43 protein-coding genes, 1 pseudogene, 1 CRISPR repeat array and 1 riboswitch (1 of these 46 only partly in view) are annotated in these 52187 nt (G+C 44.1%); of the genes and pseudogenes, 25 read left to right on the top strand and 19 right to left on the bottom strand.

Features of this window, described 5'->3' with window-relative positions:
- From cas1c to bioB, 7 genes are all read left to right on the top strand, one after another.
- Positions 1-407, top strand: the end of a protein-coding gene (gene cas1c, locus DK415_RS01745; RefSeq protein ID WP_109432174.1) for a type I-C CRISPR-associated endonuclease Cas1c. It extends 607 nt beyond the left edge of the window; the window shows 407 of its 1014 coding nt (coding positions 608-1014); its start codon lies off the left edge, out of view; it ends in the stop codon at positions 405-407.
- Positions 408-410: 3 nt separating this feature from the next.
- Positions 411-704 (top strand): CRISPR-associated endonuclease Cas2, encoded by a 294-nt coding sequence (gene cas2, locus DK415_RS01750; protein WP_109432175.1) that lies wholly within the window; start codon positions 411-413, stop codon positions 702-704.
- A 191-nt stretch (positions 705-895) separates the two neighbouring features.
- A CRISPR array of direct repeats spans positions 896-1854; the repeat unit is 32 nt; unit sequence GCAGCCGCCTTCGGGCGGCTGTGTGTTGAAAC.
- A 47-nt stretch (positions 1855-1901) separates the two neighbouring features.
- Positions 1902-1989, top strand: a riboswitch (TPP riboswitch).
- 125 nt (positions 1990-2114) lie between these two features.
- A complete protein-coding gene (gene thiD / locus DK415_RS01755; protein WP_109432176.1) occupies positions 2115-2924 on the top strand; it encodes a bifunctional hydroxymethylpyrimidine kinase/phosphomethylpyrimidine kinase in 810 nt (269 codons plus the stop codon).
- A gap of 21 nt (positions 2925-2945) precedes the next feature.
- Positions 2946-3950 (top strand): thiamine ABC transporter substrate binding subunit, encoded by a 1005-nt coding sequence (thiB, locus tag DK415_RS01760; protein ID WP_109432177.1) that lies wholly within the window; start codon positions 2946-2948, stop codon positions 3948-3950.
- Between the two features lie 8 nt (positions 3951-3958).
- Positions 3959-5602 carry a thiamine/thiamine pyrophosphate ABC transporter permease ThiP gene (gene thiP, locus DK415_RS01765; RefSeq protein WP_420884502.1) on the top strand — a complete coding sequence of 548 codons (1644 nt, stop codon included), beginning with the start codon at positions 3959-3961 and terminating at the stop codon, positions 5600-5602.
- Entirely contained in the window at positions 5586-6233 is a 648-nt protein-coding gene (thiQ, locus tag DK415_RS01770; protein WP_109432178.1) for a thiamine ABC transporter ATP-binding protein, read from the top strand. The genes thiP and thiQ overlap by 17 nt, the downstream gene beginning before the upstream one ends.
- A 45-nt stretch (positions 6234-6278) precedes the next feature.
- Positions 6279-7283, top strand: coding sequence for a biotin synthase BioB (bioB, locus tag DK415_RS01775; protein WP_109432179.1), 1005 nt, complete (start codon positions 6279-6281; stop codon positions 7281-7283).
- Between the two features lie 80 nt (positions 7284-7363).
- Here the strand turns inward: bioB and nagE are convergent, their stop codons facing one another.
- From nagE to DK415_RS01795, 4 genes are all read right to left on the bottom strand, one after another.
- The gene (gene nagE, locus DK415_RS01780; protein ID WP_109432180.1) at positions 7364-8830 is read right to left on the bottom strand and encodes an N-acetylglucosamine-specific PTS transporter subunit IIBC; all 1467 of its coding nucleotides are present in this window, start codon (positions 8828-8830) and stop codon (positions 7364-7366) included.
- A gap of 198 nt (positions 8831-9028) precedes the next feature.
- On the bottom strand, positions 9029-10162 hold the full coding sequence (locus tag DK415_RS01785) for an N-acetylneuraminate epimerase (protein WP_109432181.1): 1134 nt from the start codon (positions 10160-10162) through the stop codon (positions 9029-9031).
- A gap of 163 nt (positions 10163-10325) precedes the next feature.
- The gene (locus DK415_RS01790; RefSeq protein ID WP_109432182.1) at positions 10326-12176 is read right to left on the bottom strand and encodes a TRAP transporter large permease subunit; all 1851 of its coding nucleotides are present in this window, start codon (positions 12174-12176) and stop codon (positions 10326-10328) included.
- Positions 12177-12245: 69 nt separating this feature from the next.
- A complete protein-coding gene (locus DK415_RS01795) occupies positions 12246-13232 on the bottom strand; it encodes a sialic acid TRAP transporter substrate-binding protein SiaP (RefSeq protein ID WP_109432183.1) in 987 nt (328 codons plus the stop codon).
- Between the two features lie 249 nt (positions 13233-13481).
- Between DK415_RS01795 and DK415_RS01800 the strand changes: the two genes are divergently transcribed.
- The 6 genes from DK415_RS01800 to nagA all read left to right on the top strand — a co-directional run bounded on the left by DK415_RS01800 (position 13482) and on the right by nagA (position 18999).
- Complete coding sequence (locus DK415_RS01800) at positions 13482-14183, top strand: N-acetylmannosamine-6-phosphate 2-epimerase (protein ID WP_109432184.1); 702 nt, start codon at positions 13482-13484, stop codon at positions 14181-14183.
- Positions 14184-14200: 17 nt separating this feature from the next.
- Positions 14201-15079: an N-acetylmannosamine kinase gene (locus tag DK415_RS01805; protein ID WP_109432185.1), complete on the top strand. Its 879-nt coding sequence runs from the start codon at positions 14201-14203 to the stop codon at positions 15077-15079.
- 8 nt (positions 15080-15087) lie between these two features.
- Complete coding sequence (locus tag DK415_RS01810; protein ID WP_109127988.1) at positions 15088-15960, top strand: MurR/RpiR family transcriptional regulator; 873 nt, start codon at positions 15088-15090, stop codon at positions 15958-15960.
- 13 nt (positions 15961-15973) lie between these two features.
- A complete protein-coding gene (gene nanA, locus DK415_RS01815) occupies positions 15974-16852 on the top strand; it encodes an N-acetylneuraminate lyase (protein ID WP_021615789.1) in 879 nt (292 codons plus the stop codon).
- A 147-nt stretch (positions 16853-16999) separates the two neighbouring features.
- Positions 17000-17803, top strand: a complete 804-nt coding sequence (gene nagB, locus DK415_RS01820) for a glucosamine-6-phosphate deaminase (protein WP_109432186.1) — start codon at positions 17000-17002, stop codon at positions 17801-17803.
- Between the two features lie 50 nt (positions 17804-17853).
- Positions 17854-18999: an N-acetylglucosamine-6-phosphate deacetylase gene (nagA, locus tag DK415_RS01825; protein WP_109432187.1), complete on the top strand. Its 1146-nt coding sequence runs from the start codon at positions 17854-17856 to the stop codon at positions 18997-18999.
- 104 nt (positions 19000-19103) lie between these two features.
- Here nagA and hemH read toward each other — a convergent pair whose 3' ends face one another.
- The 3 genes from hemH to ydiJ are packed head-to-tail and all read right to left on the bottom strand — an operon-like array spanning position 19104 to position 23677.
- On the bottom strand, positions 19104-20165 hold the full coding sequence (gene hemH, locus DK415_RS01830) for a ferrochelatase (RefSeq protein ID WP_109432188.1): 1062 nt from the start codon (positions 20163-20165) through the stop codon (positions 19104-19106).
- Positions 20158-20580, bottom strand: a complete 423-nt coding sequence (locus DK415_RS01835; protein WP_109432189.1) for a hotdog fold thioesterase — start codon at positions 20578-20580, stop codon at positions 20158-20160. The genes hemH and DK415_RS01835 overlap by 8 nt, the downstream gene beginning before the upstream one ends.
- 7 nt (positions 20581-20587) lie before the next feature.
- Positions 20588-23677 carry a D-2-hydroxyglutarate dehydrogenase YdiJ gene (gene ydiJ / locus DK415_RS01840; protein WP_109432190.1) on the bottom strand — a complete coding sequence of 1030 codons (3090 nt, stop codon included), beginning with the start codon at positions 23675-23677 and terminating at the stop codon, positions 20588-20590.
- Positions 23678-24110: 433 nt separating this feature from the next.
- Between ydiJ and ompA the strand changes: the two genes are divergently transcribed.
- From ompA to DK415_RS01885, 9 genes are all read left to right on the top strand, one after another.
- Positions 24111-25151 (top strand): porin OmpA, encoded by a 1041-nt coding sequence (gene ompA / locus DK415_RS01845; RefSeq protein WP_109432191.1) that lies wholly within the window; start codon positions 24111-24113, stop codon positions 25149-25151.
- Positions 25152-25254: 103 nt separating this feature from the next.
- Complete coding sequence (locus DK415_RS01850; protein WP_109432192.1) at positions 25255-25836, top strand: LemA family protein; 582 nt, start codon at positions 25255-25257, stop codon at positions 25834-25836.
- A gap of 20 nt (positions 25837-25856) precedes the next feature.
- The gene (locus tag DK415_RS01855; RefSeq protein WP_109432193.1) at positions 25857-26306 is read left to right on the top strand and encodes a TPM domain-containing protein; all 450 of its coding nucleotides are present in this window, start codon (positions 25857-25859) and stop codon (positions 26304-26306) included.
- A complete protein-coding gene (locus DK415_RS01860; protein ID WP_109432194.1) occupies positions 26299-27105 on the top strand; it encodes a TPM domain-containing protein in 807 nt (268 codons plus the stop codon). Before DK415_RS01855 ends, DK415_RS01860 begins: the two co-directional genes overlap by 8 nt.
- A gap of 93 nt (positions 27106-27198) precedes the next feature.
- Complete coding sequence (grxD, locus tag DK415_RS01865) at positions 27199-27528, top strand: Grx4 family monothiol glutaredoxin (RefSeq protein WP_032997916.1); 330 nt, start codon at positions 27199-27201, stop codon at positions 27526-27528.
- Between the two features lie 124 nt (positions 27529-27652).
- Positions 27653-28105 (top strand): DUF441 domain-containing protein, encoded by a 453-nt coding sequence (locus DK415_RS01870; RefSeq protein WP_109432195.1) that lies wholly within the window; start codon positions 27653-27655, stop codon positions 28103-28105.
- Complete coding sequence (locus DK415_RS01875) at positions 28106-28486, top strand: DUF423 domain-containing protein (RefSeq protein WP_109432196.1); 381 nt, start codon at positions 28106-28108, stop codon at positions 28484-28486.
- 6 nt (positions 28487-28492) lie between these two features.
- Positions 28493-32500 carry an ATP-dependent RNA helicase HrpA gene (gene hrpA / locus DK415_RS01880; protein ID WP_109432197.1) on the top strand — a complete coding sequence of 1336 codons (4008 nt, stop codon included), beginning with the start codon at positions 28493-28495 and terminating at the stop codon, positions 32498-32500.
- Between the two features lie 8 nt (positions 32501-32508).
- A complete protein-coding gene (locus tag DK415_RS01885; protein ID WP_109432198.1) occupies positions 32509-33372 on the top strand; it encodes an abortive infection family protein in 864 nt (287 codons plus the stop codon).
- A 958-nt stretch (positions 33373-34330) separates the two neighbouring features.
- Here DK415_RS01885 and adk read toward each other — a convergent pair.
- From adk to galE, 4 genes are all read right to left on the bottom strand, one after another.
- Positions 34331-34975: an adenylate kinase gene (gene adk / locus DK415_RS01890; protein WP_109432199.1), complete on the bottom strand. Its 645-nt coding sequence runs from the start codon at positions 34973-34975 to the stop codon at positions 34331-34333.
- Positions 34976-35106: 131 nt separating this feature from the next.
- Positions 35107-36405 carry an MFS transporter gene (locus DK415_RS01895; protein ID WP_420884503.1) on the bottom strand — a complete coding sequence of 433 codons (1299 nt, stop codon included), beginning with the start codon at positions 36403-36405 and terminating at the stop codon, positions 35107-35109.
- A 15-nt stretch (positions 36406-36420) separates the two neighbouring features.
- Positions 36421-36762: a hydrogenase maturation nickel metallochaperone HypA gene (gene hypA / locus DK415_RS01900; RefSeq protein ID WP_109432201.1), complete on the bottom strand. Its 342-nt coding sequence runs from the start codon at positions 36760-36762 to the stop codon at positions 36421-36423.
- Between the two features lie 5 nt (positions 36763-36767).
- On the bottom strand, positions 36768-37784 hold the full coding sequence (gene galE, locus DK415_RS01905) for a UDP-glucose 4-epimerase GalE (protein WP_109432202.1): 1017 nt from the start codon (positions 37782-37784) through the stop codon (positions 36768-36770).
- Between the two features lie 272 nt (positions 37785-38056).
- On the opposite strand from galE, the gene DK415_RS01910 reads away from it, so the two are divergent.
- The gene (locus DK415_RS01910) at positions 38057-39388 is read left to right on the top strand and encodes an NCS2 family permease (RefSeq protein ID WP_109432203.1); all 1332 of its coding nucleotides are present in this window, start codon (positions 38057-38059) and stop codon (positions 39386-39388) included.
- Positions 39389-39440: 52 nt separating this feature from the next.
- Here DK415_RS01910 and tilS read toward each other — a convergent pair whose 3' ends face one another.
- From tilS to guaB, 8 genes are all read right to left on the bottom strand, one after another.
- Positions 39441-40751: a tRNA lysidine(34) synthetase TilS gene (gene tilS / locus DK415_RS01915; protein WP_109432204.1), complete on the bottom strand. Its 1311-nt coding sequence runs from the start codon at positions 40749-40751 to the stop codon at positions 39441-39443.
- Positions 40752-40795: 44 nt separating this feature from the next.
- Positions 40796-41653, bottom strand: coding sequence for a pyridoxal kinase PdxY (pdxY, locus tag DK415_RS01920; protein ID WP_109432205.1), 858 nt, complete (start codon positions 41651-41653; stop codon positions 40796-40798).
- Between the two features lie 80 nt (positions 41654-41733).
- Positions 41734-42687: an acetyl-CoA carboxylase carboxyl transferase subunit alpha gene (accA, locus tag DK415_RS01925; RefSeq protein ID WP_109432206.1), complete on the bottom strand. Its 954-nt coding sequence runs from the start codon at positions 42685-42687 to the stop codon at positions 41734-41736.
- A 581-nt stretch (positions 42688-43268) separates the two neighbouring features.
- Complete coding sequence (gene guaA, locus DK415_RS01930) at positions 43269-44828, bottom strand: glutamine-hydrolyzing GMP synthase (RefSeq protein ID WP_109432207.1); 1560 nt, start codon at positions 44826-44828, stop codon at positions 43269-43271.
- Between the two features lie 166 nt (positions 44829-44994).
- The gene (locus DK415_RS01935) at positions 44995-45864 is read right to left on the bottom strand and encodes a DMT family transporter (RefSeq protein ID WP_109432208.1); all 870 of its coding nucleotides are present in this window, start codon (positions 45862-45864) and stop codon (positions 44995-44997) included.
- A gap of 106 nt (positions 45865-45970) precedes the next feature.
- Positions 45971-47326, bottom strand: a complete 1356-nt coding sequence (gene dcuC, locus DK415_RS01940) for an anaerobic C4-dicarboxylate transporter DcuC (RefSeq protein WP_109432209.1) — start codon at positions 47324-47326, stop codon at positions 45971-45973.
- Positions 47327-47480: 154 nt separating this feature from the next.
- Complete coding sequence (locus DK415_RS01945) at positions 47481-48857, bottom strand: nucleobase:cation symporter-2 family protein (RefSeq protein ID WP_006718572.1); 1377 nt, start codon at positions 48855-48857, stop codon at positions 47481-47483.
- Between the two features lie 204 nt (positions 48858-49061).
- Positions 49062-50528, bottom strand: coding sequence for an IMP dehydrogenase (gene guaB, locus DK415_RS01950; RefSeq protein ID WP_109432210.1), 1467 nt, complete (start codon positions 50526-50528; stop codon positions 49062-49064).
- Positions 50529-50634: 106 nt separating this feature from the next.
- Between guaB and birA the strand changes: the two are divergent.
- A pseudogene (birA, locus tag DK415_RS01955) lies at positions 50635-51612 on the top strand (bifunctional biotin--[acetyl-CoA-carboxylase] ligase/biotin operon repressor BirA); the annotation flags it as partial.
- An 83-nt stretch (positions 51613-51695) separates the two neighbouring features.
- The gene (locus tag DK415_RS01960) at positions 51696-51899 is read left to right on the top strand and encodes a glycine zipper 2TM domain-containing protein (RefSeq protein WP_109127964.1); all 204 of its coding nucleotides are present in this window, start codon (positions 51696-51698) and stop codon (positions 51897-51899) included.
- Positions 51900-52187: the final 288 nt, after the last annotated feature.

Raw genomic sequence — 52187 nt, forward strand, 5'->3', positions numbered from 1 at the left:
TGTACAGCATTTTGGGCAAGGACATCAGCGGCGCGCTGCAAGGCGTGGGACTGGACCCTCAGGTGGGCTTTCTGCACGCCGACCGTCCGGGACGCGACAGTTTGGCGCAGGATATTTTGGAAGAATTCCGCGCGTGGTGGGCGGACAGGTTGGTGCTTTCCTTGATTAACCGAGGGCAAATCAAACCGCAGGATTTTGTTGCCGAGGCAAGCGGCGCGGTAAGCTTAAAAGCCGATGCGCGTAAGTTGTTGCTCCAAGCCTTGCAGGCGAAAAAGCAGGAGAAAATTGTTCATCCGTTTTTAGGCGAGGAAGTGGAAATCGGGCTGCTGCCGTATATTCAGGCAATGCTGTTGGCGCGCCATTTGCGCGGAGATTTGGCGGAATATCCGCCGTTTTTGATGAGATAAGCTATGTTAATGCTGATTACTTATGATATTTCTTTTGACGATCCAAACGGGCAAGCACGATTGCGCCGCATAGCAAAACATTGCTTAGATTACGGCGTGCGGGCGCAATATTCGGTATTTGAATGCGATGTCACGCCTGACCAATTGGTTATGTTGAAAAACAAACTGTTGGAAACCTACGACCCTACATGTGACAGCCTACGCTTTTATCATTTAGGCAGTAAATGGCGTAATAAAGTGGAACATCATGGGGCAAAACCGGCAGTGGATGTATTTAAAGACGTGCTTGTCATTTAGCTCGCTAACCTGTTGTTCTCATTAAAACCCTGATGGGATAGCGATCTTTATTTTCTTTAACAATCTGGATAAGTTAATCTATTTGTATAACGGTGATGCGATCGTTATACTGACTAAACTCCTTATCATAAAATCAGTTAGCGAAATGCAGTGTTTAATCCGCTGATTTTTCTTGCTTTTTTATGTAGGGAGCAGCCGCCTTCGGGCGGCTGTGTGTTGAAACTCAACTCGCTGGAGTAGTTAATGCCCTATCAAACGCAGCCGCCTTCGGGCGGCTGTGTGTTGAAACGTTTGAAATCCTTACATATTTTGCTTGCTCCGGCAGCAGCCGCCTTCGGGCGGCTGTGTGTTGAAACTACTGATCTGTCATTAGTTTGATTCTGGGCGATCGGCAGCCGCCTTCGGGCGGCTGTGTGTTGAAACAGTTAAAATCACATCATCATCAATCTGTGATGAAGCAGCCGCCTTCGGGCGGCTGTGTGTTGAAACAGCAATCGAGTCTTTTGAAATAACACTAATAGGAGCAGCCGCCTTCGGGCGGCTGTGTGTTGAAACGTCGATAAAAAAATCGAAGAAATCAAAAAAGCGGTGCAGCCGCCTTCGGGCGGCTGTGTGTTGAAACTACTGTTGCAAAATAAGCCACAAGCGCATTTTTAGCAGCCGCCTTCGGGCGGCTGTGTGTTGAAACTAAATAAGGCGGATTCTCTCCGCCTGTTCGCTTGTGCAGCCGCCTTCGGGCGGCTGTGTGTTGAAACTGCTCACCCGAAGAGATTGCTGCTCTCTTCTCCAGCAGCCGCCTTCGGGCGGCTGTGTGTTGAAACAACAAAGCACAACTCACTGACTAACAGTACATTGGCAGCCGCCTTCGGGCGGCTGTGTGTTGAAACTAGTCAAAACGTATTGCAATGTACCATTTCTATAGCAGCCGCCTTCGGGCGGCTGTGTGTTGAAACCTGATTTTTAGTATTACAAACACAGAGAAATCGAGCAGCCGCCTTCGGGCGGCTGTGTGTTGAAACTAGATACTCTAATGATTAGAATAAATACTGTAAGCAGCCACCTTCGGGTGGCTGTGTGTTGAAACAGAAAGTGAACATACAAAAAACAATATTAAAAACGCAGCCGCCTTCGGGCGACTGTGTGTCGATATATTACAATCCCCTTGCCCTTCCCCTACAAAATAGATAGACTGAACTCCGTTATTAGTCGGGGTGCTTTGTGCTGAGATCATACCCGTGAACCTGATACAGTTAATACTGACGTAGGAAACTAACGAGAAAATCATACTTCCTTTCTTTTTCTCCACTTCTCTTCATTCGTCATTATTGCTGATTATCTTTTTTCATTAAAAAGGAACAATGATGCAATATGGTTTTTGTCGTTCTGTGCCGGTAAATGGCGGAGGGCGTTATGAGTAAAGTCGCGCAAGCGTTGACCATTGCCGGTTCGGATAGCGGTGGTGGCGCCGGAATTCAGGCAGATTTAAAAACATTTCAAATGCGTGGTGTGTTTGGTACCTCGGTGATTACGGCTGTCACGGCGCAAAACACCTTAGGCGTCTTTGATATTCACACCATCCCCCTTCAAACCATTCAAAGCCAGCTGAAAGCGATTGCTGATGATTTCACGATTAGCGCCTTTAAAATCGGTATGTTAGGCACAGCAGAGATTATTGAATGTGTTGCTGAGGCATTAAATCAGTATCATTTTGGCACGTTGGTGTTAGATCCTGTCATGATCGCCAAAGGCGGTGCACCCTTGTTACAACAAAGAGCGGTCGATTCTTTGAATAAATTTTTATTGCCGTTGGCGGATGTGATTACGCCGAACTTGCCGGAAGCCAAGGCGCTGACAGGCGTGGAGGTCATTGACGATCAAACAGCGCAACAAGCGGCGCAAATTTTGCAGACGCGTGGTGTGAAAACCGTGGTAATTAAAGGCGGACACAGTGCTCATTCACAAAGTGCGGTATGCCGCGATTGGGTGTTTACCCCTGAAGGGCACTTTACATTAGAAAGCCTACGTTATGCGACAGCGCAAACGCATGGCACGGGTTGTACGTTCTCCGCCTGTATGACGGCAGAACTCGCCAAAGGCGCTTCTGTGGAACAGGCGATTAAAACCGCAAAAGACTACATTACGGCGGCAATCAGCCATCCGTTAAATATCGGCCATGGATATGGGCCGACCAATCATTGGGCTTATCAAGACAAAGCATAATTCATACTGAGGAACAGACACATGAAAAAAACAACGTTAATTTTGACCGCACTTTCTTTATGCGCCGGCACCGCATTGGCGAATCATCATGAAGAAACCGTGAATATTTATACTTACGATTCTTTTACGTCCGATTGGGGTGCCGGCCCGAAAGTGAAGCAGGCATTTGAACAGCAATTTCCGTTTTGCAAGGTGAATTATATGCCGTTTGAAAGCGGTGGTACGTTGTTTAATCGTGTGCGTTTAGAAGGCCATAAAACCAAAGCAGATGTCCTGTTGGGCTTGGATAATTTTGTGTTGGATGAAGCGAAAAAAAGCCATCTATTTGATGCGAATAACGTGGATTTAAGCAAACTTTCTTTGCCAAGCCAATGGACGGATAACACGTTCTTACCTTACGATTTCGGCACTTACGCCTTTGTCTACGACAAAAATAAAGTGAAAAATCCGCCGAAAAGCCTGAAAGAATTGGTAGAGCGGGAAGATTTACGTGTGATCTATCAAGATCCTCGCACCAGCAGCGTAGGACGTGGTTTATTAGTGTGGATGAATACGGTTTATCCTGAAGACCAAGTGGCACAAGCTTGGCAACAACTTGCCAAACACACGGTTACTGTGGGCAAAGGCTGGTCGGACACTTACGGCGCATTCCTGAAAGGGGAAGCCGATGTGGTATTGAGTTACACCACTTCGCCGTTATATCACCAATTATTTGAAAATAAAGAGAATTATGCGGCAACCGCTTTTACTGAAGGGAATGTGGTGCAAGTGGAATTGGCGGCGCGAATCGCTGAACACAAAAATCAATGTGCTGATCATTTCATGAATTTTTTAGTGACGCCGGAAGCGCAAAAACACATTGTTACGGCAAACGTGATGTTCCCCGTAATCCAAGCGCCAGTAGAACCGCACTTTGATGCTTTAAAAGAAAAGGTGTTGCAACAACCTTTCTTAAATACATCCAATATTACTCCGGAAACGTTGCGTCGTTGGATTCATCAATGGCAAACCACATTAACTCAATAATCTGAACGGTGTTTTTGTTGTCTCGTTCCTTGTTTACTCGTTTAGTGTTTTCCAATCCGCAATTCCGCCCACGTCATTATATGGGCGGAATTTGCGTCATTTTGCTCATTTCCCTGCTTTATGGCTTCGCCATGCGTGCCGTGTTGGCGCAGGGCACTGAATTTCAGTGGCAACAGTTCTTTGCCGATAGCTATTTGCATCACGTTATTGCTTTTAGTTTCGGGCAGGCGTTGCTTTCCGCATTGTTATCCCTGTTCTTCGGGGTGTTGTTAGCTCGCGCTTTTTATTATGTGGAATTTGTCGGCAAAGCCTTTTTGCTGAAAATCATGTCGCTGACTTTTGTGTTGCCGGTGTTGGTGGCGATTTTCGGCTTAATCGGCATTTATGGCGCCTCCGGTTGGATCGCGCAGTTCTTCCATTTTTTAGACCGCACTTGGACGGGCAGCATTTACGGCTTGTCGGGGATTTTAATCGCCCATCTTTTCTTTAATATTCCGCTGGCAACCAAATTGTTTTTACAAAGTTTGGAAAGCATTCCTTACGAACAGCACCAACTGGCAGCACAGCTGAATATTCGTGGTTGGCGTTTTGTGCGATTGGTGGAATGGTATGCACTGCGTCGGCAGATATTGCCGACTTTCAGCTTGATTTTTATGCTTTGTTTTACCAGTTTTACGGTGGTGCTTACCTTAGGCGGAGGGCCACAATATACCACGCTGGAAACGGCAATTTATCAAGCGATTTTATTTGAATTTGATTTACCGAAAGCGGCGATATTTGCCTTGTTGCAGTTTGTGTTTTGCTTGCTGCTATTTATGTTTAGCAGCCTGTTCAATACCACTTCACAAACCACCTTAAGCAGCCCGTATCGCTGGCTGGAGGCTCCGAAAAGTGCGGTCAAAATTTTCCATGTTTTTTTGCTCGGTGTTTTTGTGTGTTTTATGTTATCGCCGTTGTTAAATATTTTGTTTAGCGCGCTGACATCCGGAAAATGGCTGACAGCGTGGCAAAATCCACAGCTGTGGAAAGCCTTAACCTATTCTTTAACCATCGCGCCCGCGTCCGCCTTGCTGGCGTTGCTCATGGCGGTGGCGTTATTGTTATTATCCCGCCGTTTGCAATGGCTTTATTATGTGAAAACAGCACAGTTTATTCTCAATGCCGGCATGGTGATTTTGGCGATTCCCATTTTGGTGTTGGCGATGGGGTTATTTTTGTTGTTGCGTGACGTGGATTTTACCAATGCCTATTTATTTGCCATTGTCGTTGCGTGTAACGCCTTGAGTGCTATGCCTTTCGTACTGCGCATTTTGACTGAACCATTCAATAACAATATGTTGTATTACGAACGTTTGTGTAACTCCCTTGGGATTGTCGGCTGGCAACGTTTTCGTCTGATTGAATGGCATGCACTTCGTACACCGATAAACTATGCGCTTGCCTTGGCATTTGCGCTTTCCTTAGGAGATTTCACGGCGATTGCGTTGTTCGGCAACCAAGAATTCACCTCGTTGCCCCATTTGTTATATCAACAATTAGGCAGTTATCGTCACCAAGATGCCGCTGTCACTGCCGGTATTTTGCTGTTATTATGCGGCGCTATTTTCGCCTTAATTGAAAATCAAAAGGAACAACATGATTCGCTTAGATAACGTATTTTTAGCTGATGATGCACTGCCGATGACATTTGATTTACAGGTGGCGGCAGGGGAGCGTATTGCCATTGTCGGGCCAAGCGGTGCGGGTAAAAGTACGTTGTTAAATTTAATTGCCGGTTTCGTGTTACCGACGCAAGGCAATATTTGGTTAAACGGTGAAAATCATACCTGTAGTGCGCCTTATGAGCGCCCTGTGTCCATGTTGTTTCAAGAGAACAATTTATTTCCCCATTTAACCGTGCAACAAAATTTGGCATTGGGCTTAAAAACAAGCTTAAAATTGACCGCACTTGAGCAAGATCAGATCGAACAGGTGGCCGATGCGGTAGGATTAACATCCTTTTTATCCCGTCTGCCAAACAGTTTGTCGGGCGGACAAAAACAACGGGTCGCATTGGCGCGTTGTTTATTGCGTGATAAACCGATTTTATTGTTAGACGAACCGTTTTCTGCGCTCGATCCGGAGTTGAGACTGGAAATGCTCAATTTGATTGATGAACTTTGCCACAGTAAAAACTTAACATTGTTGCTTGTGACCCATCAACCGTCAGAGCTGACGGGCAAAGTGGATCGTATGCTTCGTATTGAAAATGGTCGGATAAGCCAGCAAGAAAAATGCGCTTAAAATGCACTGCACTTTTTATTTACTTTGTTTTACTTAAGGAGACCTATGTCAACTAGTACCTTACAAATTTACTCCATCACACCGCATCCAACCGCAGAATATTGGTCGGTGTGCAAAGTAGAAGCTTTATTTGAAACCCCATTTTTAGATTTAGTTTATCGGGCGGCACAAGTTCATCGCAAAAACTTCAACCCGCGCGCCATTCAGCTTTCTACCTTAATGTCGATTAAAACCGGCGGTTGTCCGGAAGATTGTGGGTATTGTCCGCAATCAGCGCGTTATCATACAGGCGTCCAAAATCAAGAGTTATTAAACGTGGAAGACATCGTTGCGAAAGCCAAAATCGCGAAGGCGCGTGGTGCAGGTCGCTTCTGCATGGGCGCCGCATGGCGTGGACCGAAACCGAAAGATATTGCAAAAGTGACGGAAATTATCAAAGCGGTAAAAGCACTGGGGATGGAAACTTGCGGTACTTTTGGCTTATTGCAAGATGGCATGGCGGAAGAATTAAAAGACGCAGGCTTGGATTACTACAACCACAACCTAGACACCGCACCGGAACATTACAGCGAAGTGATTGGCACGCGCCGTTTTGACGACCGTATCAGTACCTTAGGAAAAGTGCGCAAAGCCGGCTTGAAAGTATGTTGTGGCGGTATTGTGGGCATGAACGAAACCCGCAAAGAACGCGCGGGACTTATTGCCAGCCTAGCAAATTTGGATCCGCAACCGGAATCCGTGCCAATCAATCAATTAGTGAAAATTGAAGGTACGCCGCTTGCTGACGCAGAAGAACTAGATTGGACAGAATTTGTGCGCACCATTGCCGTAGCACGCATTACCATGCCAAACAGTTACGTTCGCTTATCCGCCGGCCGCCAAGGCATGAGCGAAGAAATGCAAGCAATGTGTTTCATGGCGGGGGCTAACTCCATTTTCTACGGCGACAAACTGCTTGTGACGGGGAACCCGGAAGAAGACGGCGACCGTTTATTGATGGAAAAACTTGATTTAGAACCGGAAACGGAAGAGAACAAGCATTTGCGTTGATGGTTAATTGAAACATATAAAAAAGCCACTTTGAATTCAAAGTGGCTTTTTTTGTTTACGGATTTTTTGGGTATTTGAAATTACTTCAATTGTCCTTTAATTGCCTCAGCAACGAATTCTGCTTCAGGGCCGAGAATCACTTGTAGTCCATCGTTACCAAGTTTGACGTTACCTTTGGAGCCGAGGGATTTAAGTTGTGGTTCGTCGATTTTGCTACGATCCGCTAAGGTTAAACGTAAGCGAGTGATACAAGCATCAACGGTTTTTAGGTTATCGGCACCGCCTAAAGCGTCGATAAATTTAACCGCTCTTTCTTCACGAGAGTGATTGTGTTCGCTTTGTTCTTCTTTTGGCTCTTCAGTTTCTTCGGTACGACCGATAGTTTTTAAGTTGAAGGCTTGGATAGCAAAGCGGAAAACGACATAGTAAATGGTGAAGAAAATTAAGCCTTGTACCAATAACATGTACCAGTCAACGGCTAATGGGTTGCGTGAAGATAACACCATATCCACTAAACCTGCGCTGAAGCCGAAGCCCGCAATCCAGTGCATGCTCGCTGCGATAAACACGGAAATACCGGTTAATAGGGCGTGTAATACATAAAGAATCGGTGCCACGAACATGAAGGAGAATTCAAGTGGTTCGGTGATACCGGTGAAGAAGGAAGCAAATGCACCCGCTAACATGATGGAAGCGACTTTCACTTTTTGGCTTGGTTTTGCACATTGGTAAATCGCCAATGCAGCACCCGGTAAACCGAACATCATGACAGGGAAGAAACCTGCTTGATACATACCGGTCACACCCACAGTTGCAGTGCCTTCAGCGATGGATTTTGCACCACCTAAGAAATTCGGAATGTCGTTAATACCAGCGACGTCAAACCAGAATACAGAGTTTAATGCGTGGTGTAAGCCAACCGGAATTAATAGACGGTTGAAGAAGCCGTAAATACCCGCACCCACAGCGCCTAAATCTTTGATGGATTCACCGAAAGACACTAGTGCGTTGAAGATGTAAGGCCATACATAAAGCAGAATGAAAGAAAGTGCAATCATGGCGAAAGAGACCACGATTGGGACTAAACGTTTTCCGCTGAAGAAGGACAGGGCTTTTGGCAACTCTACTTGATAGAAACGGTTGTAAAGTTCAGCAGAAAGCACACCGATTAAGATCCCGATAAATTGGTTATTGATTTTACCGAAAGCGGCAGGCACTTGGGTTGGATCAAGATGCTGTAATTGTGCCACGCCACCCGGTGCAAGTAGAGTGGTCACCACATAGTACCCCACTAAACCGGAAAGAGCGGCAGAACCGTGTTTGTCTTTGGATAAACCGAAAGCGACACCCACGGCAAATAATAAGCCCATGTTGTCGATGATGGCAGCACCGGATTTGATGAGCAAGGCGGCAAGCTGACTATTTGCCCCCCAACCGTCCGGGTCTAGCCAGTAGCCGATCCCCATTAGTACGGCGGCTGCCGGTAATACGGCAACCGGCACCATTAAGGCTTGCCCGATTTTTTGGGCATAACTGAGAATACTCATAAGAACTCCTTTAATTTATTGATTCCATAAAATAATTTTTTAGGCCTGCGTAGCATAGCGTAATCAGATTTCTTTTTTCAAATGAAAAGGCGTGTATTTGTGAAGTTATCACAGCTCTGTTAGCGTTGTGCTAAGCAGGTTAAAAACAAAATAACGGATCAAGCGCACTTAATCCGTTAAATTGATACTAAAAGAAGATTATTCTACTTTTAATTGTTTGCCGTCATAGCTCATGGTTTGAACAGATGTTAACGCTTTGCCGCCTTCTGTTTCACCGCCGATGAGCAATACTTTGTTGTCATAAGACACGGCAACACCGTAACCGATACCTGCAGGTAATTCGCCGACAATTTTCCATTTACCGTTGTTAAGGGTGTAAATGTCTTTATGCCACGCTTTGCTCAAGCCTTTGTGCGCGTGGAGCATGCCTTCTTTGAATTGTTTTACAGAACCTGGGAAGTTTGCACCACCGGTGACTAAGTAATGACCGTGGCTGTAACCTGCCATCGCACCGGCTAAACCATCTTGGCTTTGACCTTTTGGTGCAGGTAAATCAGGTAAGTTTTTCCATTGAACACCTTTCGCTGTGAATTTACCGGAATGGGTTTCCGCTGTACGCAAGCCCGGTTTGATTTCACCGTTCACGACAACTAAATCATCACCTTGAATGGTAAATGCCGCACCAGCACGACCGGAGAATGGTACGCGACCTTCATTGCGCCATTTATTCGTAGCTGGCTCATAGCTTAATAATTCGGTTGTGAAGAAATAATCTTCAGGGCGTTGTTCGAAATACGCTTTGGTGATTTCGTCTTTTTTCGCTTTGTCTTCACCTGCAGCAACAGTGTCTTGGAAGAAACCGTTGAAAATAGACAAGTTAGAACCGCCCACGATATACACTTTATCACCGTGTGATGCACCGGTAGAGCCGACTAAACCACGTGGTGAACGGGTTGGTAATTTGCTCCAAGTGTTGTCAGCCGGGTTATAGCTGTAAGCATCGTTGACTAATTGTAATTCGCCTTTTTCATTTTTTTGTAATCCGCCGAATACATATAATTTGCCGTCAACAGCCGCAGCCACCGGTTGGTTACGGTCACCGCCAGGGAATGCCGCGATTTCTTTCCATTGCGCGTTCGGCGTTTTTAAGTCTAACGCATAGAATTTGTCACCGCCTGTGCCTAAGCCCACATAAACAGTGTCGCCAATTAACGCACCGGCACCGCTTTTAATACCGACCGGTAAGTCAGGATAAGCAGCTGCTTGGGCTGTCGCAGCAAAAGTGGTTGCAGCAAAGAAGAGTGCAGCTAATGTTGTTTTTTGAAATTTCATAATAAACCTCGTTTTTGAGTTATTGTTTGCTATTCGTAAACGGCTTGAATAGGTTTTTATGTTTGAAATTACGGATGCTTAGACAGGTTCGCAACCGTAATCTCTTTGGTTAAGTAAAGTGCGGTTCAAATTTACTGCGTTTTGCAACCGCACTTTTAGGTTCCTAAGGTATTAACAAATTCGGAATGAATGTGATGATACTTGGGAAAATGGTTATTAATACTAAAGTAACGAAAATTGGGATTAAGAATGGTAATACGCCTTTCGTTACTGTGGACACGGACATGTTACCCACACGTGCGACCACGAATAATGCCATACCCATCGGTGGCGTTAAGATACCAATCATCATGTTCAAGGTTGTCATAACACCGAAGAACACAAGGTCGATACCGAATTGCATGGCGATTGGAATTAACATTGGCAATACAAGGAATTGTAATGCTAACGCGTCAATGAACATACCGAGGAACAATAACAAGGCATTGATCATGACTAATACCATTAACGGAGAATCCGCTACCGCGACGAAGACGTCAGCAATACGCATTGCCACTTGTTCACGTGCGATCATGTCACCGAAGAAGGTTACGGTCATAATCATTAATGCAACAACACCGGTAATGGACATCGCTTCCACGCAGCTGTTGAACAACATTTTCAAGGTTAATTCTTTATAAACGAATTTACCGATAATGACGGAGTAGGCAGCTGCAACCACCGCAGATTCAGTTGGGCTGAATAAGCCGGAGAAGATCCCGCCGATAATCAATAATGGGGTTAAAATTGCCCAGAATGCTCTTTTGAATGACGTGCAAAGTTCTTCACGGGTCGCTTTTGGCGTTCTTGGATAACCACGTTTTTTGGAAATGTAGTAGTTCATTGCCATGAGAGCGATGGTGACTAATACACCCGGTACGAAGCCGGCAATAAAGAGTTTTGCAATGGATTCGTTCGCGATAACACCGTAAATGATCATGGCAATACTTGGTGGAACCAATGGACCGATGATACAAGATGCTGCTGTAATACCGCCGCAGATGTCATCGTCATAGCCTGCATCACGCATGGCTTTGATTTCCAATTGACCTAAACCACCCGCATCGGCAAGTGCAGAACCTGACATCCCGGAGAACAACAAGCTTGCACCGATGTTAACGTGTCCCATACCGCCGGTATAGTGGCCAAGTAAGGCTTTGGCGAAGTTAAAGATACGTTCGGTGATACCACCGGTATTCATTAAAATCCCGGTCAGAATATAGAACGGTACAGCAAGAAGCGGGAAGCTATTCAAACTCATGGTGAGTTTTTCAGAAGCCGCATTCACCACGTTCCAACGGGTCATGGAGAAGTAAAGTAGGGTAGTGATAAATAATGACCAACCTACCGGTACGCCCAAGAACATGATGACTAACCAGAAGAGCAATGCCACATAGACTGCATTGGAACCAAATTTAACATATTCGGTTACGCGTAGCGCTTTGTACCAGTCAGGGGCAAGGAATAAAATACCCAATAAAACAACCGCACTTACGATAAAGAAGGTTGCCGGTAAATAGCTTTTGTTTTGTTTGAAGTTGTCTGCTTGCGCTTGGAAGAAGCGAACGAGCATCAATACGGCAATGATTGGTAAGGAGGCATAGATCCATTTTTCAGAAATACCGCCTAACGCATCAATCGGGAAACTGGCACCTAAATAGGTTTTGATACCAAAGTGGATAAAGAAAATCACACCGAGGAAAATCACGATTTGTACGAATGTGTTGGTGATTTTTTTGACTGCCGGTGGCATTAAGTTAGTCAAGAAGTCGATATAAACGTGCTCTTGTTTTCTGACGGCAACGCTAATGCCGAGCATACCGACATAAACGAACAGCAATTTGGCAAGTTCTTCACTCCAAATTAATGGGGAGTGGAAAGCTTGTCTGAATAGAATTTGCAAAACAAGAATGCAGAATATCACGAGGAATAATGCCCCACCGATCCATTCTTCGAGTTTATTAAAGATTTTCATATTCAACTCCGTTGAATAATAAAGGAGAGAAAAAGCGTGCCTGCCGAAACAGGCACACGAATAAGAGAATTATTTGCTTACAGCTTGAATTTGTTTAAGTGCTTCTTCGCCTTTCGCACCGGTTTGTTTTACAAAGTCAGTATAGAAAGGTTTCATTGCTTCTTTGAATGGAGTGAGATCCGGATGTGTTACGGTTACACCTTGTTTTTCAAAGAAAGTCACTAATTCTTTTTCGCCGTCAACGAATAATTTGGTGTGGTATTCTGCGGCTTTTTGTGCTGCATCACGAACCACTTTTTGTAAGTCAGCCGGTAACTCAGCAAAGGTTTCGTTACTTACAAGATAAAGTTGGTCGTTCAAAATGTGGTTGGTCATTGCCAAGTATTTTTGCACTTCATAGAATTTTTGTGCTTGAACGGTTGCCAATGGGTTTTCTTGACCGTCAACGGAATTTGTTTGTAATGCTAAATACACTTCAGAGAATGCCATTGGTGTTGGGGATGCGCCAACGTATTTTGCGTACGCCAAGTTAGTTGCCGCATTTGGTACGCGTAATTTTAAGCCCTTCATGTCGGCAATGCTGTTGATTGCACGGTTAGAGGTGGTTTGACGTGTACCGTTATAGGCTTGGGATAATAAGGTTAAGCCTAAATCTTTGTTCATTTTTTGGATTAAATCTTTACCAAAGGCAGTGTCAAATAACGCTTTTTGTGCCACGCTGTAGTCAGTGATGACATAAGGTAATGCAAATACGGCTGCTTCAGGATAGAACAATTGGAAACGGGCAGATTCAGCAAAAGTGAAGTCTAACGCACCGTCTTTTAATTGTTTTAACATGGCGCGGTCGTCACCCAATTGAGAACTTGGGTAAAGTGAAATTTCGATTTTGCCGTTAGATTTTTCTTTCACTTCTTTGGCAAACATTTCAGCGGCTTTGTATTCGTTAGAAGACGTACCTGCGTTCATACCGAATTTTAAATCATACTCTGCAGCGTTAGCAGCGGAAGTCACACCTAATGCGATTGCAGTAGCAAGGAAAAGTTTTGCTAGTTTCATAAGTTACTCCTGTAAGGGTGGTAAGTTAATTGATGTTTAAAAACATGGTTAGATTACAACTCGGTGACCATTCTAAAGTAAAAAAATCATTTTCAAATAGATTGTGAAGTTTTATTTCAGAAATGAGAGGTAGATCACATCATTGGAAAAACGCTTCAAAAATATATTTCAAAATGAAGTGTTGTTATCATATAATGCGCGATGACAAGAATGACTGCCAAATGCAGCCGCAAATTAATAGGAGTTTTTATGTCATTCACTCAACACAAATTATCCCACCAAGAGGTTTTTGCCAAAATTCAAAATGGATTGATTGCGTCCTGCCAACCGGTCGATGATGGCCCAATGGATAAGCCGGAAATTGTTGCCGCCATGGCACAGGCTTCGGTTGTCGGTGGTGCGGCTGGACTACGTATTGAAGGCGTGGACAACTTGAAAGCAACGCGTCCAACAGTCAATGTACCGATTATCGGCATTGTTAAACGCGATTTGCCGGACAGTCCGGTACGTATCACCCCGTTTTTACAAGATATTGAAGATTTAGCGCATGCCGGTGCGGATATCATTGCAGTGGATGGCACCAATCGTCCGCGCCCTGTTGATATTGAAAGTGCGGTCAAAAAAATTCATGAAATGGGCTGTCTTGCCATGGCGGATTGTTCCAATTTAGAAGAAGGGTTGTACTGCCAAAAATTAGGCTTTGATATTGTGGGTAGCACCATGTCAGGCTACACAGGTGGTGCTGTACCGGATGAACCGGACTATCAATTAGTGAAAGATTTGAAAGCCGCAGGCTGCAAAGTGATGGCGGAAGGACGTTACAACTCGCCGGAACTTGCCAAAACCGCCATTGAGATCGGTGCGGATTTTGTGACCGTAGGTTCTGCGTTAACCCGTTTAGAACATATTGTAAGCTGGTTCTCAAGTGCGGTTAATTCTGCAAATAAATAATTAAGAGGGGAAACATGATGCGTTGCTTAGCCTTAGATATCGGCGGAACTAAAATCGCCTCAGCCATTGTGTCAGGGAACCAAGTGACACAACGTCAACAAATCCACACACCGCAAGAAAATGTGGTGGAGGCAATGCATCAAACGCTCGCACAATTACTTTCGGATTATGCGGGGCAATTCGATTATGTTGCGGTTGCCTCCACAGGCATCATCAATAAAGGAATATTGACCGCACTTAACCCGAAAAATTTAGGCGGACTGGCTTATTTCCCATTAAAACAAAGCATTTCTCAGCATACGTCAAAGCCGGTGTATTTATTGAATGATGCTCAGGCTGCCACTTATGCCGAATATCAACTGCAAGATAAAAATAACCTTCAAAACTTTGCTTTTATTACCGTCTCTACCGGCGTAGGTGGCGGGTTAATTTTAAACCACCAATTACTCACCGAACCGAACGGCATTGCCGGTCATATTGGACATACTGTTGCGGATCCAAATGGTCCTGTGTGCGGTTGTGGTCGAGTTGGTTGTGTGGAAGCCATCGCATCAGGACGTGCCATTGAAGCGGTTTCTAAACAATGGGATGATCCTTGCGATCCAAAAGAAGTCTTTGCCCGTTTTAGAAAAACGGATGAAAAAGCGACCGCACTTGTGTCTCGTTCAGCAAAAGCGATTGCCAATTTAGTGGCGGATTTAGTGATTGGTATGGACGTGCAACACGTGATCATTGGCGGTAGCGTTGGGTTGGCTGAGGGCTATTTGCCTTTGGTGAAGCAGTATTTGGCGCAAATGCCGGAAATTTATCGTTGTCCATTGGATGCGGCTCAATTAGGGCAAGATGCCGGACTTATCGGCGCGGCTGCATGGGCACTCACTCAAATTAATCGTTAGGAGCATTTATGGCAAAAAACGGCAGTGTACTGAATACCATTAGCTCTTTGTACCAAAGTTTAACGAAGACAGAGAAGAAAATCGCAGACGCCATTAACCGCTCGCCGGATATCGTCATGCGACACTCTTTAGCCGAGTTAGCTTCTTACTTAGATGTGGGAGAGGCTACTTTCGTACGTTTTTGTCGTACTTTGGGTTTTCGTGGGTTTAGTGATTTCAAATTGGAGTTTTCTATTGAAGTGGCTAAAACGCAAGGGGGCAAAGATAACAGTTTATTGGATACGGAAGTCACCGCAGATGATGAACCGGTAAAAATTGCCCGCAAATTGCAGTCCGTGATTAATACGGTAATGGATGAAACCATTGATTTGCTGGATCTGAACCAGTTGGAGTTAGTGGTTCGTTTCATTCGACGTGCGAATCGTGTTTTTATCTTCGGTGTGGGCACCTCGGGGGTGACAGCAGAAGATGCTAAAAATAAATTTATGCGTATCGGCATTCCGGTCGATGCCAGCGGTAACAATCATTTTATGTATATGCAAGCGGCATTGTTACAACGCAATGATGTGGCGATTGGTATCAGCCATTCCGGCTATTCACAAGAAACCGCACATGCGTTAAAGATTGCAAAAGACAACGGCGCAACGACAGTGGCATTGACCCACAGCATGCGCTCACCTTTGACCGAACACGCAGATTTTGTGTTGGTCAACGGTAATAAACAAGGAAAGCTGCAAGGCGACTCCATTGGTACGAAAATTTCTCAATTGTTTGTCTTGGATTTGATTTATGCGTTGATAGTCCAAGCTGAGCAAGAAAAAGCGACGCAGACAAAAGAGAAAACCCTTAATGTCATTTTAGAACAACGTATTAAATACTAAACAGGAGAAAACAATGCGTGATTTAAAAGGTATTTTCAGTGCGTTATTAGTGTCATTTAACGAAGATGGCTCTATTAATGAAAAAGGCTTACGCCAAATTATTCGCCACAATATCGACAAAATGAAAGTCAATGGTTTGTATGTGGGCGGTTCTACCGGTGAAAACTTCATGCTTTCTACCGAAGAGAAAAAACAAATCTTCCGTATTGCAAAAGATGAAGCAAAAGACCAAGTGGCGTTAATCGCACAAGTGGGTAGCGTGAATTTACACGAAGCGGTGGAATTAGGTAAATATGCCACTGAATTAGGCTATGACTGCCTTTCTGCGGTAACCCCGTTCTACTACAAATTCAGCTTCCCTGAAATCAAACACTACTACGACACTATCATTGCCGAAACCGGTAATAACATGATCGTGTACTCCATTCCGTTCTTAACCGGCGTAAACATGGGCGTAGAACAATTTGGCGAACTTTACAAAAACCCGAAAGTGCTTGGCGTGAAATTCACTGCAGGTGACTTCTACTTATTAGAACGTTTACAAAAAGCGTATCCAAACCACTTAATTTGGGCTGGCTTCGATGAAATGATGTTGCCGGCGGTGGCTTTAGGTGTGGACGGTGCTATCGGTAGTACATTCAACGTGAACGGTGTTCGTGCAAGACAAATTTTTGACTTGACCAAACAAGGCAAACTGGCTGAAGCACGTGAAATTCAACATGTGACCAACGATTTAATCGAAGGTATCTTAGCGAATGGTTTGTATTTAACCATCAAAGAATTGTTGAAATTGGAAGGTGTGGATGCCGGTTATTGTCGTGAACCAATGACCGCAAAAGCGACTGAAGCACAATTAGCCAAAGCAAAAGAATTAAAAGCGAAATATCTCTAATTTAATGGAAAAAGAGACCGCACTTTTCTGGTGTAGGGACAGGCTTTATGCCTGTCCGAAATTCTCTTTATGACATAAATGGGACAGGTATAAGGCCTGTCCCTACAAAATGATTGTAAAGTGCGGTCCCAATAAAGGAAGTTTATTATGCGCCTCATCCCTCTACATAACGAACAACACGTTAGCCGTTGGGCAGCACGTCATATCGTTGACAGAATCAATCGTTTTAATCCCACCGAAGAACGCCCGTTTGTATTGGGTTTACCTACCGGCGGAACGCCACTTAAAACTTACCAAGAACTGATCCGCTTAAACCAAGCCGGTGAAGTGAGTTTTAAACATGTGGTTACATTTAATATGGATGAATATGTAGGGCTCCCGAAAGAACATCCGGAAAGCTATCACAGCTTTATGCACAACAATTTTTTCAGCCACATTGATATTCAGCCGCAAAACATCAATATTTTAGACGGCAATACGGACGATCATGATGAAGAATGTCGTCGTTACGAAGAAAAAATCAAATCTTACGGCAAAATTCATTTATTTATGGGCGGTGTTGGCGTAGATGGGCATATTGCCTTCAACGAACCGGCTTCTTCGTTGAGCTCCCGCACCCGTATTAAAACCTTAACACCGGATACCATTATTGCGAACTCCCGTTTCTTTGATAACGATATTACTCAAGTGCCGAAATATTCATTAACCATTGGCGTAGGCACGTTATTAGACGCAGAAGAAGTCATGATTTTAGCCACCGGTCATGCGAAAGCGTTAGCCGTGCAAGCCGCTGTTGAAGGTGCAGTGAACCACATGTGGACAGTGAGTGCGTTGCAATTACATCGCCATTTTGTGTTGGTGTGTGATGAGCCGGCGTTGCAAGAGCTGAAAGTGAAAACTGTGAAATATTTCACTGACTTGGAAAGTCACGCCATTCACAGCGTGTTGTAATGTTTAGCGCAAAAGTGCGGTGAATTTTTAGATTATTTAAAGGTACGATTATGAAATATGCATTAATTAATTCCGTCATTTACACCAAAGATGAAATCCTTCGGGATTATGCGGTGGTGGTGAATGGCGAACACATTGAAGCAGTGATTCCACAAAGCGAATTGGAAAGCGGCATTAAGACCCTTGATTTACAAGGGCATAACCTCACTGCCGGTTTTATTGACTTGCAATTAAACGGTTGTGGTGGCGTAATGTTCAACGACCAAACCAGCGTGGAAACCTTAGAAATCATGCAAGCAACCAACCTGAAATCCGGCTGTACCAGTTTCTTACCAACCTTTATTACCGCACCGGATGAAGGCATTAAAAGTGCGGTGAAAATTATGCGTGAATATTTGAATAAGCATAAAAACCAAGCACTGGGTTTACATATTGAAGGGCCGTATTTGAGCGTAGAGAAAAAAGGCGTACACCGTCCGGAATATATCCGTGAAATTTCACCTGAAATGAAAGATTTCTTGTGTGAAAACGCCGATGTGATCACGAAACTCACTATTGCCGCGGAAAACCCGACCATCAACTACACGCCTGATTTTGTGAAAAGTGGCATTGTGGTTTCAGTTGGGCACTCTAACGCCACCTATGACGTGGCAAAAGCGGCTTTCCGTAAAGGCGCAACTTTCGCAACGCACTTACACAATGCCATGTCGCCGGTCAGTTCCGGTCGTGCCATGGGCGTGGTAGGTGCTGTGTTGGATTCTGATGTGTATACCGGCATTATCGTGGACGGCGTACACGTGGATTTTGGCAATGTGCGTTTGGATAAAAAAGTGAAAGGCGACAAACTTTGTATTGTTACCGATTCTCTAGCAGCTGCCGGTGCAGGCCCTGAATTAGAAACCTTCACCTTCGTGGGTAAAACCATTTATGTGAAAGAGGGACGTTGCTATGACGGTAACGGCACGATCGCAGGTGCTTCTATCACCATGATGGAATCCATCAAAAATGCGGTGGAATATGTTGAGATTCCACTTGCCGAAGCGATTCGTATGAGTAATCTTTATCCGGCACGCGCCATCGGTGTAGATGACCGTTTGGGTTCCGTCGAAGCCGGTAAAGTGGCTAACCTTGCTGTCTTCTCGAACGATTACCAGGTTATTGGTACCGTTGTGAACGGAGAGTGGAAAGCGAATTAATCAAAGTAGGGTGCAGTCATTTGCACCTTATAAACAAAAGTGCGGTGGATTTTCCAAGTGTTTTTAACACCTCAAAAATCCACCGCACTTTTTTTATTTCTCGCTTAATGACAACGGCTACTAAGGTTGTTTGACGTTGGCACCGTAATGGTTGGAATAATGGCAATGTTTGGTGAAGCGCAGTTGTTGCATTTCATTTTCGCCATTTGATTGATCACTAATCTGCCTAAAGTTTCTATATGTGCCGGAGAGGCGTTCAGTGCCGGAATGTATTGATAACTTTCACCGCCGTTAGTGATGAAATAGTCTTTATTTTCCTCAGCAATTTCTTCCAAGGTTTCTAAACAATCCACGGCAAATCCCGGGCAAATTACTGCCACTTTCTTAATGCCCTGTGCTGCAGCATTAGACAAAAACTCATCAGTATAAGGCTGTAACCATTCTTCTTTACCAAAACGGGATTGGAAGGTTAAACCCCATTGTTTTTCATTTAAGCCCAACCCTTGTGCCACCGCGGCTGCGGTTTGTTGGCAATGTGTGCGGTAGTAATCGCCGGTGTTTTCATAACGTAACGGAATGCCGTGAAAGGAAAACAGTAAAAACTCATCTGCCTTTAACCGTGCTTTGCAAGAATCAATTAACGCGGAAATATAGTTTTGGTTGAGCGGATAGGAATGAATAAAATCAAAGGGCACAATGCCACGTTGTTGTTTCAATGCTTCAGCAAAAGAGTCGAACACAGCGCCTGTTGTGCTACTGCTATATTGCGGATAGAGCGGGAGTACGATGATGTGATCCACTTTTTTATCCATTAATTTTTGCACCGCACTTGGCATGGACGGATTGCCATAAGTCATACCGATTTCGATTTCCACATCCAGTTGCTGTTGTCGGAAGAAGTCGATTAAGCCTTGTTTTTGTTGTTCGGTGAACACCATTAACGGAGAACCTTGTTCGGTCCAAATAGAACGGTAGTCTTTTGCGACTCGTTTAGAACGCAACGGCAAAATAATAGCTTTAAGTAACGGATACCATTTACAACGTGGCAAATCGACCACGCGAGGATCCGTTAAAAATTGCCATAAATAACGGGAAATATCCTTAGGACTTGGTGAGTCTGGCGTACCTAAATTGGCAAGAATGACGCCGATTTTTAAATTAGTCATGTGTGATAATAGAAAGAGTTAAACGTGAAACGCAGCACAGTTTATCTTGTGCATCTCGAATGTCAATTTGCCAAACCTGTACATTTTTACCTAAACGAATCGGGCTTGATTTAGCGCAAACATAGCCTTGTTTTACCGGGCGTAAATGGCTTGCATTGATCTCTAAACCAACGACAGCCTGATTTGCTTCTACACAGCAAAAACCGGCAGTGGAAGCAACGGTTTCCGCAAGTGCCGCGGAAATACCACCGTGTAAAAATCCCATGGGTTGGGTGGTACGGTGATCCACCGGCATACGTGCTTCTAACCAATCATCACCTTGTGCCACAAATTCAATGCCTAGGTTTGCCACAGCACAATTTTGGCAGAGGTCATTCAGTTGTTGCAGTGTAAGATGTTTTTTCCAGATGCTCATGGTGTCGTTATTTCAATAAAGTTAATAAGGCTTGTACAGGGTGTTTCGGCTGATAATGGGCGAAACGCTTCACTTGGCTACGACAGGAATAACCGGTTGCCAAACAGAAGTTCGGATCTTTATTTTGCAGCTTTTTCTCCCATGAGGCTTCATAAATGGCTTTCGACATGTCGATATGCTGGGTTTCGTGCCCGAAAGTGCCTGCCATGCCGCAACAGCCGACACTTTCAACCTGCAACTGCTGGTCGAAGGCGGCAAAAATGTGTTGCCATTCTTTGCCACTGTTTGGCATCGCGGTCGTTTCTGTGCAGTGTGGGAATAAATACCACTGATGCGGCTCAAAAGTGCGGTTGTTTTTTTCGGTGTTTTGTGCGGATAACAAGATACCATTATCCAACTGTTGCTTGAGCCATTCGTGGGCGGTCAGCACATGGAAATTACCGCGCTCCGCACCAAGAATTTCTTTGTATTCGTCACGATACGACAACACAATGGCGGGATCCACACCAACCAAAGGCATACCTAGTTTTGCCATACGATTAAGGAACTCAGCCTGATTTTTTGCGGTTTTTGCAAAACGGGTTAAAAAGCCCTTAATGTGTTGCGCTTTGCCGTTAGGTTTAAATGGCAGCATGACAGACTTAAAGCCAAGTTTTTGGGTTAACGCCACAAAATCGGCAACGACTTTGGCATCATAATAAGAAGTGAAAGGATCTTGTACGATAAGCAAAACACGTTGTTTTTCCACCGCACTTAAACTTTCTAATTGCTCTAATGAGGCGTTTTGATGACCAAGTTGAATGAGTTGTTGTTGCAGATTTGGCGTGGAGAGCAACGGTAAATCCGTCATGCCCAAACATTTTTCCGCCACTTTTTGACTAAATTTAGTCGCTGTAAAATAATTAAAGAGCTTCGCTTGTTTTGCCATTAGCGGCGCAATGTATTCCACGTTAGAGACCACATAATCTTTGATGGGGCGCAGATAACGTTGGTGGTAAAAATGGAAGAACTTCGCGCGGAAACTCGGCACGTCAATTTTAATCGGGCATTGGCTCGCGCAAGCTTTACACGCCAGGCAAGTATCCATTGCCGCTTTCACTTCATGAGAAAAATCGTATTCACCACGGCGTTTTTGATAGCTGTTTTGGATTTTATGCACAATATCCGTAAGTTTTACCGTGGACTGTTTGAAATCTAATTTTGCTGGGGTAACTTGCTCGTTCGCTAATAAACGCAACCATTCACGCACCATAGCGGCGCGGCCTTTCGGAGAAAAAACGCGATTTTTACTCACTTTCATAGACGGGCACATGGTACTGTGGACATCAAAGTTAAAGCATAGCCCGTTACCGTTACAATTCATGGCTCCGATAAATTCTTCTTTCATTTGAACGGGAATTTGGCGATCGAGGTCGGCTCGCATTGGCGATAAAATCGAATAAAGCTCTTGTTCGCTGTTTAACGGCGTGCAGATTTTGCCCGGATTGAGGCGATTTTGTGGGTCAAATAAGAATTTGATGTACCGTAATTCACGCCATAATTCGGGTGTAAAGAATTTTTCGCCGTATTGCGAGCGCATTCCTTTACCATGTTCGCCCCAAATTAAACCACCGTATTTGCGAGTGAGTTCCGCCACCTCATCGGAAATCTGTTTGAATAATTTAACTTGCTCTAAATCGCATAAATCTAATGCAGGACGAACGTGTAACACGCCTGCATCCACATGACCGAACATGCCGTATTGTAGATTATGGCTATCTAATAAAGCGCGAAACTCTGTAATGTAATCCGCCAAATTTTCCGGCGGCACACAAGTGTCTTCCACAAAAGGAATGGGTTTTGCCGCACCTTCGGCATTGCCAAGTAGCCCTACGGCTTTTTTCCGCATAGCATAAATACGTTCAATGGACGGCAAATGATTGCAAACTTGATAGCCGATAATATGATCTTTGCCTTCAGCAATTTTTTGATCTAATTGTGCACATAACTGCGCCACTTGTTTTTCAATTAATGCCTGATTATTGCCGGCATATTCCACAATATTTAAGCCAAGAATCGGATGTTGTGCGTCTTCTGTTAACAGTTCTTTGACGGAGTGCCAAATAATGTCTTGTTTAGCCAAATTCAGCACTTTGGAATCCACGGTTTCCACCGAAAGCGCATTGGCTTTCACCATAAACGGCGCATTACGTAGTGCAGCATCGAAAGAATTGTATTTAATATTAATTAACGTGCGATGTTGTGGCAGCGGCATTAAATCCAATGTGGTTTCGCAAATAAAAGCGAGTGAGCCTTCAGAACCTGTCAAAATGCGGGTTAAATTGAATTCGCTTAAATCATCGTTAAACACATTTTTTAAATCGTAACCGGTCAGAAAACGGTTCAATTGGGGCAAATCATTCAGGATTTGTGAGCGTTTGTCTTTGCAACGTTGAAAAATCTCTTGATGGATTTTTTTCACATTGGCAGAGAGAGAGCTTTCTTCTGTATAGCGAAAAACGTCGTTAGAATTGACCGCACTTGTCTCTAAAATTTCGCCATTGATGAGTACGGCGCGTAAACCGAGCACGTGGTCGGAGGTTTTCCCGTATTGTAAAGAACCTTGTCCTGACGCATCCGTATTGATCATGCCGCCTAAGGTGGCGCGGTTACTGGTGGAGAGTTCCGGCGAGAAAAATAAACCGTGTGGCTTCAGAAATTGGTTAAGCTGATCTTTCACAACGCCGGCTTGCACGCGCACCCAACGTTCTTTTACGTTGAGTTCTAAAATCTTTGTCATATGGCGAGAGAGATCAACAATAATGTTGTTATTGATGGATTGCCCATTCGTGCCAGTGCCACCACCACGTGGCGTAAACGTGAGAGAAAGGTATTGTTCCTGTTGTGCGAGTTTGGTTAGGCGTACCACATCGGCAACGCTTTTCGGAAATAAAATCGCTTGCGGAAGTTGTTGGTAAACACTGTTGTCGGTGGCAAGGCTGAGACGATCGGCATAACTTGAGGCAATATCCCCCTCAAAATGTTGCAATCGTAGCGCATCTAAATAATCACTGACTAATGGAGAAAGTTGAGGGATATTTGTTAAGCGGGGTAGCATGTTGCACCACTCTATATTGGTTAATGTTTGTTTGGGGTTAGGTGGAGTAAAAAGTAACCAAAGTTTAACATAGAAAATCATTTGATAAATATTAAATTTATTGAAGAAATATTGGGATGGGGTTGCAAAATAGATAAAAAGAATGTTTAATTGCTTAAAAATTAAGCAATAAGAAGTCTGTTTGTTTGATTTTATGTTATTTCAGTAGGATAATGCCGCAACTTTTGAGGGGAGTTGGATATTTCTCATCAAAAGAAATAGGAAAACTTCAATCCTATTTGAAACAACATCTTAAGCTGGAAATTGTAAAAAATTTCACTTTTAGAGGTAAACGGTTTAAGATGACGGTGACACAAGTTCTTGTGTCGGTTTTCAGCTATATCAGCTGATACTTGTTTTAAAATAGATGACTAAATTAAAGAGGATCATCAAAATGAAAAAAACTGCAATCGCATTAGCTATCGCTGGTTTAGCAGCAGCAACAGTAGCACAAGCAGCTCCACAAGCTGACACTTTCTATGCCGGCGCAAAAGCTGGTTGGGCATCTGTACATCACGGTCTTAACCAATTTAAAGATGAACCAGGTCAAACAGTTAGCCGTAACTCTGAAGCTTACGGTGTGTTCGGTGGTTATCAAATCACTGATAACTTAGCTGTTGAAGCAGGTTACGAATACTTTGGTCGTGCTAAAGCTAAAACCAACGGTGAACAAGATTTTAGACACACAGCGCACGGTACTACTTTAGCACTTAAAGGCAGCTACCCGGTATTAGCTGATTTAGATGTTTATGGTCGTGTTGGTGCAGCATTAATCCGTAGCGATTATAAAATTGATGTTGGTAATGATGTTGAGAAATACCACAACCTAAAAGTATCTCCGGTATTCGCAGCAGGTGTTGAGTATGCAATTCTTCCTGAATTAGCATTACGTGCTGAGTACCAATGGGTTAGCCGTGTAGGTAACTTAGGTAAAGCTGTGAAAAAAGCGGATGGAGTTCGTGGAACAGAATATTCTCCAGATATCGGTTCTGTAGCTTTAGGTTTATCTTATCGCTTCGGTCAAGGTGCTGCACCAGCTCCAGCGCCTGAAGTTGTAAACAAAACTTTCAACTTAAACTCTGATGTAACTTTCGCATTTGCTAAAGCTGACTTAAAACCACAAGCACAAGGCGTGTTAGATGGTATCTACGGCGAAATCGCACAAGTTAACAATGCAAACGTTAAAGTTGCAGGTTACACAGACCGTATCGGTTCTGACGCTTACAACCAAAAATTATCTCAAAAACGTGCTGAAACTGTAGCTAACTACTTAGTAGCTAAAGGTGTTTCTCAAAACGCTATTTCTGCAACTGGTTACGGTAAAGCAAACCCAGTTACTGGTAACAAATGTGACGCAGTTAAAGGCCGTAAAGCGCTTATCGCTTGCTTAGCTGATGACCGTCGCGTAGAAATCGCAGTTAGCGGTACTAAATAATTAGCGTTTTGTTAATTATTTTCAGATAAAGATAAAAAAGACCTAAACCTATGTTTAGGTCTTTTGTTTTTTTAGCTAATTTTAATTATTGTAAGGGAAAAAAATGAAAAAATGGCTTGTTCTGATTATTGTTGCCGCTGTTGCGGCCATGACCTTGATTCCAAGTTATAACGGCTTGGTTGCTGCGGAAGAACAAATTAATTCCGTATGGGCAAATGTAGAATCGACTTATCAGCGTCGTTCCGATTTGATCCCGAATTTAGTGAATACCGTGAAAGGCCAGGCAAACTTTGAAAAAGAAACCTTGACCGGTGTTGTTGAAGCGCGTGCCAAAGCAACGCAAACCAAAATCGATCCGTCTAATTTAACGGAAGAACAATTAACCCAATTCCAACAAAGCCAAAATGAAGTAGGTTCAGCCTTGTCTCGCTTATTGGTCAGCGTAGAGAATTATCCAGAATTGCGTGCGAACGAAGGCTTTATGAACTTACAAGCGCAATTGGAAGGTACCGAAAATCGCATTAACGTCGCGCGTAATAAATTCAATGAAGCGGCACGTGAATACAACCAAAAAATTCGTACTTTCCCAACAAAAGTGGTTGCGATGATTTTTGGTTTCAAAGAAAAACCTTATTTCAAATCTGTTGCTGGTGCTGAAAATGCGCCGACAGTGAATTTTAACTAAACGGACAATAAGGTGGCGCGATGCCATTATTTGCAAAAATCCCGATAGATAAAAAACAGCTTGAGGCGGCTATTAGCAGCCTTGAGCGACAAACCTCCGCTGAATTTCGGATTTTTATCGAACGAAAAATACCGTCAAAACCGACCGCACTTTCTGTTTATGAACGTGCGTTGGGTGTTTTTTCACAACTTGAAATGCATCAAACGGCGGCGCGTAATGGCGTGTTGATTTATATTGCCTATGATGATCGTCAATGCGCGATTATCGGTGATATCGGTATTCATCAGTATGTGGGCGATGATTTTTGGAAAACAGAATGTGCCCGTATGATTACGCATTTTAAACAAAAGCAATATACGGAAGGTATTTTGGCTTCGATGCAGAAAATTGGTGAACACTTAATTCAGCATTTTCCGGTTCAAGCGGACTATCAAAATGAACTGGATAACGAGGTGATCATTCATGATTAAACGCGTATTCGGCTTATTGAGTTTAAAAAGTGCGGTCATTTTTTTCTGTCTTTTTATGGCAACGGCTGTTTCTGCCGTCACCTTTCCTGATTCTCCAAAACCTTTCCGTTATGTGAATGACTACACGAAAACCTTATCGGAAAAGCAGCTGGACGCATTAGAGGCTAAGTTGGCAGCCTATGGCAAAGAAACCAGTTCGCAAATTGCGGTGGTGATTGTGCCGACGACCGGTGAATATGAGATTTCTCAATATGCCTTTGAATTAGGCGATAAATGGGGTATCGGGCGAAAAAATCTGAATAACGGCGTGTTGTTACTCATCGCCAAAGACGATCGCAAATTGTTTATTGCGGTGGGACAAGGCTTGCAAGGCGTGTTGACTGATGCCCTTGCATCACAGATTATTCGCAACCAAATTCGCCCTTATTTCCGTAACGAGCAGTATGCCCAAGGCATCGATAATGGCTTGGATTACATTATTGCTGCAACCAAAGGCGAATTTGCCGCACAAGCGGAAGAAGAGAATGATTTCGGGGATTTTGTGCCCTTTATCATGTTAGCGCTGTTTATTTTGATTGTCGTGATGGCGGAAATGAACAGTCGCCGACCTTATGTCACGCCAACCAATAATCATGTGCTAAATGACGTATTGCGAAAATCCATGTCAGACCGTCGTCGTAACGACAGAGATGGCGGTGGTTTCGGTGGTGGCTTTGGCGGAGGCGGTTTCGGCGGTGGTTCCGGTGGCGGATTCGGCGGAGGCGGCTTTGACGGCGGTGGCGCTGGCGGAAGCTGGTAAATAACGTAGTAAAACGCTCGACTTTTATTTGTGGCAACTTGGGTTTGTGATACAATGCGCGCGTTTTCTCATTCAATGAATACAAGGAACATTATGGAAACTCTAGATAAAATCAAAAAACAAATCAGTGAAAACCCGATTCTGATTTACATGAAAGGCTCGCCAAAATTCCCTTCTTGCGGTTTCTCTGCTCGCGCGGTGGAAGCCTTAATTAACTGTGGCGTACCCTTCGGTTATGTGGATATTTTGCAACATCCGGATATTCGTGCCGAATTACCGGCTTACGCCAATTGGCCAACATTCCCACAATTATGGGTAGAAGGCGAGTTAATCGGCGGTTGTGATATCGTGTTGGAAATGTTTCAACAAGGTGAACTTAAAACCTTATTAGAAGAAGTCGCAGCAAGACATCCGCAAGCGTAAAAACGTTTTTAAATACAACCGCACTTTGGTTTCCCCAAGTGCGGTTTTTTGTTTCTGCCACAGGGCAAATTTGATGGCTTATGCTATAATTCTCCGCAAATTTTTACCGCACGTTAGGATCAATATGTCGCTTCAATTCAATATGATTGCGTTACTTTTAGTGGTGTTAATTTTGCTCGGCATTCTTAGCCACAACAGCTCTATCACTATCTCTGCCGCAGTGCTACTGATCATGCAACAAACGTTTCTTACTAAATATATTCCCTATTTAGAAAAATACGGCTTGAGTATTGGTATTGTGATTTTAACTATCGGCGTCTTGAGCCCGTTGGTTTCCGGTAAAATTCAGCTGCCGGGCTTGTCGGCCTTTGTCAGTTGGAAAATGTTCGTTGCCATTGCGGTGGGTGTCTTGGTCGCATGGCTTGCGGGCAAAGGTGTTCCGCTTATGGGCGAGCAACCGGTATTGGTGACAGGTTTGGTGATTGGCACCATCATTGGTGTTTCTTTTCTGGGCGGTATCCCTGTCGGGCCACTTATCGCCGCCGGTATTTTGGCATTACTTATAGGAAAATTCTAAATGAAAAACAAGTGGTTATTTATTGCCGCCTTGAGCGGTTTTTTATGTGTGATGATTGGCGCTTTCGCAGCACATGGATTAAGCAAGGTTTTAGAGCCTAAAGAATTAGCGTGGATTGAAACCGGTGTGAAATATCAAATGTTCCACACTGTTGCGATTTTGACCATTGCTATCGCACAATTATGCCGTGAATCATTGGTTGCCAACAATATGGCTAACGTTGCAGCCGGTTCTTGGGCGCTCGGTGTGCTTTTGTTTAGCGGCAGCCTTTATGCACTCGCCCTTGGCGCAGGAAAATTCCTGGTTTGGGTAACACCTGTCGGCGGTACGCTATTTTTAATCGGTTGGTTTTGCTTGGCTTACGGCAGTTTGAAAAAGTAAATCAGTATGAAGAATAAAACGGTAAAGCACGAATTAACCCCTTTACAACAATCCCTTTTTTCTCAATTAATTGACATTATGTTGGTGGATAAACGCCGTTTATCTGCCCGCATTCACGGCATCGGAAAAATTAAAAGCCAAGAGGCGCAGCAAGCCGTTGCGGCTGAAATCCAACAGCAAATTGAACAAGCAAGATTACGTGTAGAAAATCGTAAAAGTGCGGTGCAAAATCCCATCGTTTTTCCGGAAAGTTTGCCGGTTAGCCAACGCAAAGCAGAAATTCAAAAACTGCTTTCCGAGCATCAAGTGATCGTCGTGGCGGGGGAAACCGGTTCAGGGAAAACCACGCAGTTGCCGAAGATGTGTTTGGAGCTAGGATTCGGCAATCTTGGCACAATCGGACACACTCAACCACGCCGTATTGCGGCCCGTTCGGTAGCTGCTCGAATTGCGGAAGAATTGCAAACAGAGCTTGGCGATTTAGTGGGGTATAAAGTCCGTTTTAACGATCAGATTAGCGATAACACCCAAATCAAGTTGATAACAGACGGGATTTTGCTGGCTGAAATTCAAACGGATCGTTTTCTCAATCAATATTCTTGCCTGATTATTGATGAAGCCCACGAACGCAGCTTGAACAACGATTTTATTCTCGGTTATCTGAAACAGCTTCTGCCACGTCGTCCGGACTTAAAAGTCATTATCACCTCGGCCACTATTGATGTGGAACGTTTTTCCAAGCATTTTAACAATGCGCCGATTATCGAAGTCTCAGGCAGAACTTATCCCGTGGAAGTACGTTATCGCCCTGTTGTAGAGGAAGACGATCAAGATCAGCTACAAGGCATTCTCAATGCTGTGGACGAACTGCAAGCAGAAGGGCGTGGCGATATTTTGATCTTTATGAACGGCGAGCGAGAAATTCGTGACACCGCCGAAGCCTTACAAAAGCAAAATTTAAAACACACGGAAATCCTACCGCTCTTTGCCCGCTTGTCAGCGCAAGAGCAAAATAAAATTTTCCACCCGAGCGGCTTAAACCGCATTGTGTTAGCCACCAACGTGGCGGAAACCTCACTCACCGTGCCGGGTATTAAATATGTGATTGACCCCGGCACGGCGCGTATTTCCCGTTATAGCTATCGCACCAAAGTACAACGCTTGCCTATTGACCCGATTTCACAGGCTTCTGCCAATCAGCGAAAAGGTCGTTGCGGACGGGTAAGCGAGGGCATTTGTATTCGTCTTTATTCGGAAGAGGATTTTAATAATCGCCCTGAATTTACCGATCCGGAAATTCTGCGCACCAATTTGGCTTCCGTTATTCTGCAAATGACGGCATTGGGTTTGGACGACATTGAGGCCTTCCCTTTTGTAGATGCGCCGGATAAACGGCACATTCAGGATGGCGTGAAGTTGTTGGAAGAGTTGGGCGCGATTCAACCGAAAAAATATAAATCTCGTGATGGCGCGCGTCTCCCGACGCGTGCCCAAAATTTGACAGATGAAAGCACGTGTCAGGAGACGCGCGTTAGCGAATCGACAGAGAAACAGCAAGGTTGGGAACTTACTCCAATCGGTCGCCAACTTGCCCAACTCCCGGTCGATCCACGCCTTGCCAAAATGCTTCTAAGTGCGGTCAATTTTGGCAGCGTTTATGAAGTGATGATTATTGTCTCGGCGTTATCCATTCAAGATCCGCGTGAACGTCCGACAGACAAACAACAGGCTTCTGACGAAAAACATCGTCGCTTTGCCGATAAAAAATCGGATTTCTTAGCATTCTTGAACTTGTGGAATTATGTGCAAGAACAGCAAAAGGCATTGACGAAAAATCAATTCCGCCGACAATGTCAAAAGGATTTTTTAAATTATCTGCGCATTCGTGAATGGCAGGATATTTATCAACAAATTCGTCTTGCCGTACGTGAAATAGGCTTGCCGATTAATTCGGAAAAAGCAGAATATCAGCAAATTCACACCGCACTTTTAAGCGGTTTGTTGTCGCATATCGGTTTAAAAGAAGCAGAAAAACAACAATATCTCGGCGCCCGCAATGCGCATTTTGCGATTTTCCCTAATTCCGTGCTTTTCAAAAAACAACCGAAATGGGTGATGGCGGCAGAGTTGGTGGAAACCTCCAAACTTTGGGGGCGCATGGTGGCGGAAGTTGAGCCGGAATGGATTGAGCCGCTCGCCGAGCATTTAACCAAAAAATCCTATTCCGAGCCACGCTGGTCGAAATCTCGAGGGGCGGTGATTGCCGATGAAAAAGTGAGTCTATATGGCGTGCCGATTGTGGCAGCCCGACCGGTAAATTATGGCGCCATTGACCCAACGGTGAGCCGTGAGATCTTTATTCAATCCGCCTTGGTGGAAGGGGATTGGAACACCAAGCATAAATTCTTCAAGCAAAATCAGCAGCTGATTCGAGAAGTGGAGGAATTGGAACACAAAAGCCGTCGCCGCGATATTTTAGTGGACGAGCGCACCTTATTTGAGTTTTACGATCAGCGTATCGGCACTGATGTGGTGTCGCAAAAACATTTTGATACCTGGTGGAAAAAGGCGGAAAAACAAGATCCTGAGCTACTTAATTTTGAACGCTCATTCCTGATTAACGATGATGCGGAGCAGGTGAGCAAGCTGGATTTCCCGAATTTCTGGCATCAAGGCAATCTAAAACTCAAACTGACCTATCAATTTGAACCGGGTACGGATGCGGACGGCGTGACCGTGCATATTCCATTGCCGTTGCTTAACCAAGTGGAAATGACAGGTTTTGATTGGCAAATTCCTGGCTTGCGGGAAGAACTGGTGATTGCGCTGATTAAGTCTCTGCCGAAATCTTATCGACGCAATTTCGTGCCGGCACCCAATTATGCCCAAGCCTTTTTAGGGCGCGCCGTGCCGTTGGAAAAACCGTTGTTGGATACGTTGATTTATGAATTGCGCCGCATGACGGGTGTCTCCGTAGAAGCAGAACATTGGAATTGGGAACAAATCCCAAGCCATTTAAAAATGACTTTCCGTGTGGTGGATGAAAACGGCAAGAAAATCGCTGAATCTATGAATTTAGACGAGCTGAAATTTAGTTTAAAAGATCGTGTACAGGAAAGCATTTCTGCGGTGGCAGACGATGGCATTGAACAAAGCGGGCTGCACATTTGGAGTTTTGCCGAGCTGCCGCAATGCTACGAACAAAAACAGCGCGGTTTCAGTGTGAAAGCCTTTCCTGCCATTGTGGACGAAAAAGACGCAGTGGGCATTAAACTGTTTGAAACGGAATTTGAACAAGCGGTAGCAATGCAACAAGGTTTGCGTCGCTTGTTGCTGCTCAACGTACCATCACCGATTAAATATCTGCATGAAAAATTGCCGAATAAAGCCAAATTAGGGCTCTATTTCACGCCGTTTGGGCGCGTGTTGGATTTGATTGACGACTGCATCGCCTGTGCCGTGGATAAACTCATTGCCGATTTTGGCGGCTTTGTGTGGAACGAAGAAGGCTTTAATAAGCTACGGGATTTCGTGCGTGAAAACGTTAATGAAGTCACCGTGGATATTGCGCAAAAAGTGGAGCAGATCCTCACACTCACCCACCAGCTTAATCAACGCCTTAAAGGCAAAATGGATTTCACCATGGCATTTGCCCTGTCCGACATGAAAAGCCAGATTTCAGGTTTGATTTATCAAGGCTTCGTGCAAAAAAGCGGCTACGCCCGCCTGCCGGACTTACTCCGCTATCTGCAAGCCATCGACAAACGGATGGATAAACTGGCTCAAGATGTGAATCGCGATCGCGCCGCCATGTTACGCGTGGAACAAGTGCAACAAGCCTACCAACAACTTCTTGCCAAACTGCCAAAATCTAAACCGATTTCGGATGAGGTGGCGGAGATTCGATATATGATTGAGGAATTGCGGGTGAGTTTGTTTGCACAGCAGTTAGGGACGAAGTATCAGGTGTCGGATAAGAGGGTTTTGAATTTGATTACAAATATTAGTAGCTAAGGTTTTTTATGAGTACACAGTTAATTCCACTAGAGATTATCGCTTTTTTATCTAAAGAGTTACCTCAATTTAATTCACATACAGAATTAGACATATTATTTTTATCTGCAGGTATAGCATCGGATAGTATTCTTAATGAAAATAGGGAAAAAAAGGTTCAACGCAAATTATTAAATATAAATGATAATTGTTCAGAACCGATACAAAAATTAGAGATCTTGCTTAATGAAGTTACAAAAACTGTGACGGGAAATGATGTTTCCTTTGGATATCCAAAAACTCGAGAAGAAAAGAAGAAAACATTTAAAGAGAATATAGAAACAGAACTAAATAGGCATGGTTTCGCATATATTAATGGGAAAATCTTACCATCAAAATCGTTATCGCCTGCTAGTATTACTTTGTCTGATTTGATCAAAAATAGGAATGTGGAGTCAATAAATAGAGAATTTGATAGGGCGCTAGAAAATTTGAATACAAATCCATTAGATGCGATTTCTTCTGCATGTAATATTTTAGAGTCTATTTTCAAAGTTTATATTTCGGAGAAAGGTTTGGAAAAACCTAATAAACAAACATTATCTGAATTATGGACAATTGTTAAAGGCAATTTTAATTTTGGACTCGAACAATTAGAACAACAAGATCTACGTAAAATTCATTCAGGCATTGTATCTATAATGAACGGGATAGCGGCCATAAGAACACACGCGAGCTCGGCTCATGGACGAGACAAAGAGTTTAATATTCCTGAGATTAGACAGGCAAGGTTGGTTGTTAATGCCGCGCACTCTTTAGCAGTATATATATTAGAAACATGGGAGGCTCAAGATAGTTTTCCACAATCGTCAGAACGTTTCATAATAGGGTAAGCATTCTCCAAGATAGCGCAAGCGTCCACGCTTGTGCTTATTTGGTCCAAGCGTAGACGCTTGAACTATCATTCTGTTTTTAAAAAGTGCGGTCATTTTTTCAAACGTTTTTCAACCTCAAAAACACGTTCAAAATCTACCGCACTTTTGCTTATCGAAACTCCACATAACCCAAGATGGCGCACGTTTCCTAACGTGTGCCTTTTCTAAAAATATCCCCTAAGATAGCGCAAGCGTCCACGCTTGTGCTTATTTGGTCCAAGCGAGGACGCTTGAACCATCGTTTTGTTTTTAAAAAGTGCGGTTATTTTTTCAAACGTTTTTCAACCCCCAAGATAGCGCAAGCGTCCACGCTTGTGCTTATTTGGTCCAAGCGAGGACGCTTAAACCATCGTTTTGTTTTTAAAAAGTGCGGTTATTTTTTCAGACGTTTTTCAACCTCAAAAACACTTTCAAAATCTACCGCACTTTTTCTTATCGAACCCCCCACGATAGCGCGCGTCTCCGGACGCGTGCTTATTTTCAGATATCAGGGTCACGCGTCAGGAGACGCGCGTCAGCGTAATCGGTAATGTTTACTCAAAAGTGCGGTCATTTTTTCAAACGCCCCCAAGATAGCGCAAGCGTCCACGCTTGTGCTTATTTGGTCCAAGCGAGGACGCTTAAACCATCGTTTTGTTTTTAAAAAGTGCGGTTATTTTTTCAGACGTTTTTCAACCTCAAAAACACTTTCAAAATCTACCGCCCCCCAAGATAGCGCAAGCGTCCACGCTTGTGCTTATTTGGTCCAAGCGAGGACGCTTGAACCATCGTTTCGTTTTTAAAAAGTGCGGTCATTTTTTCAAACGTTTTTCAACTTCAAAAACACATGTAAAATCCACCGCACTTTTCTTTTATCAAAACAAAAAGCTGAATCTCTTTTGATGAAATTCAGCTTTCTTTTTCTTGTTATTAGCGACTAAGCCAAGATTTTGTCTAATTCTTTGCTGACATCTTCCACTTTTTGCGTGCCGTCTAAGCGGAAATATTGGGTGTTGCCCGCTTTGGCTTCCGCTTGGTAGTAGTCCACTAATGGTTTGGTGGTATTGTGATAGACTTTCAAGCGGTCTAACACGGTTTCCGGTTTGTCATCGGCACGGATAATCAAATCTTCACCGGTTACATCGTCTTTGCCTTCCACTTTTGGTGGGTTGTAAACGATGTGGTAAGAACGACCGGAAGGTTGGTGTACACGACGACCGCTCATGCGTTCTACGATCACTTCATCTGGCACATCAAATTCCAATACATAATCAATAGCGATGCCGGCAGATTTCAATGCGTCTGCTTGTGGAATCGTACGTGGGAAGCCGTCAAGTAAGAAACCTTTGGCGCAGTCTGCTTGGGCTACGCGTTCTTTCACTAAGGAAATGATCAAATCATCCGGCACTAATTGACCGGCGTCCATTAAGGTTTTGGCTTGTTTGCCTAATTCGGTGCCGGCTTTGATCGCAGAGCGTAACATGTCGCCCGTGGAAATTTGCGGGATGGCAAATTTATTCATGATGAATTGTGCTTGTGTGCCTTTTCCTGCGCCCGGCGCGCCTAATAGAATAATTTTCATGTTGTCCTCTTTTTTAAATGAAAAATAACTGAAAAAACCACCGCACTTTTCCTATTTCGGGAAGAAAGTGCGGTCGGTTTTGAAAATGTTTTATTAATCGTGGCGTATGGTTGCTTAATTCCCTAAAAATGTCAATTGCTTGCATTCGGCGCGGTAACTTTTTCGTTCCAGGGGGCAACCCAGCATAAACAGAGCATGCCCGGGATAGCTAAAAATAAGCAAATCCAGAAGAAATGATAGTAACCCACTGCGGCAACGATTTCGCCTGAAAGCGCACCGAGCCCTTTACTCGGTAAGGCGGCAAGGCTGGTAAACAACGCCAGTTGAGTGGCAGTGTAAAGCGGGTTGGTTTCTCGAGCCATAAAGGCTACAAACGCTGCGGTACCAAGCCCCACGCCAATATATTCGCCACAAATCACAATGCCAAGTTTTAAGCGCGCAGCGTTATCGACAACGTGAAAATAATCAAATCCGGCAAGCCAAACAAAACCACCGATAGTAATCAGTTGAATAAAACCAAAGACCCAAAGGGCGCGATTAATGCCGAGGCGTAACATCATAATGCCGCCAGCCATGCCGGCAATAATACTCGACCATAACGCGGTACTTTTTACCACTAAGGCAATGTCTGTTTTGCTAAAGCCCATGTCCACGATGAATTTACTTTGTAACGTCGTGGCGAGGGCATCACCGAATTTATACAGAAAGAGAAACGCGATAAAGCCAATCCCCGCATAAATGCCTTTACGCTGGAAAAATTCTTGTAGCGGAATGGTAAAAGCTTGATAGAACGGCTGTTTGTTTTGATGAATTTGAATTTGTGGCTCGCGACTTAAAAAGAAGGTCATAAACAGCCCACACAGCATGAAAAGTGCGGTCAATAAAAACACCGTTTTCCATGGAAGGAACGTGGCGAGATACAATGACAGTCCACCCGGAATCAAACCGGCAATTCGGTAGGCATTAATATGAATGGTATTGCCCAAACCCAATTCGTTATCACGCAAAATTTCCCGTCGATAAGCATCCAATACAATGTCTTGGGTGGCGGACATAAAGGCGATGAACGTGGCAAGAAAAATGACAATCTGCATTTGTTCTTTCGGATCGTATAAACCGATCAAGTAAAGACTCAGCAGAAGCAAGAGTTGGGAAATGGCTAGCCAACTACGACGGCGACCGAGAAAGCGAGGAAAATAGCGATCCAGCAAAGGCGCCCACAAAAATTTGAGCGTGTAGGGTAGGGTGACTAAGGTAAAAGCCCCGATGGTTTGCACACTAATGCCATTGTCCGACAACCAAATTGGCAACATCTGCAACAGCACGAAAAGTGGCAAACCGGAGCTGAAGCCGGTAAAGACACAAATCAGCATATTGCGGCTGAAAATTTGGGTGGCGAGAGAAGGCTTAATCGGTTGTTCTGTCATCATGATTTCAGGGGGATTTTATTCAACGGCAATTTCTTTAATGCGGAGTTCATCGCCGCTTTGGCGTTGTAAATGCACGCTGCCGCAATTTGGGCACGTACTGTTATTGGCTTGAATTTCGACCAGTTGTTTGCAATTCCAACACCAAGCTTTGGCAGGAATGGAAATTAAATGAAGCTTACAATTTTCCGCCGGTGTACCTTGCGCTGCCATTTCAAAGCCAAATTCCAACGCACTGGGTTCAATGCAAGAAAGGGCACCGACCTCCAGCCAGAGGTCGGTGACTTTGTTGACATTGTGTTGTTTGCATTGCTGCTCAACAATTTCAATGATGTTTTGACACAAAGAGAGTTCGTGCATAAGGCTTAATCCCGATAGCCTTTCGGGTTATTTTTTTGCCAATTCCACGTATCTTTCATCATTTGAGCTAAGCCACGTTCTGCTTTCCAGCCTAATTCTTTGGCGGCAAGGCTCGGATCGGAATAACAGGTGGCGATGTCGCCCGGACGACGATCTACTAATTTATAGGGAATTTGAATGTCATTGGCTTGTTCAAACGCTTTCACCATATCTAAGACGGAATAGCCCACGCCGGTGCCTAAATTATAAATGTGCAAGCCGGCATCATTTTGATGGCGATCTAGTGCTTTTAAGTGGCCAATCGCCAAATCCACTACATGAATGTAATCACGCACGCCGGTACCGTCATGGGTGTCGTAGTCGCTACCGAATACGGACAATTGAGGCAATTTGCCGATAGCCACTTGGCTGATGTAAGGCAATAAGTTGTTTGGAATGCCATTCGGATCTTCGCCAATTAAACCGCTTTCATGTGCGCCCACCGGATTGAAATAGCGCAAAATGGTCATGCTGAATTTAGGTTCTGCTTTCGCAATATCGCGTAGGATTTGTTCCACCATAAACTTAGAGGTGCCGTACGGGTTAGTTGTGCCGCCCACTTTGCAGTTTTCGGTAATCGGAATGATTTCAGGATCGCCGTAAACGGTGGCGGAAGAACTGAAGACGAAATTCCACACGCCGGCTTTTTTCATTTCTTGTAATAAAACCAATGAGCCGGTGACGTTGTTCATATAGTATTCGGCAGGTTTTTGCACGCTTTCGCCGACGGCTTTTAAACCGGCAAAATGAATGACGGAATGAATCGGATTTTCAGCAAAGATCTTTTGTAACAAGTCGCGATCTAACACATCGCCTTCATAAAATTTTACGCTTTTGCCGGTGATTTGTTTCACGCGTTCTAAGGATTTTGGCGAAGAGTTGCAAAGATTGTCTAACACCACAACATCTTTGCCGGCATTTAATAATTCGACGACAGTATGCGAACCGATGTAGCCCGCTCCGCCGGTGACTAAAATGGTCATTGGGTTTTCTCCTTAATTTATAAAATAAATTTGGCGCTAGTATAGCACCGATTGTTTCATCAAAAAATGAGCTTTATTAATAAGTTATTCCCTTTTAAGGAATTGTTTTCGCCGAGATTTCTATGTTGTTAAAACTAGAGGGCTTTTAGTGTTTAATCAGCGTAAACAGAATAACGATATTTTCAGCAATTTATTGCGCAAACGTTTACTTCTTTTTGCGTTGCGGTAAAATAGCGCCTCTTTTTTTCAACGACAAATTAAAAGGTAATTTCATGTCATCTTCTCCATCTTCCGCTTTAGAAAAACGCTTTGAGTTGGCTAAACGCGGTTCCACCGTACGCAAAGAAATTGTTGCAGGTTTAACCACCTTTCTCGCGATGGTGTATTCCGTTATCGTTGTGCCGAACATGTTAAGTGCGGCAGGTTTTCCGGCTGAATCAGTCTTTATTGCAACCTGCTTAGTTGCAGGCTTAGGCTCGCTCTTAATCGGTTTTTGGGCCAATGCGCCAATGGCTATCGGTTGTGCTATTTCTTTAACGGCATTTACCGCGTTTAGCTTGGTTATCGGACAAAAAGTGAGTATTCCGGTTGCCTTAGGTGCGGTCTTTTTAATGGGGGTTTTCTTCACCTTGATTTCTGCCACAGGGATTCGTGCTTGGATTTTGCGTAATTTACCGGTGGGTATTGCACATGGTGCGGGTATCGGTATCGGTTTATTCCTGCTTTTAATCGCTGCAAACGGGGTTGGTCTTGTTGTGAGCAACCAAGCCGGTTTACCGGTGAAATTGGGCGAGTTCACTGCGTTTCCGGTGATGATGTCATTAATCGGTTTGGCGCTAATTATCGGCTTAGAAAAAATGCAAGTGAAAGGCGGCATTTTATGGGTGATCATCGCCATTACCGTGGTCGGCTTAATTTTCGATCCAAATGTTACCTTTAACGGCCAAGTCTTCAAAATGCCAAGCTTCGGCGAGGAGTCTTTATTCTTGCAGTTAGACATCATGGGCGCATTACAACCGGCTATTTTACCGGTGGTGTTCGCTTTAGTGATGACTGCGGTATTTGATGCCACAGGCACCATCCGCGCAGTGGCGGGACAAGCGGATTTATTGGATAAAGACGGTCAAATCATCAACGGCGGCAAAGCCTTAACGTCCGATTCCGTAAGTAGCTTATTCTCCGGTATTTTCGGAACAGCACCGGCAGCCGTGTATATCGAATCCGCAGCAGGGACTGCCGCGGGCGGTAAAACCGGTATCACCGCGATCGTTGTTGGCGTATTGTTCCTGTTGATGTTGTTCTTCCAACCATTAGCCTTCTTGGTGCCGAACTATGCGACAGCTCCAGCGTTAATGTACGTGGGATTATTGATGCTAAGCAACGTCAGCAAATTGGATTTTGACGATTTCGTTGGCGCCATGAGTGGCTTGATTTGTGCGGTGTTTATCGTGTTAACGGCAAACATTGTGACCGGCATTATGTTGGGCTTTGCCGCATTGGTGGTTGGCCGTGTGGTGAGTGGCGATTTCAAACGCTTAAATATCGGCACCGTTGTGATTGCTGTTGTTTTAGTGGCTTTCTATGCTTGCGGTTGGGCGATTTAATTCAGCCAATAAAGACAACAAAGGCGCATTTTGATGCGCCTTTTTGTTTGCCTTAATTTTGAAAAACAGTAAAAAAACCGACCGCACTTTGTAGCTTATCATCGTAGAAGATGAGCGGAATGCGTTGGCGTTGCCAAGGGGCGATGTTTAACTGTTGCCACACTTTTTTAATGTCTTTATTTATGCCGTTTGGGGTTAATTTCACTTTGCCCGAATAACGAAATCGAATCCAAACTTTCGTTCCCTCTAAGGGTAAAGCCAAGGTTTCTTTATGTGTGTTGCCGTTTTCATCCTGCCAAAGTGCGGTCATTTTTTCGCTTGTTTTTTGCAGTAACAACGTGCCTAAATGATCCGGCAAGGAAATAGGGTGTTCAAATGTTGCCTCAATCGATTCCTGTGAAATATCGTTAAATCTCGGCGTGAGAAATAAACAGTTTTGATAGCGGCGGACAATGTTATCGTCTAGGCGAAATTGTGGTTGTGCATCGTCTTTCGCGAAAATGACATCCGAAATAATTTGTTCTAATTGCACGAGAGAGGGCAGGGCAACGCCCCAATCTTGCAACCATAAGCGTAACAAGGCGCGTTGTTTCACAGAGGAATAGCTGGCGAAATGTTGTAGCTGAAAAGTGCGGTCATTTTTTACGATGTTTTTTTGATATTCTTCCGCTAACAGCTCATTAAGCAGTTGCTGTTGTTCATAACAATGTTGCGCGGAACGTTGCACGGCCGAATCAAAATGCGCCCAGCGTTGGCGCAATTCAGGCAATACGATGTTACGTAGGAAATTGCGATCGTATTGATTGTCCTCATTACTTTCATCTTCAATCCAACTTAGCCCTTCCTGTTGTACAAACGCCAGTAATTGTTGGCGGCTAAAATTCAATAAGGGACGAAAAATAGGCACGCCGTAAACATTGCTTTTCAACGGCATAGCCCCTAAGCCTTGCACGCCACTGCCGCGTTTTAGGGCAAGGAAAAATGTTTCAGTTTGGTCTTGTTGATGATGTGCCGTAGCGAGCCATTCAGTCGGTAAAATTTGCTGTGCAATGGCTTCATAACGGGCTTGGCGAGCCCCCGCCTCAATGCCATTTTCTGTGCTAACGTTCACGTGTTGAATTTGCAACGGAATACGAAATTGGCGGCAAATTTGTTGACAATGGGCTGACCAAGCATCGGCATTGGCGCTTAATCCGTGATGAATATGGATGGCGCGCAGCTGAAAGTGCGGTTGCTTTTCACGGATTTTCGCAAATAAAGCGAGTAGTGCTGTGGAATCCAAACCACCGCTAAACCCAATAAGAAAGTGAGTTTGGTTTGGAGCAAGTTGGCGGAGTTGCTGTGAAAATTGTTCAAGAAGCATAGGCGGATAAAATTTCCTCCCGTTGGACGGGAGGAAGTTGAGAGTTATGCAATTTTTTGTGCTTTATAGTGGCTACGCGGATGGAGGATGAGATCTCGAGCGGCAATGATTTGTAATTCATATTCGCCATGTTCTAAAGTCGTTTGCATGACATCATTGACGGCGTTTGCCATGTGTTCAAACGCCTCTACATCCGATTTGCCATTGAGTAGGTTGGCGAGGAATAAACCGGCGGTTAAATCACCTACGCCGACCGGTTCGCGATCAAATGGGTGCAATGGACGGGAAATATGCCACATGCCTTGTTCGGTCGCCAGCAACATTTCAAATTGTGTTGCATCTTTTCCCACTTTACTTAAATGTTTGACCAAGACTTTTTTCGGCCCTTTTGCCAAAATGGCTTGTACGGCAGTCAGTGCCTGTTCAAAGTTTTCAACCGGTAAGCCGCTTAATTCACGGAGTTCCACCAAATTCGGTGTAATAATATCCGCTTCTGAAACAATGTTAATCAGACCTTCACGCACACCGTCTGCTACGATACAGCCTTTGTCAGGGTGTCCCATCACAGGATCGCATAAATAAAGCGCATGAGGATTGATGGCTTTAATTTTATACACAGCGTTGATGATTTCATCGATTTGTTCGGCAGATCCCAAATAACCAGAAACCACGGCATCACATTTTTTCAAGGCATCAATTTCATCAATGCCGCGTACGATTTCGCCGATTTGTTCTTTTGGAATAACAATGCCAGTCCATTTGCCATATTGGGTGTGATTAGAAAATTGCACGGTATTTAACGCCCAAACGTCAATACCGTGCAATTGCATTGGGAAGGTTGCCGATTTGTTGCCGGCGTAGCCATAAACTACATGAGATTGAATTGAAAGTACGTGTTTCATTGCCTTTTCTCCTTTTCTCCTTTTCTTCTCTTTTTGACTGCGCAGGAAAGTGCGGTGGGATTTTTATTTGTTTTTCTTTTCTATGCGTAACCGTAGCTCATTAAGCGTTGATAACGGCGATCCAACAGATTTTCTTGATTTAACACGTCTAAATCAGCTAAGTCTTCAAGTAAACGTTTTTTCAAGTTTTTCGCCATTTCAGCGTAATTGCGATGTGCACCGCCTAACGGCTCACGAACGATATTGTCAATCAAGCCAAGTTCTTTTAAACGATTGGCGGTTAAACCCATTACTTCTGCTGCGGTGGAGGCTTTATCGGCGCTTTTCCACAAAATAGATGCGCAACCTTCCGGAGAAATAACGGAGTAGGTGGAGTATTGCAACATGTTGACTTTATCACCCACGCCGATAGCCAATGCACCGCCGGAACCGCCTTCACCGATAACGGTACAAATCACCGGTACTTTTAAGAGGGACATTTCGCGTAAGTTACGTGCGATCGCTTCTGATTGACCGCGTTCTTCCGCGCCTACACCAGGGTAAGCTCCCGGGGTGTCAATGAAGGTGATAATAGGCAATTTGAAACGCTCTGCCATTTGCATGAGGCGTAATGCTTTGCGGTAGCCCTCCGGTGCCGGCATACCAAAGTTGCGTTTTACTTTATCTTTGACGGTACGGCCTTTTTGGTGACCAATAACCATTACCGGTCTGCCGTCTAAACGTGCCAAACCACCGATGATTGCTTTGTCATCTGCAAAAGCGCGATCGCCCGCAAGTTCTTCAAATTCAGTGAAAATATATTCGATGTAGTCAAGAGTATAAGGACGGTTTGGATGGCGGGACATTTTTGAAACTTGCCACGCATCTAAATTGGCAAAAGTTTTCTCAGTTAGTTCGATGCTTTTCTTCTGTAAGCGAGCAATTTCATCATCAAGATTAATGTCATTATCTTGGTTTGCCATAGCGCGTAAAGATTCGATTTTCGCTTCAAGTTCGGCAATGGGTAATTCAAAATCTAAGTATTCTTGACTCATTTGTAATTCCTAATTTTATGAAAAATTTGTACCGCACTTTAACAAGATTTTAGAGTGGGTGCAATCAGACGGGATATTTTATGTGTTTTTTTCATAAAAGTCATAAGATTTCATCTGGTAACACCAGCTAAGGCTATGTAATCAAAGTAATTTATGGTGTTTATCGAATAAAGGAAGAATGAAAAAAATGACTGAAATATCGAGTTATGCTCCAATTGACAATCAGCTAAAACGATTTTATTATGTAGTCACTTTCAAGATAAGATGTCTGAAGGTCAGGATTGGTCTCCTGAAATAAGCGGGCTGAAGGTATAAAACACTTTTAGTATCAGTTTTATGTCGCAAACTACAAACCATCATCAGTCAATGGTGGACTAGGTAGAAACCCGCAGGGATGCGACGCAGTATACCGCTTACTGTTAAGACCAATTCTGCTTAGTTCACCACCCAATCCTAAGTTTCATTTCTACTTAATTTCGATATTTTCTTTCTGACCGATGTTACTTCAGTTGTTTTTCTAGCTTTAAAAATGTATTTACAGAAATAAAAAAGCCCTGAAAATTCAAGGCTTTTTTACTAAGTTATTCCCACTCAATCGTTGCTGGTGGCTTACCGCTGATGTCATACACTACGCGGGAAATGCCGTTCACTTCGTTGATGATACGGTTGGAGACTTTGCCTAATAAATCATAAGGCAAATGTGCCCAATGTGCGGTCATAAAATCAATTGTTTCTACGGCGCGCAAGGAAATCACCCAGTCATATTTGCGTCCGTCACCCATCACACCGACAGATTTCACCGGCAGGAACACACTGAAGGCTTGGCTGGTTTTTTCATACCAACCGCTGTTGCGTAATTCTTCGATAAAGATAGCATCGGCACGGCGTAATAAATCGCAGTATTCTTTTTTCACTTCGCCTAATACACGCACGCCTAAACCTGGGCCCGGGAATGGGTGGCGATTGATCATTTCAGCCGGTAAGCCTAAAGCTAGACCGATTTTACGGACTTCATCTTTGAACAATTCACGCAACGGTTCGACTAAGCCGAGTTTCATATAATCCGGCAAGCCGCCTACGTTGTGGTGGGATTTAATCACATGCGCTTTGCCTGTTTTGCTGGCAGCAGACTCGATCACGTCAGGGTAGATCGTACCTTGTGCCAACCATTTTACTTTTGTTAGTTTTTTCGACTCATCATCGAATACGTCCACGAACACTTTACCGATAATTTTACGTTTCGCTTCAGGATCAGATACGCCGGCAAGTTCGCCTAAGAAACGATTTTCTGCATCCACGCGAGTGATGTTCAAACCAAATTTATTGCCGAACATTTCCATCACTTGATCGCCTTCGTTTAAACGCAATAAACCGTTATCCACGAACACGCAATGTAAGTTTTTGCCGATAGCGCGGTGTAATAACAATGCGACCACAGAGGAATCTACGCCGCCGGATAAACCTAGAATGACTTCATCATCGCCCACTTGTTCTTTAATGCGGGCAACGGCGTCTTCAATGATGTTTTCAGCAGTCCATTTGGTTTCGCAACCGCAAATGTTCACCACAAAATTGGTTAATAATTCCAAGCCTTTTTTAGTGTGGGTGACTTCCGGGTGGAATTGCACGCCGTAGAAATGACGGCTTTCATCAGACATTGCGGCAATCGGGCAAGTTGGTGTTGTGCCGGTCACTTGGAAGTTTTGTGGCAAGCGGGTGACTTTATCGCCATGGCTCATCCACACATCCAATTTGTTATCGCCGTCATTGAGATCCGCGAAAAGTGCGGTGGCATTTTCCATTAAAACGGAAGCATAGCCGAACTCGCGGTGATCAGAGGTTTCTGTTAAACCACCAAGTTGCATTGCCATGGTTTGCATGCCGTAGCAAATGCCTAACACCGGCACACCGGCGTTAAAAACATATTCCGGCGCACGCGGGCTGTTTTCTTCCGTGGTACTTTCCGGGCCTCCGGAAAGAATAATCCCGGTTGGGTTGAAATCACGGATTTGTTGTTCAGTTACATCCCACGCCCAAAGTTCGCAATAAACACCGATTTCACGCACACGACGGGCGATAAGTTGGGTGTATTGGGAACCAAAGTCGAGGATGAGGATTTTATGATTGTGGATGTTGGTCATGGTTTTCTCTAACAATTTCTATATATGCTGGGATAGATTGAATTTCGGTCGCACTGTTATGACAATAAATTGTATTGCGAGCCCAAACTGGTGGCGCATTCTATCATTTCCCCCCTCTAACGTAAACGATAGCGATTGTCTTACCACATAAAGTGCGGTCGTTTTTTTAGGTGTTTTTTAACGATCCCAAATAAATCGCGACTAAGGTCAAAAAAGCCCCGAGCCATTGCAATACGTTAATAGATTTGTGCAGTAAAAATGCATCGATAACGAGTGCCGCGACAGGTTCGGAAAGTAACAATAACCCGGTTAATCCCAGACTGAGCAAGGGAATTGTATAGGCAATCATGCCCCAGGCGATGCATTGCATAACAACGCCGTAAGTCATAATTAAACCGATGTCCGTGAGTGTTGTTGGATAAAGGGAATCGGCGTTGAATATCAGTGATGGCAGAATTAATGTGATGGCACCACTGATACTGATAAGCCACATGAGCGGAAATATGGAAATTGGTTCAATGCGGTGTGCTTGGCGAATCGATGCCATGGATGCGGCGAGGCAGGCGCCGGAAAGTAATCCGATAAAGATACCATAACCCGCTTCGATGTTATTTTGCAATTCGGGGCTCGCAATGAGTATTACACCAACAGTCGCGATAAGCAGGCTTGCAAGCTGTAATTTACTTTCCTGTTCTTGAAAAAATAGCCAACCAATAAATGCTAAAAAGAAGATTTGTAAGCTGTTTAATAGGGTGGAAATACCCGGTCCAACAGCGTAAATGCTTTCATGCCAAAAGGCTAAATCAAATGCGAGAAATACGCCTGAAGCGATTGTCCAAAATAAAGCTTTAGGTTGTTTTGGCAAGGGCTTACGATAAAGTTTCATTAAAAGCCAAAAAATTCCTGATGCAATTAGTAACCGCCAAAAGGCGATAGCATAGGCTCCAACGGGAACAAATTTAACGATAAGGCTACCGAGTCCAAATAAAATACAGCCGATAACCAACATGGTGGCGGCAAAACGATTTGATTGCATAGATGTTATAACTGATTAAAGAAAGTCGGGCGTGATTATAACAAAAGTGCGGTGCTTTTTTCTGCGTTTTAAAACGCGTTGAAAACCGACCGCACTTTATGCCGTATTAAACGGCTGGAATGAAGAATTCAGTGGCAATGATGACGCAAATAAAGCCGACGATCATTGGCACAGACATACGTTTTACGATTTCAAATGGTGAAATTTTTGCCATACCGGATACGGCAACTACAACGCCGGAGACCGGTGATAAACCACGCCCCAAGTTGGACGCTTGCAACATCGGGATCGTTAAGTAGGCCGGGTTAGCGCCCATTTGAGTGGCAAGTTTCGGAATTAATTCAGCGAAGGCGTAGAAGGCTGCGTTGCCGGAACCAGTTGCCATCGTCGCCAAAATCGTAATGACGGCGAGCACCAACATCATGATTAATCCGCTGCCACCGAAGGATTGGGCAGAATCAATCAGGTTCGTGATGAAACCGATTGTGCTTAAGCTTTGGGCAAAGACTCCGGCGGCTACCAATAACATCACCACGCCGGCAAAGGCATCCGCCATGCCGCGGTAAGCCACAATTAAGTTATCAAACGTTTTTTTCGCGCTGAAATTACGGGCAAAGTCAATTATTGCCGTGATGATGAAACAAAGAATGATAATGGTGACAATGTGTAATTTCGGCAAGCCCCATTGGCCGTCAAACAGCAATACGCCGATAATTGGCAGTAAAGGTAAAATGGCATAGAACGTTGGCACGTCTGTTTTGATGTCGGTGACATCCAATGTGGTGGTTACCACGCCTTCTTTGCGATCTAAATAACGTTGCCAGAAGAAATGCGCAATGGCGATACCGCAAATAGCAAAGAGGGAAACCGGCAAGCTAGTAGAAAAGGCAAATTCGCTCAGTGGAATTTTAGAGATTTCCGCAGACAACACCACATCACCGGAGGTCGGGGATAAAATGATGGAAATCGGTGAGGCGCAGATTGCCGCCGCGGCGCCGCGAGAAATGCCCACGTTGACCATCACAGGGAACAATGTCGCCATCAATAGTACGCCTAAACCTGTTGCAGAAGACACGGCAAAAGACATCAGGCAAGCGAGAAAGTAGGCAAAGATCATTAAAACGTAAGGGGAACGCACATTTTTGAGTGGTTTGGAAACAAGTTTCACCACCATATCGTTTGCGCCCAAGTGTGTCATGTAAGCGGAGAAACCGCATAACACCATGATCATTAAGCCTAAACCGCCGCTACGGTTAGACAGCAAGTATTTTACATACTCAATAATGTCTAAATAGGTTGAACCCGTGCTTTTTACATTTTCCGGCAAAATGGAATGTCCCATCAGCACGGAAAGTAGTAGCAACACTAAACCACCGAACATTAACACGCCCGTAGCGGAATAGCCTTTCACGATGTAATACGCAACGAGCACAATTGCGACTAGACCGATAATTAAATCCATAATATCTCCTTAGGTTGTATTTATAGATGCCTGAATGTAGCGAAAAAATAAAGCCGTTGTAAACGGCTTTAATTTGAAATTTTGAGGTTGATCATAAAAAGTGCGGTGTTTTTTACAGGTGTTTTTCTTACACCGCCTTTTCTTGCGATCCTTTTTATTTTTCGCTTAAGTAAATGCTTTTATCTTGCGCATCTCTTGGCAGGATTAAGTTTAATACCACTGCCGTGATGCCACCTGCCGCAATGGCGTTGCGGAAAACATCCGGTAGCATTTTGAACACTTCCGGCTCAAACGCTACACCTAAACCCACGCCCACTGCGGTGGCAGCGATAACCGCTTCACGGCGATTGATTCCGTGAGTCATGATGATACGCACACCGGCGATGGCGATTAATCCGAACATTAATACCATTGCGCCACCGAGTACCGGGCTTGGAATCGTGGTGAAAGCGCGTCCGACAATTGGAAATAAACCAAATAAGACTAAAATGGCCGCGATAAATTTCCCAACATGACGTGAAGCCACGCCGGTCATTTGAATGACGCCGTTATTTTGTGCAAAGGTGGTGAGCGGTAAAGACCCTAAGGCAGTGGCAATCACAGACACCAAGCCATCGGCAAACACGCCGCCACGTAAACGTTGGCGGAATTCTTCACCTTCATAAGGTTGACCGGAAACCATTGCTGTTGCCGTTAAGTCGCCCACCGCTTCAAATACACTTAATAAATAGATGATGGCGGCGACCCAAAATGCTGACCAGTCAAAAGCAAAACCATACTTAAATGGCACCGGAATGGTAAAAATGTCCACATCTTTTAATGGAGAAAAATCAACCATGCCTAAGCATAACGCAACGATATAGCCTGCGATTAAGCCAACGGCAATGCCGCTCATGCGTAAAAACGGATTGCGCATGCAGTTAAAAATTAACACAACGACCAGCACTAAACCGGCTAAGCCGATGTTTTGTAGTGAGCCAAAAGCTTCAGTACCTTTGGCACCGAAACCGCCACCAAAATCGGTAATGCCGATATCGATTAAACTTAAACCGATGAGCAATACCACGACACCGCTTACGGTTGGAGTAATGACGCGTTTTAAATAAGGCAAAATCCAAGCCGCACCACAAACTAAAAAAGCACCGACGAAAGAAATACCAAGCAAGGTTGAAATCATGGTGTGTTCGTCAATGCCATTGTCTTTCATGCTTAATCCCACGGCAATCATGACGCTGACGAAAGAGAAATTGACCGATTGAATGGAAAGCATGCCTGAGCCAATAAAACCGAAGCGATGCACTTGAATATAGGTTCCGATACCGGATGCCACCATAGCCATGGACACTAAGTAGGCGGTCATGTGTACCGGTAAATTTAGCGCGCCCCCGACAATCAGGGCAGGGGTAACCATCGGCACAAAAATGGCTAATAAATGGGTGATTGCACTAATTAGTGCGTTGAAAAAGGGCGGTTTATCTTCGAGGCGATAGACTAAATCCGCTTCCTCTGTTTGGTGTTGAGCGTGTTCCATAAAATGATCCTTAGATACGCTGGGGTTAGGAGAATAAGAGGGCGGTATTTTAGTGAATTTTATGGTGTTGCGCAAACGATTGCTTTTATGTTGAGAAAAATATTTTATGTTTATTAAAAGGAGTTGAAGAGAAAATAAAAAGTGCGGTCGATTTTCAAAACGTTTTTTTAATCGACCGCACTTCTTGTGAAAGATGAAACTCAATTAGCTCATGCGATAGTTCGGAGCTTCTTTGGTGATGGTGACATCATGTACGTGGCTTTCTTGAATACCCGCGCCGCTGATACGCACGAATTGTGCTTTTGTACGTAATTCATCAATGGTGGCACAGCCGGTTAAGCCCATGCAAGAACGCAATCCGCCCATTTGTTGGTGAATGATTTCTTTGAGTAAACCTTTATAAGGAATACGGCCTTCAATACCTTCCGGCACTAATTTGTCGGCGGCGTTATCGGATTGGAAATAACGGTCGCTTGAGCCTTTCGCCATGGCGCCAAGAGAGCCCATGCCGCGATAAGATTTGAACGCACGGCCTTGATACAATTCAATTTCACCCGGCGCTTCTTCTGTACCGGCAAACATGGAACCGACCATGACGCAACTGGCGCCTGCAGCAAGTGCTTTCGCGATGTCGCCGGAGTAACGGATACCGCCGTCAGCAATGACTGGGATGCCGCGATCTTTTAAGGCTTCAGCCGCATCAGAAATGGCGGTAATTTGTGGCACACCCACGCCGGTGACGATACGGGTGGTACAAATAGAGCCTGGGCCAATCCCCACTTTGACTGCACTAGCACCGGCATCCGCTAAGGCGAGCGCGCCTTCTGCAGTGGCGACGTTACCGGCAACAATCGGTAAATTCGGGTATTTTGCGCGTGTTTCACGTACACGTTGTAACACGCCTTCAGAGTGGCCATGAGAAGAGTCGATTAATAAAACATCTACGCCTGCTTTGACTAATGCATCAATGCGTTCTTCGTTGCCAGGACCTGCGCCAACCGCTGCGCCTACACGTAAACGGCCGAATTCGTCTTTACAGGCATTCGGTTTTTGTTCTGCTTTTTGATAGTCCTTTAAGGTAATCATGCCTTTTAATTTGAAGTTATCATCAACAATTAAGACTTTCTCTACGCGATGTTCGTGCATTAATTGGAAAATCTCTTCACGTTTTGCCCCTTCTTTGGCGGTGACAAGGCCAGACTTCGGTGTCATGAAATCGGCAACGGTTTTGTTTAGATTTGAAACAAAGCGGGTATCGCGACCGGTGATAATACCAACCAAGTTACCTTCAGCATCGACAACCGGGTAGCCGGCAAAACCATTTTTCTGTGCAATGGCTTTTAATTCGCTGATGGTTAATGTTGGTGGCACCGTAATAGGATCGGAAACCACGCCGCTTTCAAATTTTTTCACTTTACGTACACGATCCACTTGGCGTTCAATGGACATATTTTTATGAATAAAGCCAATACCGCCTTCTTGTGCAAGGGAAATAGCCAATTTCGTTTCGGTTACCGTATCCATTGCCGCTGACAACATAGGAATGTTTAAACGAATTGTTGAGGTTAATTGAGTGGAAAGGTTGGCTGTGTTAGGCAACACAGTAGAGTGAGCTGGAACAAGAAGAACGTCGTCAAATGTGAGTGCTTCTTTTAAGATGCGTAATGCCATTGCAATATCTCTCTTTAAGTTAAAATGATGAAAAAATATTGCGGGCGGATTATACAGATCCATCCTGTATTTGAAAAGAAAAAATGATAAAAAATTTTAGTTTTTAGCGTATGATAACCACCGTTCAAACGCTGAAAAACAGGAAGGATTTATGGCGAAATTACTAGAATTACTGACAAGCGATGTGGAAAATTCATTGGAAAATTTGACCGCACTTTTAGCATGCAGCGAAGCGGAATTATTAGAAGAAGTGCGCCAAATGGAGCAACAAGGACTGTATTTTGCGTTAGAAAATGATCATCTTTATTTGATCCCTGAATTGCCTTTATTAAATGAAAAACGTCTAGCGGAGGCATTGAAACCTTATCATGTGGTGGTTAAACCGGTCATTTCTTCAACCAATCAATATTTATTAGAGAATGTTGCTCACCTTCAAAAAGGTGATCTTTGCTTGGCTGAATATCAAACCGCCGGGCGTGGTCGTCGTGGGCGGCAATGGATTTCGCCTTTTGCCGGGCAAATTATCATGAGTTTCTACTGGCAATTGGATCCTCGTAAACCTTTGGATGGGTTAAGTACCGTGATTGGCTTGGCGATTGTGCAAGCGCTAGTTGAATTGGATATGTACGGTTTTCAAGTGAAATGGCCGAATGATATTTTAGTCAATGAGCGAAAACTGGCCGGCATTTTGGTGGAAATCGTTAATCAACCTAACGGTAAATTGAATCTGGTTGTTGGTATCGGCATGAATGTTTCTCTTGGTCAAGAAAAACAAATCGATCAACCTTGGGCTGAGTTGACGGAGTTTTTCCCACATATTGATCGTGAGAAACTGATCATACAAATGGTCAATACCATTTATCGTTATTTAGCGCGTTTTGAACAGCACGGTATTGATGCGGAAATGCAACAACAATGGCTGGAATATGATGCCTATCTAGGTACTGAAGTGAATGTGATAAGCGAAAAAAGCACCATTTCAGGTATTGAACAGGGGATTAATGCACAAGGTCATTTATGTCTCATGACAGAAAAGGGTGTGCAATATTTTAATGCAGGCGAAGTCTCGTTACGGAAAAAGTAAAACTTTCGAGAAAAAAATGCGTCTAATCTTATGAGTAATCGTGAAGGTATTACTTGTTTAGCTTATAACTCATGAGGTTACATATGAAAAAAACAGTTAAATTTTTAGGCATTGTGACACTAGCGGTAGCATTAAGTGCTTGTAACAATTTAAGTAAAACCCAGAAAAATACGGCTATTGGCGCGGCGGTCGGTGGTGTGGCCGGTAATGTGATTGGCGGTTCAACCGGAGCAACCCTTGGTGGTGCCGCATTAGGTGGTTTAATTGGAAGTCAAGTGGGTAAATAATCGAATTCACTCAGGTTTAGCAAGTAAAGTGCGGTCGGAAATAGGTAGGTTTTCGACCGCACTTTACTATTTAGGAATAGCTAAAAAATAATCAGTTAAAAAATATTTTGTAAAAAAATCGCAAAAAGGGGTTGCAAGGTCGTGATAAATGCCTATAATACGCCCCCACAACGACGCGCCGTTGTAAAGCATAAAACCGCGCGTCGTTTTTTGTTCTTTAACAATCAATCAGACAAACTGTGTGGGCACTTGAAGATTCGTTTTTATCATTAAAGATTTTAAAATTGA

The sequence above is a fragment of the Aggregatibacter segnis genome (assembly GCF_003130075.1).
Classification (GTDB): domain Bacteria; phylum Pseudomonadota; class Gammaproteobacteria; order Enterobacterales; family Pasteurellaceae; genus Aggregatibacter; species Aggregatibacter segnis_A.

What these genes read in the sequence shown, in the direction of transcription:
- grxD (WP_032997916.1), top strand. Translation starts at nt 27,199, where the DNA reads ATGGAAACTCTAGATAAAATCAAAAAACAAATCAGTGAAAACCCGATT.
- ompA (WP_109432191.1), top strand. Translation starts at nt 24,111, where the DNA reads ATGAAAAAAACTGCAATCGCATTAGCTATCGCTGGTTTAGCAGCAGCA.
- accA (WP_109432206.1), bottom strand. Translation starts at nt 42,687, where the DNA reads ATGAGTCAAGAATACTTAGATTTTGAATTACCCATTGCCGAACTTGAA.
- DK415_RS01795 (WP_109432183.1), bottom strand. Translation starts at nt 13,232, where the DNA reads ATGAAACTAGCAAAACTTTTCCTTGCTACTGCAATCGCATTAGGTGTG.
- ydiJ (WP_109432190.1), bottom strand. Translation starts at nt 23,677, where the DNA reads ATGCTACCCCGCTTAACAAATATCCCTCAACTTTCTCCATTAGTCAGT.
- DK415_RS01910 (WP_109432203.1), top strand. Translation starts at nt 38,057, where the DNA reads ATGTCATCTTCTCCATCTTCCGCTTTAGAAAAACGCTTTGAGTTGGCT.
- dcuC (WP_109432209.1), bottom strand. Translation starts at nt 47,326, where the DNA reads ATGGATTTAATTATCGGTCTAGTCGCAATTGTGCTCGTTGCGTATTAC.
- pdxY (WP_109432205.1), bottom strand. Translation starts at nt 41,653, where the DNA reads ATGAAACACGTACTTTCAATTCAATCTCATGTAGTTTATGGCTACGCC.
- hypA (WP_109432201.1), bottom strand. Translation starts at nt 36,762, where the DNA reads ATGCACGAACTCTCTTTGTGTCAAAACATCATTGAAATTGTTGAGCAG.
- hemH (WP_109432188.1), bottom strand. Translation starts at nt 20,165, where the DNA reads ATGACTAATTTAAAAATCGGCGTCATTCTTGCCAATTTAGGTACGCCA.
- thiD (WP_109432176.1), top strand. Translation starts at nt 2,115, where the DNA reads ATGAGTAAAGTCGCGCAAGCGTTGACCATTGCCGGTTCGGATAGCGGT.
- DK415_RS01885 (WP_109432198.1), top strand. Translation starts at nt 32,509, where the DNA reads ATGAGTACACAGTTAATTCCACTAGAGATTATCGCTTTTTTATCTAAA.
- nagA (WP_109432187.1), top strand. Translation starts at nt 17,854, where the DNA reads ATGAAATATGCATTAATTAATTCCGTCATTTACACCAAAGATGAAATC.
- thiB (WP_109432177.1), top strand. Translation starts at nt 2,946, where the DNA reads ATGAAAAAAACAACGTTAATTTTGACCGCACTTTCTTTATGCGCCGGC.
- bioB (WP_109432179.1), top strand. Translation starts at nt 6,279, where the DNA reads ATGTCAACTAGTACCTTACAAATTTACTCCATCACACCGCATCCAACC.
- DK415_RS01860 (WP_109432194.1), top strand. Translation starts at nt 26,299, where the DNA reads ATGATTAAACGCGTATTCGGCTTATTGAGTTTAAAAAGTGCGGTCATT.
- adk (WP_109432199.1), bottom strand. Translation starts at nt 34,975, where the DNA reads ATGAAAATTATTCTATTAGGCGCGCCGGGCGCAGGAAAAGGCACACAA.
- nagE (WP_109432180.1), bottom strand. Translation starts at nt 8,830, where the DNA reads ATGAGTATTCTCAGTTATGCCCAAAAAATCGGGCAAGCCTTAATGGTG.
- guaA (WP_109432207.1), bottom strand. Translation starts at nt 44,828, where the DNA reads ATGACCAACATCCACAATCATAAAATCCTCATCCTCGACTTTGGTTCC.
- cas2 (WP_109432175.1), top strand. Translation starts at nt 411, where the DNA reads ATGTTAATGCTGATTACTTATGATATTTCTTTTGACGATCCAAACGGG.
- hrpA (WP_109432197.1), top strand. Translation starts at nt 28,493, where the DNA reads ATGAAGAATAAAACGGTAAAGCACGAATTAACCCCTTTACAACAATCC.
- DK415_RS01875 (WP_109432196.1), top strand. Translation starts at nt 28,106, where the DNA reads ATGAAAAACAAGTGGTTATTTATTGCCGCCTTGAGCGGTTTTTTATGT.
- galE (WP_109432202.1), bottom strand. Translation starts at nt 37,784, where the DNA reads ATGACCATTTTAGTCACCGGCGGAGCGGGCTACATCGGTTCGCATACT.
- DK415_RS01960 (WP_109127964.1), top strand. Translation starts at nt 51,696, where the DNA reads ATGAAAAAAACAGTTAAATTTTTAGGCATTGTGACACTAGCGGTAGCA.
- DK415_RS01835 (WP_109432189.1), bottom strand. Translation starts at nt 20,580, where the DNA reads ATGAGCATCTGGAAAAAACATCTTACACTGCAACAACTGAATGACCTC.
- DK415_RS01895 (WP_420884503.1), bottom strand. Translation starts at nt 36,405, where the DNA reads ATGATGACAGAACAACCGATTAAGCCTTCTCTCGCCACCCAAATTTTC.
- nagB (WP_109432186.1), top strand. Translation starts at nt 17,000, where the DNA reads ATGCGCCTCATCCCTCTACATAACGAACAACACGTTAGCCGTTGGGCA.
- DK415_RS01945 (WP_006718572.1), bottom strand. Translation starts at nt 48,857, where the DNA reads ATGGAACACGCTCAACACCAAACAGAGGAAGCGGATTTAGTCTATCGC.
- thiQ (WP_109432178.1), top strand. Translation starts at nt 5,586, where the DNA reads ATGATTCGCTTAGATAACGTATTTTTAGCTGATGATGCACTGCCGATG.
- DK415_RS01800 (WP_109432184.1), top strand. Translation starts at nt 13,482, where the DNA reads ATGTCATTCACTCAACACAAATTATCCCACCAAGAGGTTTTTGCCAAA.
- DK415_RS01870 (WP_109432195.1), top strand. Translation starts at nt 27,653, where the DNA reads ATGTCGCTTCAATTCAATATGATTGCGTTACTTTTAGTGGTGTTAATT.
- tilS (WP_109432204.1), bottom strand. Translation starts at nt 40,751, where the DNA reads ATGCTTCTTGAACAATTTTCACAGCAACTCCGCCAACTTGCTCCAAAC.
- DK415_RS01790 (WP_109432182.1), bottom strand. Translation starts at nt 12,176, where the DNA reads ATGAAAATCTTTAATAAACTCGAAGAATGGATCGGTGGGGCATTATTC.
- DK415_RS01935 (WP_109432208.1), bottom strand. Translation starts at nt 45,864, where the DNA reads ATGCAATCAAATCGTTTTGCCGCCACCATGTTGGTTATCGGCTGTATT.
- DK415_RS01785 (WP_109432181.1), bottom strand. Translation starts at nt 10,162, where the DNA reads ATGAAATTTCAAAAAACAACATTAGCTGCACTCTTCTTTGCTGCAACC.
- DK415_RS01805 (WP_109432185.1), top strand. Translation starts at nt 14,201, where the DNA reads ATGCGTTGCTTAGCCTTAGATATCGGCGGAACTAAAATCGCCTCAGCC.
- nanA (WP_021615789.1), top strand. Translation starts at nt 15,974, where the DNA reads ATGCGTGATTTAAAAGGTATTTTCAGTGCGTTATTAGTGTCATTTAAC.
- DK415_RS01810 (WP_109127988.1), top strand. Translation starts at nt 15,088, where the DNA reads ATGGCAAAAAACGGCAGTGTACTGAATACCATTAGCTCTTTGTACCAA.
- guaB (WP_109432210.1), bottom strand. Translation starts at nt 50,528, where the DNA reads ATGGCATTACGCATCTTAAAAGAAGCACTCACATTTGACGACGTTCTT.
- DK415_RS01855 (WP_109432193.1), top strand. Translation starts at nt 25,857, where the DNA reads ATGCCATTATTTGCAAAAATCCCGATAGATAAAAAACAGCTTGAGGCG.
- DK415_RS01850 (WP_109432192.1), top strand. Translation starts at nt 25,255, where the DNA reads ATGAAAAAATGGCTTGTTCTGATTATTGTTGCCGCTGTTGCGGCCATG.